The organism is Citrobacter sp. Cu096, from assembly GCF_030332285.1.
Classification (GTDB): domain Bacteria; phylum Pseudomonadota; class Gammaproteobacteria; order Enterobacterales; family Enterobacteriaceae; genus Citrobacter; species Citrobacter meridianamericanus.
In genome coordinates, this window is sequence record NZ_JAOWID010000030.1 from 1,554,327 (window position 1) to 1,611,640 (window position 57,314).

Annotated in this window: 55 protein-coding genes, 3 tRNA genes and 4 pseudogenes (2 of these 62 cut by a window edge); 28 read left to right on the forward strand and 34 right to left on the reverse strand. The window is 51.5% G+C overall.

Annotated elements, in window-relative coordinates; translation table 11 throughout:
• Positions 1-1,147, reverse strand: the 5' portion of a protein-coding gene (gene icd / locus OGX99_RS21875; RefSeq protein ID WP_003030769.1) for an NADP-dependent isocitrate dehydrogenase. Its footprint begins 104 nt before the window's first position; 1,147 of the gene's 1,251 nt are visible here — the first part of the coding sequence; it begins with the start codon at positions 1,145-1,147; its stop codon lies beyond the left edge, outside the window.
• A 202-nt stretch (positions 1,148-1,349) separates the two neighbouring features.
• Here icd and rluE point away from each other — a divergent pair, with 202 nt between their 5' ends.
• Genes rluE through purB form a run of 5 tightly spaced genes read left to right on the forward strand, consistent with a single transcriptional unit; the run spans position 1,350 to position 5,658 of the window.
• Positions 1,350-1,973 (forward strand): 23S rRNA pseudouridine(2457) synthase RluE, encoded by a 624-nt coding sequence (gene rluE / locus OGX99_RS21880; RefSeq protein WP_210904974.1) that lies wholly within the window; start codon positions 1,350-1,352, stop codon positions 1,971-1,973.
• A 13-nt stretch (positions 1,974-1,986) separates the two neighbouring features.
• Complete coding sequence (locus tag OGX99_RS21885) at positions 1,987-2,448, forward strand: NUDIX hydrolase (protein WP_005120989.1); 462 nt, start codon at positions 1,987-1,989, stop codon at positions 2,446-2,448.
• Positions 2,449-2,501: 53 nt separating this feature from the next.
• Complete coding sequence (gene mnmA / locus OGX99_RS21890) at positions 2,502-3,608, forward strand: tRNA 2-thiouridine(34) synthase MnmA (RefSeq protein ID WP_151225273.1); 1,107 nt, start codon at positions 2,502-2,504, stop codon at positions 3,606-3,608.
• A 34-nt stretch (positions 3,609-3,642) separates the two neighbouring features.
• Positions 3,643-4,284, forward strand: a complete 642-nt coding sequence (hflD, locus tag OGX99_RS21895; protein ID WP_151225271.1) for a high frequency lysogenization protein HflD — start codon at positions 3,643-3,645, stop codon at positions 4,282-4,284.
• A gap of 3 nt (positions 4,285-4,287) precedes the next feature.
• Positions 4,288-5,658 (forward strand): adenylosuccinate lyase, encoded by a 1,371-nt coding sequence (purB, locus tag OGX99_RS21900; protein WP_151220002.1) that lies wholly within the window; start codon positions 4,288-4,290, stop codon positions 5,656-5,658.
• Between the two features lie 450 nt (positions 5,659-6,108).
• Here the strand turns inward: purB and OGX99_RS21905 are convergent.
• From OGX99_RS21905 to cspG, 4 genes and pseudogenes are all read right to left on the reverse strand, one after another.
• Positions 6,109-6,230, reverse strand: a pseudogene (locus OGX99_RS21905) (GnsA/GnsB family addiction module toxin).
• A 254-nt stretch (positions 6,231-6,484) separates the two neighbouring features.
• Entirely contained in the window at positions 6,485-6,715 is a 231-nt protein-coding gene (locus OGX99_RS21910; protein ID WP_151220003.1) for a hypothetical protein, read from the reverse strand.
• Positions 6,716-6,788: 73 nt separating this feature from the next.
• Complete coding sequence (gene ymcF / locus OGX99_RS21915) at positions 6,789-6,977, reverse strand: cold shock small protein YmcF (protein ID WP_151220020.1); 189 nt, start codon at positions 6,975-6,977, stop codon at positions 6,789-6,791.
• 10 nt (positions 6,978-6,987) lie between these two features.
• Positions 6,988-7,200, reverse strand: coding sequence for a cold shock protein CspG (cspG, locus tag OGX99_RS21920; RefSeq protein ID WP_000066494.1), 213 nt, complete (start codon positions 7,198-7,200; stop codon positions 6,988-6,990).
• A 411-nt stretch (positions 7,201-7,611) separates the two neighbouring features.
• Here cspG and OGX99_RS21925 point away from each other — a divergent pair, with 411 nt between their 5' ends.
• On the forward strand, positions 7,612-7,782 hold the full coding sequence (locus OGX99_RS21925) for a YnfU family zinc-binding protein (protein ID WP_252838248.1): 171 nt from the start codon (positions 7,612-7,614) through the stop codon (positions 7,780-7,782).
• A gap of 132 nt (positions 7,783-7,914) precedes the next feature.
• Here OGX99_RS21925 and OGX99_RS21930 read toward each other — a convergent pair whose 3' ends face one another.
• On the reverse strand, positions 7,915-8,043 hold the full coding sequence (locus OGX99_RS21930; protein WP_502873432.1) for a cold shock domain-containing protein: 129 nt from the start codon (positions 8,041-8,043) through the stop codon (positions 7,915-7,917).
• A gap of 10 nt (positions 8,044-8,053) precedes the next feature.
• Here OGX99_RS21930 and OGX99_RS21935 point away from each other — a divergent pair.
• The 6 genes and pseudogenes from OGX99_RS21935 to roxA all read left to right on the forward strand — a co-directional run.
• Positions 8,054-8,149 (forward strand): annotated as a pseudogene (locus tag OGX99_RS21935) (S1 domain-containing protein); the annotation flags it as partial.
• Positions 8,150-8,208: 59 nt separating this feature from the next.
• A complete protein-coding gene (locus OGX99_RS23940) occupies positions 8,209-8,298 on the forward strand; it encodes a hypothetical protein (protein ID WP_423390609.1) in 90 nt (29 codons plus the stop codon).
• Between the two features lie 60 nt (positions 8,299-8,358).
• Positions 8,359-8,907: a site-specific integrase gene (locus tag OGX99_RS21940; RefSeq protein WP_286545077.1), complete on the forward strand. Its 549-nt coding sequence runs from the start codon at positions 8,359-8,361 to the stop codon at positions 8,905-8,907.
• A gap of 87 nt (positions 8,908-8,994) precedes the next feature.
• Positions 8,995-9,666, forward strand: a complete 672-nt coding sequence (gene phoP, locus OGX99_RS21945) for a two-component system response regulator PhoP (protein ID WP_151220022.1) — start codon at positions 8,995-8,997, stop codon at positions 9,664-9,666.
• Positions 9,666-11,129, forward strand: coding sequence for a two-component system sensor histidine kinase PhoQ (gene phoQ, locus OGX99_RS21950; protein ID WP_187252622.1), 1,464 nt, complete (start codon positions 9,666-9,668; stop codon positions 11,127-11,129). The genes phoP and phoQ overlap by 1 nt, the downstream gene beginning before the upstream one ends.
• Positions 11,130-11,221: 92 nt before the next feature.
• The gene (roxA, locus tag OGX99_RS21955; protein ID WP_286545080.1) at positions 11,222-12,343 is read left to right on the forward strand and encodes a [50S ribosomal protein L16]-arginine 3-hydroxylase; all 1,122 of its coding nucleotides are present in this window, start codon (positions 11,222-11,224) and stop codon (positions 12,341-12,343) included.
• 53 nt (positions 12,344-12,396) lie between these two features.
• On the opposite strand, the gene pepT is transcribed toward roxA, so the two are convergent.
• A complete protein-coding gene (gene pepT, locus OGX99_RS21960; protein ID WP_187259991.1) occupies positions 12,397-13,623 on the reverse strand; it encodes a peptidase T in 1,227 nt (408 codons plus the stop codon).
• A 250-nt stretch (positions 13,624-13,873) separates the two neighbouring features.
• On the opposite strand from pepT, the gene potA reads away from it, so the two are divergent.
• Genes potA through potD form a run of 4 tightly spaced genes read left to right on the forward strand, consistent with a single transcriptional unit; the run spans position 13,874 to position 17,701 of the window.
• Positions 13,874-15,010: a spermidine/putrescine ABC transporter ATP-binding protein PotA gene (gene potA / locus OGX99_RS21965; protein ID WP_043015989.1), complete on the forward strand. Its 1,137-nt coding sequence runs from the start codon at positions 13,874-13,876 to the stop codon at positions 15,008-15,010.
• Positions 14,994-15,851 (forward strand): spermidine/putrescine ABC transporter permease PotB, encoded by an 858-nt coding sequence (gene potB / locus OGX99_RS21970; protein ID WP_003030793.1) that lies wholly within the window; start codon positions 14,994-14,996, stop codon positions 15,849-15,851. The genes potA and potB overlap by 17 nt, the downstream gene beginning before the upstream one ends.
• Positions 15,848-16,627 carry a spermidine/putrescine ABC transporter permease PotC gene (gene potC / locus OGX99_RS21975; protein ID WP_003030794.1) on the forward strand — a complete coding sequence of 260 codons (780 nt, stop codon included), beginning with the start codon at positions 15,848-15,850 and terminating at the stop codon, positions 16,625-16,627. Before potB ends, potC begins: the two co-directional genes overlap by 4 nt.
• A 27-nt stretch (positions 16,628-16,654) precedes the next feature.
• Positions 16,655-17,701, forward strand: coding sequence for a spermidine/putrescine ABC transporter substrate-binding protein PotD (gene potD, locus OGX99_RS21980; RefSeq protein WP_003030797.1), 1,047 nt, complete (start codon positions 16,655-16,657; stop codon positions 17,699-17,701).
• Positions 17,702-17,752: 51 nt separating this feature from the next.
• On the opposite strand, the gene cobB is transcribed toward potD, so the two are convergent.
• The 5 genes from cobB to lolC are packed head-to-tail and all read right to left on the reverse strand — an operon-like array spanning position 17,753 to position 22,682.
• Complete coding sequence (gene cobB / locus OGX99_RS21985; RefSeq protein WP_151220008.1) at positions 17,753-18,574, reverse strand: Sir2 family NAD+-dependent deacetylase; 822 nt, start codon at positions 18,572-18,574, stop codon at positions 17,753-17,755.
• Between the two features lie 15 nt (positions 18,575-18,589).
• Positions 18,590-19,501, reverse strand: a complete 912-nt coding sequence (nagK, locus tag OGX99_RS21990; protein ID WP_286545082.1) for an N-acetylglucosamine kinase — start codon at positions 19,499-19,501, stop codon at positions 18,590-18,592.
• A gap of 43 nt (positions 19,502-19,544) precedes the next feature.
• The gene (lolE, locus tag OGX99_RS21995) at positions 19,545-20,789 is read right to left on the reverse strand and encodes a lipoprotein-releasing ABC transporter permease subunit LolE (protein WP_151220010.1); all 1,245 of its coding nucleotides are present in this window, start codon (positions 20,787-20,789) and stop codon (positions 19,545-19,547) included.
• Positions 20,789-21,490, reverse strand: a complete 702-nt coding sequence (gene lolD, locus OGX99_RS22000; protein WP_151220011.1) for a lipoprotein-releasing ABC transporter ATP-binding protein LolD — start codon at positions 21,488-21,490, stop codon at positions 20,789-20,791. Before lolD ends, lolE begins: the two co-directional genes overlap by 1 nt.
• The gene (gene lolC, locus OGX99_RS22005; RefSeq protein WP_003030806.1) at positions 21,483-22,682 is read right to left on the reverse strand and encodes a lipoprotein-releasing ABC transporter permease subunit LolC; all 1,200 of its coding nucleotides are present in this window, start codon (positions 22,680-22,682) and stop codon (positions 21,483-21,485) included. Before lolC ends, lolD begins: the two co-directional genes overlap by 8 nt.
• A 261-nt stretch (positions 22,683-22,943) precedes the next feature.
• Between lolC and OGX99_RS22010 the strand changes: the two genes are divergently transcribed.
• The 3 genes from OGX99_RS22010 (at position 22,944) to ldtC (ending at position 28,685) form a co-directional block, all read left to right on the forward strand.
• Complete coding sequence (locus tag OGX99_RS22010) at positions 22,944-24,008, forward strand: acyltransferase family protein (RefSeq protein ID WP_286545084.1); 1,065 nt, start codon at positions 22,944-22,946, stop codon at positions 24,006-24,008.
• A gap of 116 nt (positions 24,009-24,124) precedes the next feature.
• The gene (mfd, locus tag OGX99_RS22015; protein ID WP_187252629.1) at positions 24,125-27,571 is read left to right on the forward strand and encodes a transcription-repair coupling factor; all 3,447 of its coding nucleotides are present in this window, start codon (positions 24,125-24,127) and stop codon (positions 27,569-27,571) included.
• Between the two features lie 148 nt (positions 27,572-27,719).
• Positions 27,720-28,685, forward strand: a complete 966-nt coding sequence (gene ldtC, locus OGX99_RS22020) for a L,D-transpeptidase LdtC (protein ID WP_151220014.1) — start codon at positions 27,720-27,722, stop codon at positions 28,683-28,685.
• A gap of 84 nt (positions 28,686-28,769) precedes the next feature.
• On the opposite strand, the gene bhsA is transcribed toward ldtC, so the two are convergent.
• Positions 28,770-29,027, reverse strand: a complete 258-nt coding sequence (bhsA, locus tag OGX99_RS22025) for a multiple stress resistance protein BhsA (protein WP_029139491.1) — start codon at positions 29,025-29,027, stop codon at positions 28,770-28,772.
• A 242-nt stretch (positions 29,028-29,269) separates the two neighbouring features.
• Here bhsA and comR point away from each other — a divergent pair, with 242 nt between their 5' ends.
• A complete protein-coding gene (comR, locus tag OGX99_RS22030; RefSeq protein ID WP_252838191.1) occupies positions 29,270-29,905 on the forward strand; it encodes a TetR family copper-responsive transcriptional repressor ComR in 636 nt (211 codons plus the stop codon).
• Positions 29,906-30,159: 254 nt separating this feature from the next.
• Complete coding sequence (locus tag OGX99_RS22035) at positions 30,160-32,340, forward strand: TonB-dependent siderophore receptor (RefSeq protein ID WP_286545087.1); 2,181 nt, start codon at positions 30,160-30,162, stop codon at positions 32,338-32,340.
• Positions 32,341-32,397: 57 nt separating this feature from the next.
• Here OGX99_RS22035 and OGX99_RS22040 read toward each other — a convergent pair whose 3' ends face one another.
• From OGX99_RS22040 to OGX99_RS22080, 9 genes and pseudogenes are all read right to left on the reverse strand, one after another.
• Positions 32,398-32,937 carry a glycine zipper 2TM domain-containing protein gene (locus tag OGX99_RS22040; protein WP_003030814.1) on the reverse strand — a complete coding sequence of 180 codons (540 nt, stop codon included), beginning with the start codon at positions 32,935-32,937 and terminating at the stop codon, positions 32,398-32,400.
• 168 nt (positions 32,938-33,105) lie between these two features.
• Positions 33,106-34,410, reverse strand: a complete 1,305-nt coding sequence (gene ndh, locus OGX99_RS22045) for an NADH-quinone dehydrogenase (protein WP_151220016.1) — start codon at positions 34,408-34,410, stop codon at positions 33,106-33,108.
• Between the two features lie 236 nt (positions 34,411-34,646).
• Positions 34,647-35,189 carry an alpha/beta hydrolase YcfP gene (gene ycfP / locus OGX99_RS22050; RefSeq protein ID WP_187252632.1) on the reverse strand — a complete coding sequence of 181 codons (543 nt, stop codon included), beginning with the start codon at positions 35,187-35,189 and terminating at the stop codon, positions 34,647-34,649.
• Positions 35,190-35,210: 21 nt separating this feature from the next.
• A complete protein-coding gene (gene nagZ / locus OGX99_RS22055) occupies positions 35,211-36,236 on the reverse strand; it encodes a beta-N-acetylhexosaminidase (RefSeq protein ID WP_151225259.1) in 1,026 nt (341 codons plus the stop codon).
• A gap of 10 nt (positions 36,237-36,246) precedes the next feature.
• Complete coding sequence (gene thiK / locus OGX99_RS22060; RefSeq protein WP_151225257.1) at positions 36,247-37,071, reverse strand: thiamine kinase; 825 nt, start codon at positions 37,069-37,071, stop codon at positions 36,247-36,249.
• Positions 37,052-37,684 carry a penicillin-binding protein activator LpoB gene (gene lpoB / locus OGX99_RS22065; protein WP_151225697.1) on the reverse strand — a complete coding sequence of 211 codons (633 nt, stop codon included), beginning with the start codon at positions 37,682-37,684 and terminating at the stop codon, positions 37,052-37,054. Before lpoB ends, thiK begins: the two co-directional genes overlap by 20 nt.
• A 22-nt stretch (positions 37,685-37,706) precedes the next feature.
• The gene (locus OGX99_RS22070; protein ID WP_151220019.1) at positions 37,707-38,081 is read right to left on the reverse strand and encodes a YcfL family putative periplasmic lipoprotein; all 375 of its coding nucleotides are present in this window, start codon (positions 38,079-38,081) and stop codon (positions 37,707-37,709) included.
• A 2-nt stretch (positions 38,082-38,083) separates the two neighbouring features.
• Complete coding sequence (gene hinT / locus OGX99_RS22075) at positions 38,084-38,443, reverse strand: purine nucleoside phosphoramidase (RefSeq protein ID WP_016156204.1); 360 nt, start codon at positions 38,441-38,443, stop codon at positions 38,084-38,086.
• A gap of 271 nt (positions 38,444-38,714) precedes the next feature.
• A pseudogene (locus tag OGX99_RS22080) lies at positions 38,715-38,984 on the reverse strand (LysR substrate-binding domain-containing protein); the annotation flags it as partial.
• A gap of 26 nt (positions 38,985-39,010) precedes the next feature.
• Between OGX99_RS22080 and OGX99_RS22085 the strand changes: the two are divergent.
• Positions 39,011-39,709: pseudogene (locus tag OGX99_RS22085) on the forward strand (MFS transporter); the annotation flags it as partial.
• A gap of 43 nt (positions 39,710-39,752) precedes the next feature.
• Here the strand turns inward: OGX99_RS22085 and OGX99_RS22090 are convergent.
• Positions 39,753-39,828, reverse strand: a tRNA-Asn gene (locus tag OGX99_RS22090).
• 160 nt (positions 39,829-39,988) lie between these two features.
• Here OGX99_RS22090 and OGX99_RS22095 point away from each other — a divergent pair.
• Together OGX99_RS22095 and OGX99_RS22100 are read left to right on the forward strand one after the other, a co-directional pair.
• Positions 39,989-41,476 carry an EmmdR/YeeO family multidrug/toxin efflux MATE transporter gene (locus OGX99_RS22095; RefSeq protein WP_286545089.1) on the forward strand — a complete coding sequence of 496 codons (1,488 nt, stop codon included), beginning with the start codon at positions 39,989-39,991 and terminating at the stop codon, positions 41,474-41,476.
• 99 nt (positions 41,477-41,575) lie between these two features.
• Positions 41,576-41,651, forward strand: a tRNA-Asn gene (locus OGX99_RS22100).
• A gap of 42 nt (positions 41,652-41,693) precedes the next feature.
• Here the strand turns inward: OGX99_RS22100 and cbl are convergent.
• Positions 41,694-42,644, reverse strand: coding sequence for an HTH-type transcriptional regulator Cbl (gene cbl / locus OGX99_RS22105; protein WP_187252634.1), 951 nt, complete (start codon positions 42,642-42,644; stop codon positions 41,694-41,696).
• Between the two features lie 101 nt (positions 42,645-42,745).
• Positions 42,746-43,663 (reverse strand): nitrogen assimilation transcriptional regulator NAC, encoded by a 918-nt coding sequence (nac, locus tag OGX99_RS22110; RefSeq protein WP_151225255.1) that lies wholly within the window; start codon positions 43,661-43,663, stop codon positions 42,746-42,748.
• A gap of 326 nt (positions 43,664-43,989) precedes the next feature.
• Between nac and OGX99_RS22115 the strand changes: the two genes are divergently transcribed.
• The 4 genes from OGX99_RS22115 to OGX99_RS22130 all read left to right on the forward strand — a co-directional run bounded on the left by OGX99_RS22115 (position 43,990) and on the right by OGX99_RS22130 (position 48,957).
• Positions 43,990-44,065: transfer RNA gene (locus OGX99_RS22115), tRNA-Asn, on the forward strand.
• 208 nt (positions 44,066-44,273) lie between these two features.
• Positions 44,274-45,590 carry a shikimate transporter gene (gene shiA / locus OGX99_RS22120; protein WP_210904963.1) on the forward strand — a complete coding sequence of 439 codons (1,317 nt, stop codon included), beginning with the start codon at positions 44,274-44,276 and terminating at the stop codon, positions 45,588-45,590.
• Positions 45,591-45,708: 118 nt separating this feature from the next.
• On the forward strand, positions 45,709-47,163 hold the full coding sequence (locus OGX99_RS22125) for an AMP nucleosidase (RefSeq protein WP_151218924.1): 1,455 nt from the start codon (positions 45,709-45,711) through the stop codon (positions 47,161-47,163).
• A gap of 15 nt (positions 47,164-47,178) precedes the next feature.
• A complete protein-coding gene (locus OGX99_RS22130; protein WP_286545090.1) occupies positions 47,179-48,957 on the forward strand; it encodes an aminopeptidase P family protein in 1,779 nt (592 codons plus the stop codon).
• A 55-nt stretch (positions 48,958-49,012) separates the two neighbouring features.
• Here OGX99_RS22130 and ptsG read toward each other — a convergent pair whose 3' ends face one another.
• The 9 genes from ptsG to fabG form a co-directional block, all read right to left on the reverse strand.
• The gene (gene ptsG / locus OGX99_RS22135; protein WP_151218926.1) at positions 49,013-50,446 is read right to left on the reverse strand and encodes a PTS glucose transporter subunit IIBC; all 1,434 of its coding nucleotides are present in this window, start codon (positions 50,444-50,446) and stop codon (positions 49,013-49,015) included.
• A gap of 293 nt (positions 50,447-50,739) precedes the next feature.
• Entirely contained in the window at positions 50,740-51,537 is a 798-nt protein-coding gene (locus OGX99_RS22140; protein ID WP_151218927.1) for a metal-dependent hydrolase, read from the reverse strand.
• A 10-nt stretch (positions 51,538-51,547) separates the two neighbouring features.
• On the reverse strand, positions 51,548-52,552 hold the full coding sequence (holB, locus tag OGX99_RS22145; RefSeq protein WP_278238165.1) for a DNA polymerase III subunit delta': 1,005 nt from the start codon (positions 52,550-52,552) through the stop codon (positions 51,548-51,550).
• Entirely contained in the window at positions 52,549-53,190 is a 642-nt protein-coding gene (gene tmk / locus OGX99_RS22150) for a dTMP kinase (RefSeq protein ID WP_151225249.1), read from the reverse strand. Before tmk ends, holB begins: the two co-directional genes overlap by 4 nt.
• Positions 53,180-54,202, reverse strand: a complete 1,023-nt coding sequence (gene yceG, locus OGX99_RS22155; protein ID WP_187260027.1) for a cell division protein YceG — start codon at positions 54,200-54,202, stop codon at positions 53,180-53,182. The genes tmk and yceG overlap by 11 nt, the downstream gene beginning before the upstream one ends.
• Positions 54,203-54,204: 2 nt before the next feature.
• Positions 54,205-55,014, reverse strand: coding sequence for an aminodeoxychorismate lyase (gene pabC / locus OGX99_RS22160; protein WP_151218931.1), 810 nt, complete (start codon positions 55,012-55,014; stop codon positions 54,205-54,207).
• A 136-nt stretch (positions 55,015-55,150) separates the two neighbouring features.
• Positions 55,151-56,392: a beta-ketoacyl-ACP synthase II gene (gene fabF, locus OGX99_RS22165; protein WP_151218932.1), complete on the reverse strand. Its 1,242-nt coding sequence runs from the start codon at positions 56,390-56,392 to the stop codon at positions 55,151-55,153.
• 85 nt (positions 56,393-56,477) lie between these two features.
• A complete protein-coding gene (gene acpP / locus OGX99_RS22170; RefSeq protein WP_000103754.1) occupies positions 56,478-56,714 on the reverse strand; it encodes an acyl carrier protein in 237 nt (78 codons plus the stop codon).
• A gap of 154 nt (positions 56,715-56,868) precedes the next feature.
• Positions 56,869-57,314, reverse strand: the 3' portion of a protein-coding gene (gene fabG / locus OGX99_RS22175) for a 3-oxoacyl-ACP reductase FabG (protein WP_003036255.1). 289 nt of this gene lie beyond the right edge of the window; only the last 446 of its 735 coding nucleotides appear in the window; its start codon lies beyond the right edge, outside the window — the gene reads right to left on this strand; its stop codon occupies positions 56,869-56,871.

Consider the following 57,314-nt stretch of genomic DNA (forward strand, 5'->3'; position numbering starts at 1 on the left):
CGCCTTCCATACCTTTAACGATAAGGTCAGCCGCTTCAACCCAACCCATGTGGCGCAGCATCATTTCAGCGGACAGAATGATAGAACCCGGGTTCACTTTATCCTGACCGGCATACTTCGGTGCAGTACCGTGGGTTGCTTCGAACAGCGCGCATTCGTCACCGATGTTCGCGCCCGGAGCGATACCAATACCACCAACCTGTGCTGCCAGCGCATCGGAGATGTAGTCGCCGTTCAGGTTCATACAGGCAATCACGTCATATTCAGCCGGACGCAGCAGGATCTGTTGCAGGAACGCATCGGCAATAACGTCCTTAACCACGATCTCTTTGCCGGTTTTCGGGTTCTTGATTTTGACCCAAGGACCGCCGTCAATCAGCTCACCACCGAATTCTTCACGCGCCAACTGATAACCCCAGTCTTTGAACGCGCCTTCGGTGAACTTCATGATGTTACCTTTATGTACTAAGGTAACAGAATCACGATCGTTAGCGATGGCATATTCGATTGCTGCACGAACCAGACGTTTAGTTCCTTCTTCAGAGCATGGTTTGATACCGATACCGCAATGCTCAGGGAAGCGGATTTTCTTCACGCCCATTTCTTCGCGCAGGAATTTAATCACTTTCTCAGCGTCGGCAGAGTCCGCTTTCCACTCGATACCCGCGTAGATATCTTCAGAGTTCTCACGGAAGATGACCATGTCGGTCAGTTCTGGGTGTTTAACCGGGCTAGGCGTACCCTGGTAATAACGCACCGGACGCAGGCAGACATACAGGTCAAGTTCCTGACGCAGGGCAACGTTCAGAGAGCGAATACCGCCGCCAACTGGAGTAGTCAGTGGGCCTTTGATGGCAACACGATATTCACGAATCAGATCAAGGGTTTCAGCAGGAAGCCAGACGTCCTGGCCATAAACCTGGGTGGATTTCTCGCCGGTGTAGATTTCCATCCAGGAGATTTTACGCTCGCCTTTATAGGCTTTCTCGACAGCAGCATCGACAACTTTGATCATCGGTGGGGTTACATCAACGCCGATACCGTCGCCTTCAATGAACGGGATAATCGGATTTTCAGGAACGTTGAGTTTGCCGTTTTGCAGGGTGATCTTCTTACCTTCCGCCGGAACAACTACTTTGCTTTCCATTCACCTCTCCTTCGAGCGCTTCTGGTTCTGCTCGTCTGTCATCGCGCTGCATGTGCGTTTGCGTCCTGCTGCACGAATGCGTTAGAGCAATTTTTTGTTAATGTTTTGTAATGAGCATGTCAATACTACCCTAATGTTCGCCGCCATGAAAGACACTCGTTCTTAGGCTATAATGCGGCAATTGATATAATCTGAAAATACCATGCAAAAAACTTCTTTTAGAAATCACCGGGTTGAGCGATTCAGCTCACGACAAGTCACCAGACAGCGTAAAGAAAACCAGCCAAAACGCGTGGTTTTGTTCAATAAACCCTACGATGTTTTGCCGCAATTTACTGACGAGGCTGGCAGAAGAACGTTAAAAGATTTTATTCCCGTGTCGGGGATCTATGCTGCGGGTCGACTCGATCGGGACAGTGAAGGGCTTTTGGTGCTGACCAATGATGGTGCGCTGCAGGCCCGGTTAACGCAGCCCGGTAAGCGTACCGGGAAAATTTATTACGTCCAGGTCGAAGGCGAGCCGACGGTAGAAGCGCTTAATGCGCTGCGTAACGGGGTAACGCTCAATGACGGTCCCACGCTGCCCGCAGGTATTGAAGTAACAGAAGAACCTGCATGGCTGTGGCCGAGAAACCCGCCTATCAGGGAGCGGAAAAATATCCCTACCACCTGGCTGAAAGTCACCTTATATGAAGGCCGCAACCGTCAGGTACGCCGCATGACAGCCCATGTTGGATTCCCGACGCTGCGCCTCATTCGCTATGCCATGGGGGATTACACACTGGATAATCTCGCCAATGGTGAATGGCGAGATGCAACTAACTGAATAAGGAACAGGTATGTTCAAACCGCACGTTACGGTCGCCTGCATCGTGCATGCAGAAGATAAGTTTTTAGTCGTTGAGGAAACAATCAATGGCAAAGCCTTATGGAATCAACCAGCCGGACATCTGGAAGCGGATGAGACGTTAGTGCAGGCCGCCGCTCGCGAGCTATGGGAAGAAACAGGTATCCACGCGCAGCCACAACATTTCATTCGAATGCATCAATGGATTGCGCCGGACAAAACGCCCTTTTTGCGTTTTCTGTTTTCTATCGAGCTTGCCAATATGTGCGCTACTGAACCTCATGACAGCGATATCGACTGCTGTCGCTGGGTCAGTGCAGAAGAGGTTCTCTGCGCGCCAAACCTGCGCTCTCCGTTAGTTGCGGAGAGCATTCGCTGCTATCAGAGCGGACAACGCTACCCGCTGGCGATGATCGGTGAATTTAACTGGCCGTTTACAGAGGGTGTCAAGTAAGGGGCTGCGTGCTAGAATATGCCGCCTTGAAGTTCAATGTCGTGAGTATTCCTATGTCTGAAAGCCCAAAAAAAGTGATCGTCGGCATGTCCGGCGGTGTCGATTCCTCCGTTTCTGCCTGGCTGTTGCAACAACAGGGTTATCAGGTAGAAGGCCTGTTCATGAAGAACTGGGAAGAGGACGATGGCGAGGAATATTGCACAGCGGCTGCCGATCTTGCAGATGCACAGGCTGTCTGTGACAAACTCGGCATTGAGCTGCATACCGTCAACTTTGCCGCAGAATATTGGGACAACGTCTTTGAATTGTTCCTTGAAGAGTACAAAGCGGGCCGTACGCCAAACCCGGATATTCTGTGTAATAAAGAGATTAAGTTTAAAGCCTTCCTCGAATTTGCCGCTGAAGATTTAGGTGCCGATTACATCGCCACCGGTCACTACGTGCGTCGCGCGGATGTCGACGGTAAAAGCCGTCTGCTGCGTGGGCTCGATGGCAATAAAGACCAGAGCTATTTCCTCTACACGCTCGGCCATGAGCAAATCGCGCAAAGCCTGTTCCCGGTGGGCGAACTGGAAAAACCGCAGGTGCGTAAAATTGCTGAAGATCTCGGTCTGATTACGGCCAAGAAAAAAGACTCCACCGGTATCTGCTTCATTGGCGAACGTAAGTTCCGAGAATTTCTCGGTCGCTACCTGCCGGCTCAACCCGGTAAAATCATCACCGTTGATGGCGAAGAGATTGGCCAGCATCAGGGGCTGATGTACCACACCCTGGGTCAGCGTAAAGGTCTGGGCATTGGCGGGACGAAAGAAGGCACGGAAGATCCGTGGTATGTGGTGGATAAAGACGTTGAGAACAACATTCTGGTTGTTGCTCAGGGTCATGAACACCCGCGCCTGATGTCCGTTGGCCTGGTGGCGCAACAGTTACATTGGGTCGATCGCGAACCGTTCACTGGCACAATGCGCTGCACGGTGAAAACCCGTTATCGTCAGACCGACATTCCGTGCACCGTTAAGGCACTGGATGCCGAGCGTATTGAAGTCATTTTCGATGAACCCGTCGCGGCGGTAACGCCGGGTCAGTCGGCTGTCTTTTACAATGGCGAAGTGTGCCTCGGCGGCGGCATTATCGAACAACGATTGCCTCTGTCGGTATAATTACCTACACATTTGATACAAGGAAGCAGTGAACGTGGCAAAGAATTATTATGACATCACCCTCGCCCTGGCAGGCATTTGTCAGTCGGCACGCCTGGTGCAAGAACTGGCGCACCAGGGGCATTGTGATGCCGATGCATTACACGTTTCACTGAACAGCGTCATTGACATGAATCCCAGCTCTACGCTGGGCGTGTTTGGCGGCAGCGAGGCCAACCTTCGTCTCGGCCTGGAAACACTGCTCGGCGTGCTCAACGCCAGCAGTCGTCAGGGACTGAACGCGGAACTTACTCGCTATACATTAAGCCTGATGGTGCTGGAGCGTAAACTTTCAGCCGCTAAAGGCGCCATGGACACGCTGGGAGACCGTATTAACGGCTTGCAGCGCCAGCTGGACCATTTTGATTTGCAGTCAGAAACGCTACTGAGTGCGATGGCAGGCATTTATGTTGACGTTATCAGTCCACTCGGCCCGCGTATTCAGGTCACTGGCTCCCCGGCCATCCTTCAGAGCCCACAGGTTCAGGCCAAAGTTCGCGCTTCGCTGCTGGCTGGCATTCGCGCGGCCGTACTCTGGCATCAGGTGGGTGGAGGCCGTCTGCAACTCATGTTTTCTCGTAATCGCCTGACGACTCAGGCAAAACAAATTCTTGCTCATTTAACCCCGGAGTTGTGATCTATGGAATTATCCTCACTGACCGCCGTTTCCCCTGTCGATGGACGCTACGGCGATAAAGTCAGCGCGCTGCGCGGGATTTTCAGCGAATACGGTTTGCTGAAATTCCGTGTACAGGTTGAAGTACGCTGGCTGCAAAAACTGGCCGCGCACGCAGCGATCAAGGAAGTTCCTGCTTTTGCTGCCGACGCAATCGGTTACCTTGATGCGATCGTCGCTAACTTCGATGAAGAAGATGCTGCGCGTATCAAAACCATCGAGCGTACGACCAACCATGACGTGAAGGCAGTTGAGTATTTCCTCAAAGAAAAAGTTGCGGATATCCCGGAACTGCACGCCGTTTCCGAGTTTATCCACTTCGCATGCACCTCAGAAGACATCAACAACTTGTCTCACGCGCTGATGCTGAAAACCGCACGCGACGAAGTAGTCCTGCCGTACTGGCGTCAACTGATTGATGGCATCACAGCACTTTCTGTTGAATATCGCGATATTCCCCTGCTCTCTCGTACTCACGGACAACCGGCCACCCCATCAACGATGGGCAAAGAAATGGCAAACGTGGCGTATCGCATGGAGCGTCAGTACCGCCAACTCAACCAGGTTGAAATCCTCGGTAAAATCAACGGTGCTGTGGGTAACTATAACGCCCACATCGCCGCTTACCCGGAAGTTGACTGGCATCAGTTTAGCGAAGAGTTCGTCACCTCGCTTGGGATCCAGTGGAATCCATACACCACACAGATCGAGCCGCACGATTACATCGCTGAGCTGTTTGATTGCATCGCCCGCTTTAATACCATTCTGATCGATTTCGATCGCGACGTCTGGGGTTACATTGCGTTGGGTCACTTCAAGCAGAAAACTGTCGCGGGAGAAATCGGTTCTTCGACCATGCCACACAAAGTGAACCCTATCGATTTCGAAAACTCTGAGGGTAACCTGGGTCTGTCTAACGCGGTTCTGCAACATCTGGCGAGCAAACTGCCGGTTTCGCGTTGGCAGCGCGATCTGACGGATTCAACCGTTCTGCGTAATCTGGGCGTAGGTATTGGCTATGCGCTGATCGCCTATCAGTCCACCTTGAAAGGTGTGAGCAAACTGGAAGTGAACCGCGATCATTTGCTGGACGAACTGGATCATAACTGGGAAGTTCTCGCAGAGCCGATTCAGACCGTGATGCGTCGCTATGGCATTGAAAAACCGTACGAGAAGCTGAAAGAACTGACCCGTGGAAAACGCGTTGACGCCGAAGGTATGAAGCAGTTTATCGACAGTCTGGCACTGCCGGAAGAAGAGAAAACGCGCCTGAAAGCCATGACGCCAGCCAATTACATTGGTCGTGCCATCACCATGGTTGATGAACTGAAGTAATCAACAACCCGCAGATGCTGAACTGAAGCCGGATGAGCGTAAGCGATTCCGGTTTTTTATCGCCGTATGAACATCCCTTTCCCGTTTTATTAAATGGTTATCCCCACGGATCATGCTCAGCGCTAGACTAAAAAAGTAATTTTGTAAGTTCTTTACTTATAAAGCACATTAAAATCAATAGTTTAATAAAATATCATTTTGGACTATTGCGGGAAATATGAGTCATTTCGGCGCCCCAAACTTGACCCAAAAGTAACAATCGATGTTGGTCTGAATTGCCACAGGTTTAACCAACACTTTAAAATCATGCATAGGCAGCATCGTCTACCTGGAGGCGTCAGTCCAGGTAAAAAGTGAAGGTTTTAGCAAAGTTTTATGTTTTATGACAGAAATAAAAAAGCATTATCTTTCAAGATAATGCTTTTTCACCTGAACTGATTCTTATAACAATTAGATTAATGTAATTTTAATATCGTAACTTTCAAGCCCAGTCATTTTTTCACGAGCAGTAAACTGGATATCAGAGACTTCTTTTCCTGTCTTTTTTTTGAGTTCAATAATTTTTTTGTGATGAATTCAGAAATATCCGCTTCAGTTTTTCTTTTTAAATCTTCGACGTTCATTATTTACCTCTCTTGATCTCTAACGCATCAACGCCAGGCGCGTTACTTTCCCCGTGGAGCACATGTAAAAGCGCTGACATATTTAAAAGATAGAATGGAAATCCTAAATTATCAAGAGGTTGCAGTATAATCTTCATGCAAAAGAGCTCGTAACCCCACAAACCACTGACTAAAATCTGGGTCGGTCACGAAACAACCAGCTCTCATTTCAAAAGCTTCGATGCGGCCTCGAGAATCTCTTCGGAACTGACATCACGATCTGAAGCCACATAAACTATTTTATGGTCTCCAGTCAGAGATGGAAAGCCCGCAGACATTACGGATAGATGCGCTTTTTCTCCATTGGGAAACTCACGCATTATCGTCGTAATACCTTTCATTACAGATACAACGACTGCCGGTTGTGAGTTAAAAAAAACAATTACTTTTTTCATAATTTTACCGTGACGGTTCTTATATAAATGAACGGTTAAGCATACAAAAAAGGCTCCATAAGGAGCTTGAAAATTATTTTCTATAATCTGATGAAGACTGACCAGAACGAATGTATAGTGCCACATTATCAAATGTTATCATTGTTGATTTGCAAAAAATACATTTCGCTCCGAAAGGATTTTTTTCAGTAACATCAAAGTTTGACGTTCTGTACTGAGATCCGTGACAACACGGGCATCTGAAGTGAATATTATTAGTAATAACAGTTACCTTATACAGCCACAACATTAACTGCTGTGGGGCCTTTGGGTCCCTGTTCAACACTAAATTCAACTTCCTGATTCTCATTCAGAGTTTTGAAATCATTGCTCTGGATAGCAGAGAAGTGTACAAACACATCTTTACTGCCATCTTTAGGGGTGATAAACCCAAAACCTTTTTCAGGATTGAACCATTTTACTAAACCAGTCATTTTATTAGACATAATCATTACCTTAATTGAGTGAGCCCTTGGGCAGATTGGTCCGAAAAAAATTATCAGAGAGAAAAGCTAACAAGGAAATCTCAACAGGAACAAGGAATAAAATTATTTCAGCGACTGCTTCAGATAAATTCGTAACAAACCAAAGATTCATTAACGCATGATTAACCAAACATAGCAAGCTTTAGTTTTGTAAGGAAATCACCCATAACTTTGAGCATAAAAATTAATTTAAACTGCAATATTTCCGAGCATGTCGGTGAGCATTGTGACGTTCATCCAGGCGCATTTCTCAGTAGACCGCTTCATGCCCTGAACTACCGACTTTTTTATCAGCCCCCATTGGTTAATAAAATTAAGATTTCCTGGACAAATTAAGGTAAAGTTAAAGTCCATCCAATCAAGGAAAAGCCTATGTCAGAACGTAAAGACTCTAAATCACGCCGTAACTATCTTGTCAAATGCACTTGCCCAAACTGCACCCAGCAATCTGAACATAGTTTTGCAAGAGTACAAAAAGGTTCCCTTTTAATCTGTCCTCATTGCAATAAAGTATTCCAAACAAATCAAAAAGAAGCAGCCTGAATCTGTTTGAGATACCGTTTCTCGCATAGAATCACCACATCTGTAATTTAATATTGTTCAAGCCACCGATAATAAAAAAAACCGCTCAGGCCTTAGCCGTCATTGTTATCGCATACACACATAAAGCGGATTTTACTTTGCGATAACTCCACTGCCGGCAACCGGACCTTTAGTACCATGTTCAATAGAGAATGAGACTTTTTGAGCTTCAAACAAAGTGCGAAAATTACCGTTCTGGGTAGCAGAGAAATGAACAAACACATCTAATCTGCGTGACTCAGAGGTACTCCTTCCCGGATTACGCGTTGAGTTTTGTCGAATAAATGGTCTTCGAGGCCCGTCTGCAGCGAACGTGTATATCTCATGAATTGTAGCCCCTGATTTCTGGAATCATAAAAGATAAATTAAAAACAGGGAGAGGTTCACATGTATCCGAAAATATATCTAAACGACTGGTTGACAGGCCTTAAGAGCTCATGTTGCACGCTGGTAGTGACTACACTTTCTGTCATCTAACCTGCCAGGCTAAGTGATTTTTTTACAGACACCAAAGCTTTAGAGGTATCTGGTGCAACAATGCTGTCGATTACTTCTATTGTATACACATTACAGCGTGTTATCGGAGAAAATACCCGTCTGGTAGATATTGAGCATGCCGACATTTTGCATTACCGAAAGGAGTTATTGACCGGGACAATTATTAACCCGGCAATGCCGAATCTCACCAGGCAGGGCCGCGCGCCCTCAACAGTCAATAAACAGATGGCAGTTTTATCAGAAATGCCTAAGCTCGCAAACCGAAGCCAGTTTATATTGCATGCTCCTTATGAGGGCGTGTCGCGACTCAAGTTATCTAAAAATGATCCCGACCCACTTTTACTTCATAAGTACCAGGCACTGATAACCACCCTTCCCCGTAGCCAGGCATTAATCATCATTGTTGCCGTATATACAGGGATGAGGCCGGGCGAGATAGGCGCCCTGGCATGGGAAGACGATGCACATATGGTGTACGAGATTTACTCCAAGTGGATTGGCGACATAAACCAGGATTGGGTCAATATGCTGAACAATCAGATGCCAACAGCACTGCCCCCAGAACGCCCCACAGGCAGGGGAGCATGAGAAAAGTTATTTAAGTTCATAGCGCTGCTTTCAATCCACATAATCAGCGTTAAACTATTCATACCGTTATTTTAGGGAGAAACGATGATGCGCGTACTGGTTGTCGAGGATAATGCTTTATTACGCCACCACCTTAAGGTTCAGCTACAGGATTTAGGTCATCAGGTAGATGATGCAGAAGATGCCAAGGAAGCAGACTATTATCTGAATGAACATCTTCCGGATATCGCACTCGTTGACTTAGGCCTTCCCGATGAAGATGGTTTGTCGTTGATCCGCCGTTGGCGCAGCAATGAGGTTTCGCTGCCGATTCTGGTATTGACCGCGCGTGAAGGCTGGCAGGACAAAGTGGAAGTACTCAGCGCCGGCGCTGATGATTACGTCACCAAACCGTTTCACATTGAAGAAGTGGCTGCGCGCATGCAGGCGCTGATGCGTCGCAACAGCGGTCTAGCCTCGCAGATTATCTCCCTTCCGCCTTTCCAGGTTGACCTCTCTCGCCGCGAATTATCCGTCAATGATGAAGTTATTAAGCTCACGGCGTTCGAATATACCATTATGGAAACACTCATCCGTAATAGCGGCAAAGTCGTCAGTAAAGATTCGCTCATGCTGCAGCTATACCCGGATGCTGAACTACGTGAAAGTCACACTATTGATGTCCTGATGGGACGTCTGCGTAAAAAAATTCAGGCGCAATATCCGCATGAAGTAATTACCACAGTACGTGGGCAAGGCTATCTTTTCGAACTGCGCTAATGAACAAATTATTGCGTCATTTTTTCCCGTTATCGCTGCGGCTGCGCTTTTTACTGGCAACCGCAGGTGTGGTATTGGTGCTTTCACTGGCCTACGGCATGGTTGCCCTGGTAGGTTACAGCGTTAGTTTTGATAAGACCACGTTCCGCCTTCTGCGCGGTGAAAGCAATCTGTTTTATACCCTGGCGAAATGGGAAAACGGCAAGATTAACATCGAGCTGCCCGAGAACCTCGACATGCAAAGCCCAACAATGTCGCTGATTTACAATGAAGCGGGTGAGCTTCTGTGGGCACAGCGCAACGTGCCCTGGTTGACGCAAAGCATCCAACCAGACTGGCTTAAAACCAACGGTTTTCATGAGATTGAAGCCAACGTTGACGCCACCAGCACCCTACTGGGCGAAGACCACTCCGCACAGCAACAGTTAAAAGAAGTCAGAGAGGATGACGACGACGCCGAAATGACCCACTCCGTGGCGGTTAACGTCTACCCCGCCACTGCCAGAATGCCACAGTTAACCATTGTGGTTGTCGATACAATTCCTATTGAGCTAAAGCGCTCATACATGGTCTGGAGCTGGTTTATTTATGTGCTGGTCGCCAATCTGTTGCTGGTCATTCCGCTGTTATGGGTGGCCGCCTGGTGGAGTCTGCGGCCAATTGAGTCGCTGGCGCGTGAAGTCCGCGAGCTTGAGGAGCATCATCGTGAGATGCTGAACCCCGCCACCACGCGCGAACTGACCAGTCTGGTTCGTAACCTGAATCGACTTTTAAAAAGCGAACGCGAGCGCTACGACAAATACCGCACCACATTAACTGACCTCACCCACAGCCTGAAAACACCACTGGCGGTATTGCAGAGTACCCTGCGCTCGATGCGTAATGAAAAAATGAACGTGAGCGACGCCGAGCCTATCATGCTGGAACAAATCAGCCGTATTTCCCAGCAGATTGGCTATTACCTGCATCGTGCAAGCATGCGTGGCAGCAGCTCTCTGCTCAGTCGCGAACTGCATCCAGTCGCGCCGTTGCTTGATAAACTCACCTCCGCGCTGAATAAGGTTTATCAGCGTAAAGGCGTTAATATCAGTCTCGATATCTCCCCCGAAATCAGTTTCGTAGGCGAGCAGAACGACTTTGTTGAAGTGATGGGTAACGTACTGGATAACGCATGTAAATACTGTCTGGAGTTTGTCGAGATTTCAGCGCATCTGTCAGAAGATCAACTGCATATTCTGGTTGAGGATGATGGTCCTGGTATTCCGCAAAGCAAACGGGAAGTGGTGTTTGACCGTGGTCAGCGCGTCGATACGTTACGACCTGGACAAGGCGTCGGACTGGCAGTGGCGCGAGAAATAACTGAACAGTATGACGGGCAGATTATAGCCAGTGATAGCCTGCTGGGTGGCGCGCGCATGGAGGTTATTTTTGGTCGCCAGCATCCGGGGCAGAAAGACGAGTAATCGCCACGTGTAATAAATATGTGCTGACTTCACGCTTGAGGTTAAGTATCCGTTATAATCGGTTGCAGATACCAGCCTGCGGGAAGCTCACTATGGAATACCAACTCACACTTAACTGGCCCGATTTTCTTGAACGCCACTGGCAGAAACGCCCGGTGGTATTAAAACGCGGGTTTAACAACTTTATTGACCCACTTTCTCCTGACGAACTGGCTGGACTGGCAATGGAAAGTGAGGTCGACAGCCGACTCGTCAGCCACCAGGACGGCAAATGGCAAGTTAGCCACGGTCCCTTTGAAAGCTATGACCATCTCGGCGAGAACAACTGGTCGCTTCTGGTCCAGGCGGTCAATCACTGGCACGAGCCAACCGCCGCGCTGATGCGCCCGTTTCGTGAACTGCCTGACTGGCGTATCGACGATCTGATGATCTCCTTCTCCGTCCCTGGCGGCGGCGTTGGTCCGCATCTGGATCAGTACGATGTATTTATCATTCAGGGAACCGGACGTCGCCGCTGGCGCGTAGGTGAAAAACTGCAGTTGAAACAACACTGCCCTCACCCGGATCTCCTTCAGGTCGACCCGTTTGAAGCCATCATCGATGAAGAGCTGGAACCCGGCGATATCCTGTATATTCCACCGGGGTTCCCGCACGAAGGCTATGCGCTGGAAAACGCCATGAACTATTCGGTCGGCTTCCGTGCGCCAAACACGCGCGAACTGATTAGCGGGTTCGCCGATTACGTATTACAACATGAGCTGGGCAGCACGTATTACAGCGATCCTGACCTGCCGCCGCGCGACCATCCTGCCGACGTACTGCCACAAGAGATGGACAAGCTGCGCGAAATGATGCTGGGGCTGATTAATCAACCGGAACATTTCCAGCAGTGGTTTGGCGAGTTTATTTCTCAGTCTCGTCATGAGCTGGATATTGCGCCGCCGGAGCCACCGTATCAGCCAGATGAAATTTACGATGCCCTGAAGCAAGGGGATGTGTTAGTGCGTCTGGGCGGATTACGCGTATTGCGCATCGGCGACGACGTCTACGCCAACGGTGAAAAAATTGACTCGCCGCATCGTCCTGCCCTGGAAGCGCTGGCCAGCCATATCGTGCTAACGGCTGAGAACTTTGAGGATGCGCTGGAAGATCCGTCTTTCCTTGCCATGCTTGCCGCGCTGGTCAACAGTGGGTACTGGTTCTTCGAAGGGTGATGAGTCATTTTGCCGGATGACGTTTTGTGCATCCGGCATCTACTTCGGGCTTGTTACTGCTGCTTCGCAGTTAACTCCGCAATACGCACAATCACCTGCACCGCTTTTTCCATTCCTTCCAGGGTTACAAACTCATGTTTGCCATGATAGTTATAACCACCGGTGAAAAGATTCGGACACGGTAATCCCATAAACGACAGCTGTGCGCCGTCAGTACCGCCACGAATAGGTTTCAGCACCGGCTCAATATCGCAATCGCGCATTGCCTTCTGGGCGATATCCAGCACGTGTGGATGTTCAATCACTTTTTCGCGCATATTGTAGTAACTGTCTTCAATCACCAGTTCGATATAGCAATCCGGGTGTAACCCTTTACCGACCTTTTTGGCGATATCCATGATCTTACGTTTACGCGCTTCAAACTGCTTGCGGTCAAAATCACGGATGATGTAGTGCATATCTGCACGATCGACCGTCCCTTTCATGCTCGCCAGGTGATAAAAGCCTTCGTAGCCTTCCGTCGTTTCCGGGCTTTCGTCTGCCGGAACCTCAGCGTGAATACGCGCCGCCAGCGACAGCGCATTCACCATCACCCCTTTTGCAGTACCGGGATGCACATTGTTGCCGACAATTTTGATATTAACCGAGGCGGCGTTGAAGTTTTCAAACTCCAGCTCACCTACGCCACCACCGTCAACAGTGTAGGCCCACTGCGCATCGAATGCCGCAACGTCAAAATGCTTGGCCCCTTTACCAACCTCTTCATCCGGCGTGAAGGCCACGCGGATATCACCGTGCGGAATGTTTTTTTGAATAAGCACGGCCAGCGCGGTCATGATTTCCGCCACGCCTGCTTTGTCATCCGCGCCCAGCAGGGTTTTACCGTCTGTAGTGATTAGCGTCTGGCCCAGAAGTTGATGTAGCACCGGGAACATCACCGGCGACAGAACTTCATCACCAATGCCTAACGCAATATCGCCGCCGCGATAGTTTTCGACGATTTGCGGATTAACGTTTTTACCGCTGAAATCCGGTGAGGTATCCACATGGGAAATAAAGCCGATCGCGGGAATATTGCCAGCAACGTTAGCGGGCAGCGTCGCCATCAGCGTACCCTTTTCGCTCAATGAAATATTAACCAGCCCCATCTCTTCGAGCTGTTGTTTGAGCAGTTGTAACAACTTCCACTGTCCTTCTGTGCTGGGTACCTGCCGCACGCCCGATTTTGATTGGGTGTCCAGCGACACGTAGTGTAAAAAACGCTCAAGTAGTTTATCCATGCAGTCACCCTCACTTTTTGTGACAACATTATCAATAAGCAACAAAAGACAAATATTGCGTCAGGTCACTTTTATCCCCGCAAGTAAGAATATTTCTCCTCGACATCCCCTCTGACTATAGGGTTAAGTCAGTAATTCGCAACAAGGATTGGCGATTACAATGGTTTGCCGTAGAATAACCGCCCTCATTAAGAGTCATCAAGGTGGTTAACCACAAACCCCGCATCGGTCAGCCATCCGTTGCGTTTACATGGGACAGAGTAAAAAATTGAATAAACAACCGCGTTCGCTTTCTCCACTGGTGCAATTAGCGGGAATTCGCAAAAGTTTCGATGGCAAAGAGGTGATTTCCAGCCTGGATTTGACCATCAATAATGGCGAGTTTCTCACGCTGCTCGGCCCCTCTGGCTGCGGTAAAACAACCGTTCTTCGCCTGATTGCCGGCCTGGAAACTGTTGATTCCGGTCATATTATGTTGGACAACCAGGACATCACTCACGTTCCTGCGGAAAACCGCTACGTGAACACCGTCTTCCAAAGCTATGCGTTATTCCCCCACATGACCGTATTTGAGAATGTGGCCTTTGGCTTACGCATGCAAAAAACGCCCGCTGCCGACATTTCTCCCCGCGTTACTGAAGCTCTGCGCATGGTGCAACTGGAAGAATTCGCCCAGCGAAAACCACATCAACTCTCCGGTGGACAGCAGCAGCGCGTAGCGATTGCCCGTGCGGTGGTGAACAAACCCCGCCTACTCTTGTTAGATGAATCCCTCTCTGCACTGGACTACAAACTGCGTAAGCAGATGCAGAACGAACTGAAAGCGTTGCAGCGTAAGCTGGGTATCACTTTTGTCTTTGTCACACACGATCAGGAAGAAGCGCTGACCATGTCAGATCGCATCGTGGTGATGCGCGATGGTAAGATTGAGCAGGACGGTACGCCGCGCGAAATCTACGAAGAGCCTAAAAATCTGTTCGTCGCCGGATTTATTGGCGAGATCAACATGTTTAACGCCACGGTGATAGAACGTCTGGACGAACAGCGCGTTCGTGCTAACGTTGAAGGTCGTGAGTGCAATATTTATGTCAACTTTGCGGTGATTCCTGGGCAGAAGCTGCACGTTCTGTTACGCCCGGAAGATCTGCGCGTGGATGAAATCAACGACGATAATCATATCGAAGGTCTTATCGGCTACGTGCGTGAGCGCAACTACAAAGGCATGACGCTGGAGTCGGTTGTGGAACTGGAAAACGGCAAGATGGTGATGGTCAGTGAGTTCTTCAACGAAGACGATCCTGACTTTGACCACTCGCTCGACCAGAAAATGGCGATTAACTGGGTAGAAAGCTGGGAGGTCGTACTGGCTGATGAAGAACACAAGTAAATTCCAGAGTGTGGTGATCGTCACCATTGTCGGTTGGCTTGTGTTATTTGTCTTTCTGCCCAACCTGATGATCATCGGCACCAGCTTTTTGACCCGCGACGACGCCAATTTCGTCAAAATGGTCTTTACGCTGGAAAACTATACACGCCTGCTCGATCCGCTCTATTTTGAGGTGCTGGTTCATTCTCTCAATATGGCGCTGATTGCTACGCTCGCCTGTCTGGTACTCGGCTACCCGTTTGCCTGGTTTTTGGTGAAACTACCGGAAAAAGTGCGTCCACTGCTGCTGTTCCTGCTGATTGTTCCGTTCTGGACCAATTCACTTATTCGCATCTACGGACTCAAAATATTCCTCAGCACCAAGGGCTATCTCAACGAATTTCTGTTATGGCTCGGCGTTATCGATACCCCTATTCGCATCATGTTTACCCCCAGCGCGGTGATTATCGGCCTGGTGTACATCCTGCTGCCGTTTATGGTAATGCCGCTCTATTCCAGCATTGAAAAACTCGATAAACCGCTGCTGGAAGCCGCGCGCGATCTGGGCGCCAGTAAACTTCAGACCTTCACCCGCATCATTATTCCGTTGACGATGCCGGGAATTATCGCCGGATGCCTGTTGGTTATGCTGCCCGCAATGGGGCTGTTTTACGTATCCGACTTAATGGGCGGGGCGAAAAACCTGCTGATTGGTAATGTGATTAAAGTTCAGTTCCTGAACATCCGCGACTGGCCGTTTGGTGCCGCCACCAGCATTACGCTGACCATTGTGATGGGGCTGATGCTGCTAATCTACTGGCGCGCCTCCCGCTTGCTGAACAAGAAGGTGGAACTCGAATGATCGGTCGCCTGCTCAGAGGCGGTTTCATGACCGCTATCTACGCGTATCTGTATATTCCAATCATTATTTTGATTGTGAACTCCTTTAACAGCTCGCGCTTCGGCATCAACTGGCAGGGATTCACCACCAAATGGTACGGCCTGCTGATGAACAACGACAGCCTGCTACAGGCGGCGCAGCACTCGCTGACGATGGCAGTACTCTCCGCCACGTTTGCCACGCTGATCGGTTCACTCACAGCAGTCGCACTGTACCGCTACCGTTTTCGCGGTAAACCGTTTGTCAGCGGCATGCTGTTCGTGGTGATGATGTCGCCAGATATTGTGATGGCGATTTCTTTGCTGGTGCTGTTTATGCTGATCGGCATTCAACTGGGCTTTTGGTCACTTTTGTTCTCGCATATCACATTCTGTCTGCCCTTCGTGGTTGTAACGGTCTACTCACGTCTGAAAGGCTTTGACGTACGCATGCTTGAGGCGGCCAAAGATCTGGGTGCCAGTGAAGTAACCATTCTGCGCAAGATCATACTGCCATTGGCTATGCCTGCGGTGGCTGCCGGTTGGTTGCTGAGCTTTACGCTGTCGATGGATGATGTTGTCGTTTCGTCATTCGTTACCGGGCCGGGTTATGAAATTTTGCCATTAAAAATCTACTCAATGGTCAAAGTCGGCGTATCACCAGAGGTGAACGCTCTGGCGACCATTTTGTTGGTTCTGTCGCTGGTTATGGTCATTGCCAGCCAGCTTATTGCACGTGATAAAACCAAGGGCCGTTAAGGCCCTTAATTCAGGGGACGTTAAATGATGAAAAAATGGTCACGCCACCTGCTCGCGGCGGGTGCTCTGGCACTGGGCATGAGCGCCGCTCACGCCAATGACAACAACACGCTCTATTTCTATAACTGGACCGAGTATGTCCCGCCTGGACTGCTGGAACAGTTCACCAAAGAGACCGGCATTAAGGTGATCTATTCGACCTATGAGTCGAATGAAACTATGTATGCCAAGCTCAAAACTTATAAAGACGGCGCATACGATCTGGTGGTTCCGTCCACCTATTACGTCGATAAAATGCGCAAAGAAGGCATGATCCAAAAGATCGACAAGTCGACGTTGACCAACTTCCACAACCTCGATCCGGAAATGCTCAACAAGCCGTTTGACCCCAACAATGATTACTCCATCCCGTATATCTGGGGTGCTACGGCTATTGGCGTCAATAGCGATGCCATCGACCCGAAAACGGTGACCAGTTGGGCCGATCTGTGGAAACCGGAATACAAAGGCAGCCTGCTGTTAACGGATGATGCACGTGAAGTGTTCCAGATGGCACTGCGCAAGCTGGGATATTCCGGCAATACCACTGACCCGAAAGAAATTGAAGCTGCCTATAACGAGTTGAAGAAACTGATGCCAAACGTTGCAGCGTTTAACTCTGACAACCCTGCCAACCCGTATATGGAAGGTGAAGTCAATCTGGGGATGGTGTGGAACGGCTCCGCGTATGTTGCGCGTCAGGCAGGCACACCGCTTGAAGTCGTCTGGCCAAAAGAAGGTGGGATCTTCTGGATGGACAGCCTCTCTATTCCGGCTAACGCGAAAAACAAAGAAGGTGCGCTGAAGCTGATTAACTTCTTACTGCGCCCGGACGTGGCGAAAGAAGTTGCGGAAACTATTGGTTATCCAACGCCAAACCTGGCGGCACGCAAGCTGCTCAGTCCTGAAGTCGCGAACGATAAAACCCTGTACCCGGATGCAGAAACCATCAACAAAGGGGAATGGCAGAACGACGTCGGTTCCGCAAGCGCTATTTACGAAGAGTATTATCAGAAGCTGAAAGCAGGACGCTAATTCAGCGTGATGCCGGGTAAGGCGAAGCTGCCACCCGGCACATAAAATTGATCACAGTCCCTTCAACAACTTCTCCACAAACTCAGGTACCACCTGGCTTGCCGGACCGTAATACTTCTCTTCAAACTCGCTTCCCACCTGGCTCGGTTCAAGATTTAACTCTACCGTATGCGCCCCATGTAGTCGCGCCTCATGCACAAACCCCGCAGCCGGGTACACATGGCCCGACGTACCAATTGCAATGAATACATCCGCCATTGCCAGCGCCATGTAAATTTCATCCATGCCCAGCGGCATTTCACCAAACCACACCACGTGCGGTCGCAGCGGTGCCGGAAATTGACAGCAGTGACATTTATCTTCCGGGGTCACATCGTCCTTCCATTCCAGAATCTGCCCACTTTGCGAGCAGCGAACCTTGAGCAGTTCGCCGTGCATATGGATAACGTTCTGGCTGCCCGCACGTTCATGCAGATTATCAATGTTCTGTGTGACCAGTAAAAAACGATCACCCAGCTCGGCTTCGAGTTTTGCCAGCGCGATATGCGCCGCATTGGGCTGGATTTCTGGTTGCTGCAACTGGTGGCGACGGGCGTTATAAAACGACTGAACCAGTTGCGGATTACGACTAAATCCTTCCGGTGTCGCAACGTCCTCAACCCGATGTTCTTCCCAGAGACCATCCGCCGCGCGGAAGGTTCGAATTCCTGACTCAGCGGAGATTCCCGCTCCCGTCAGTACCAGCACTCTTGGTTTTTCCATCAATTCAGGCACCACTCTGTCTCTGAAAAAGATTCGTTGACGCAGGCGATCGCGCAAATGGCGTTTATTTTTACGAAAGCGGCTTAACCGATGACCCCGACGCGACAGCATAACAACCTCTTTGTATTAATCGGTAAGATGTAGGAAAGCGGCCCCGCGCATCCCGCCCGCATCGCCGTGCCGCGCTTGCTCAATACGCGGCACCCGTGCGACCGGCAGCAGATGACGTGGCAGCCGATCCGCCAGCTGCGTCGTGATAGCGGTAAAATTCGACAAGCCTCCGCCAATCACCACCAAATCAGGATCGACGATGGTCAGAATATTTCCAAGGCACACCGCCAGCAAATCCAGATAGCGTTCAACGTGAGCACGCGCTTGCTCATCACCCTGCTCCCACAGCGCGATAATTTCACGGGCATCCAGCGGTTTATGGTAGTAATGCTGATACAACCACGCAAATCCGCCGCCGGAAAGGTAGCTTTCGATGCATCCCAGTTGGCCGCATCCGCAGCGGCGTAGCGGGAAATCAAAACCCATCAGCGTCAGCGCATCGACTGGCAAACGAATATGACCAAACTCACCGGTAATATAGCTGTGTCCAGTGATGGATTTCCCGTTAAGTACCAGGCCGCCGCCCACGCCCGTACCAAGGATCAATCCCATCACCAGCGGATATTGAGTAAACTCGTCATCCCAGGCTTCGGAGAGAGCAAAACAGTTAGCGTCGTTATCCAGGCGTACATCCCGGTCCAACCGCGCGCTGAGGTCAGCACGTAAAGGTTTACCACTGGCAGCGGGAACGTTGGCTGCATAAAGCGTACCGTCTTCCGTTTCCGGCATACCAGGAATGCCGATGCCTACCGAACCTTTAACGCCAAACCGTTGGTCTGCTTCCTTTACCAAATTGCAAACCGCATCAAGGAAAGCGTCATAACTATCACGCGGCGTAGGGACGCGCGTTTCCCATTGCAAACGACGTTGATTATCGAATACGCCTAACGCAATTTTAGTCCCACCGATGTCAAATCCGTAATACATCACCGCTCCTTGATGCAGCATAAATGCTTTAATGTATATATTGTTATTGGCCGCTAAGTACTCTCGCAGGATCAATATTGCTGGCGCGACGCGCCGGATACCAACTCGCCAAAAGACTCAGCACTAATGCTGTCACCAGCACGTAAATCACATCCAGCCAATGTAATTCAGATGGCAGGAAGTCAATGAAATAGATATCGCCGGACAAGAACTGATGACCGATAAGCGCCTCGATACCGTTTATGATCGGCGTCAGTTGCAGTGAGACAACTACCCCAATAACCACGCCGATCAAGCTACCGAAAAGACCCGCCAGCAGGCCGTACCAGACAAAAATGGCTCGTATCAACCCATCTTTTGCCCCGAGGGTTCTTAATACCGCAATATCGCCGCTTTTGTCTTTTACCGCCATCACTAACGTGGAAACGATATTAAAGCAGGCCACACCAATCACCAGCACCATCGCCAGATACATAATGGCGCGAATCATCTGGATATCGCGATACATATAGCCGTAAGTACCGATCCAGCTCTTAATATAAACATAGTTATTGGTCACTTCGCCCGCGTCTCGCACCAGCTTATTGGCGTTAAACACGTCGTTAACTTTCAGCGCAATCCCGGAAACGCTGGATCCCATATCCAGGTATTGCTGCGCGTCTTGCATTGGGATCATGGCAAAGCTGTGATCGAGTTGGCCGCTCAGTTGCAGGATCCCAGTGACGTGTAAACGCACGCGTTTAGGCTGCTGTAACTTATGATCCGCACTGGCGTTGGGGATCATAATTGACACCCAGTCGCCCTGCTTCACCTTCAGCGCATCGGCAATACCCTTGCCAATGATTATCTGCTGCTCACCGGCTTTGAAATTATTCCAGGCGTGGTTCTGCACGAAGGAGGGCAACGCGCTCAAGCGCTGTTCCTGCTGCGGATCAACACCCTTCACCTGCACTGCGCGTAGGTTCGCCCCACTCTCCACCAGCCCGGTAAAGTTGATATAAGGCGCCGCAGCGACAATGCCGGGCACTTTCTGAACTTTATCGAGCGCTTCCTGCCAGTTGTTCCACGGCTGATTTACGGCTTCAATCTCACCATGCGGAACCACGGCCAGAATACGGTTGTTCAACTCACGCTCAAATCCGTTCATCGCGCTTAGACCGACGATCAACACCGCCACGCCCAACGCAATACCGACGGTAGAAATCACGGAAATCAGCGACACCATACCGCCGCGCCGCCGACCGCGGCTAAAGCGCAGACCAATCAATAATGATAAAGGCGACGCCATTACTCAGCCCCCATCAGGCTCAGTTCAGCCGTCAGGCGACCATCGCGCATTTCAAGCTGGCGGCTCATTCGCTTCGCTAACTGTAGATCGTGCGTCACCACCAGAAATGCCGTGCCCTGAGAGCGATTCAGCTCACCCAGAAGCTCGAAAATACTGTCCGCGTTTCGCGCATCAAGGTTACCCGTTGGCTCGTCTGCCAGTACCAGGCGCGGGTTATTTACCAACGCACGCGCGATGGCCACGCGCTGGCGTTCTCCGCCAGATAGTTCAGACGGGCGATGACTGGCGCGATGATCCAGCCCCACAGCTTTTAGCATATCCCGTGCGCGCTCGGTAATTTCAGCCGGTTTTTTCTTGCCTATCAGCAGCGGCATTGCCACGTTCTCCAGCGCGGTGAAATCCGGCAACAGATGGTGAAACTGATAAATAAAGCCCAACTTCTGATTGCGCAGTTCCGCTTTCGCCGCCGACGAGAGCTTGCTCATCGGCTGGCCGCTAAAAATCACGTCGCCGGAAGTCGGCGTATCCAGCCCGCCCAGCAGATGCAGCAATGTACTCTTCCCGGAGCCGGAGCTGCCGACAATTGCCATCATCTCGCCTTCGCCGACGCTAAAACTGACATCGTGCAGGACATCGGTTTGCACAGTGCCTTCCTGATAGCGTTTGCAGAGTTTGTCGCATTGCAACAGGATCTTATTCATAACGTAAAGCCTCAGCGGGTTGAGTGGCGGCAGCGCGCCAGGAAGGGTAAAGCGTAGACAGCAGCGCGATGGCCATCGCCACCAGCGCAATGACGATAACCTGCAGCGGCTCGATGGCCACCGGCAACGCAGCGCCATCCAGCAGCACGCCGATAATTGGCATCAGGTTGTTCAGTTGGCTGGCGAGCAATGCGCCCAGCACCGCGCCCAGCAGCGCGCCGATAATCCCGGCACTGGCCCCCTGCACCATAAACACCATCATGATTTGCCGCGGCGTTAGCCCCTGCGTTTGTAGAATCGCCACTTCCCCTTGCTTCTCCATTACCATCAGACCCAACGAGGTAATAATATTAAAAGCTGCCACCGCCACGATCAGGCTAAGCAGCAGCCCCATCATGTTTTTCTCCATGCGCACGGCCTGGAACAATTCCCCTTTGCGCTCGCGCCAGTCCTGCCATTTGGTACCTTGTGGCAGCGTTTGCTGGCTCAGCGTGTCAACTTTTAGCGGTTCATTCAGCCACAAACGCCAGCCGGTGATATTACCTACCGGGTAGCGCATCAGGCGGGACGCATCCTGAATGTTGGTCAGCATCTGGTAGCCGTCAACTTCACTGTTGGCAGCAAAGGTGCCAATCACCGTAAACAGACGCTGACTCGGCAGACGTCCCATCGGGGTAAACTGGCTGGCTGAGGGCACCATTACGCGAATTTGATCGCCGCGATTGACGCCCAACTGTCCGGCAAGCTGCTCACCAAGGATGACATTATACTTACCCGGCTGCAGATCTGTTTGCTTCACATTGACCAGATACGGCGTGAGTGGATCTTTTTGCGCTGGATCGATACCCAGCATCACGCCGACCGCCACGCTACGCGCACTTTGCAGCACCACATCCCCTGTAGTTATCGGTGCGACGCGGTTGACGCCGTTCAACACCACCGCTTTTTCCGGCAGTTGCTGTGGGTTCAGGGAACCCTGTTCAGACGAGAGAACGGCCTGAGGCATCAGACCAAGGATATTATTTTGCAACTCGCGCTCGAAACCGTTCATCACCGACAACACCGTGACCAACGCCATTACCCCGAGAGTAATGCCAATGGTGGAGAGCCAGGAAACGAAGCGACCGAAGCGATCTGCTGCACGCCCACGCATATAACGCAGGCCGATGAATAGAGCGACAGGTTGGTACATGAAATCCGTCTGGTTGCTGTTAGCAAAGTCACGAGTATATAAGCGAAAGCGGAATGGGTAAATGACTGAACCGTAAGTGTTCGTCAGCACTTGTCCTAAAAGTATAAATAAATCAATCCGCTAAAGTTGTCCCTCTTTCCTTAAGTCCAGCCCCCTGATCTTTATCTTAAAAAAACAAAATGCAGACAGTTACGCATTACAGCCCACCGCGAGTTGCGCAGGATGGCAGGCTATAGCAATCAATATGGATACGCCGTCTCGATGATTAAAAAAGAACTATGGATTAATCAGATCAAAGGGTTATGTATTTGTCTGGTGGTAATATATCACTCGGTGATCACGTTTTACCCGCACCTCACCTCCTTTCAATATCCGCTTTCAGAGATGCTGAGCAAATGCTGGGTTTACCTGAACTTGTACCTGGCGCCGTTTCGCATGCCGGTGTTTTTCTTTATATCGGGGTATCTGATCCGTCGCTATATCAATAGCGTCCCGTGGACAACCTGCCTGGATAAACGGATCTGGAACATCGCCTGGGTGTTGGTGCTCTGGGGAGTGGCGCAATGGCTGGCGTTAGTCGCGCTCAATAACTGGCTGGCCCCGCAGCGCGACCTGAGCCATACCGCCAATGCCGCCTATGCCGGTTCACTCGGTGGCTTTGCCCACGGGATGCTCACCGCCAGCACCAGCTTGTGGTATCTGTACGCGCTGATTGTTTATTTTGTTCTGTGTAAGATTTTCAGCCGCTGGGCGATGCCGCTATTAGCGCTATTTGTGGCGCTGAGCGTGGCGATCAATTTTGTCCCGACGCCGTGGTGGGGAATGAACAGCGTGATGCGTAATCTGCCATACTACAGCCTCGGCGCATGGTTTGGCGCAACGCTGATGGAATGGATCAAAGAGGTTCCCTTGCGCCGCCATGCTGTGTTTTTTCTGGTTAGCACAATCGTCGCCGCCGTCGCGTGGCTGGCAAATGTCTCACTATTGCTTTCTCTTCTTTCCATTGTGCTGATCATGAAGCTGTTTTATCAATTTGAGCTCCGCTTTGGTATGCGCACGTCCAGTCCGTTAAGCGTGATTGGTGCCAATACCATCGCCATTTACACCACTCACCGTATTCTGGTTGAGCTGTTCAGCTTAACGTTAATACCCAAAATTAATCATGCTATCTGGCCTGCATATGCGGAGCTGGCCCTGCTTCTGGTGTATCCGTTCGCTTGCCTTCTGCTGTGCACCCTGCTTGGCCTGCTGGTGCGTAAAATTTCGCAAAAAACCGTGGCCGATCTGCTCTTTTCCCCGCCTTCTTTATCGACCGCCTCGCGCTAACCTCAACGCGTTTTTTGCCCCCCTTTGGGGGCGAATCAATTTGCTTATGAGAAACGATCACGGATAATAAAGGACATTGCTTATCAGATGTATATATACGAGATCCTGACAACCGAATGCCTGAACAACATCGTTACACGCTCCCAGCGAAAGCAGGCGATCAGCGCCAGTTGGGTGAACTCACCGGCGCCGCCTGCGCAACGCTGGTCGCAGAAATCGCTGAACATCACGCGGGGCCAGTGGTGCTGATTGCACCGGATATGCAAAATGCGTTACGTTTGCATGACGAAATTCGTCAGTTTACCGACCAGATGGTGATGAACCTGGCCGACTGGGAAACGCTGCCCTACGACAGCTTTTCTCCCCATCAGGAGATTATCTCTTCACGCCTGTCCACGCTATATCAACTGCCTGCCATGCAGCGCGGCGTATTGATCGTTCCGGTCAATACACTGATGCAACGTGTCTGTCCGCACAGCTATCTGCACGGCCATGCGCTGGTGATGAAAAAAGGTCAGCGTCTATCGCGCGACGCCCTGCGCGAACAGTTAGACAGCGCAGGCTATCGTCATGTTGATCAGGTCATGGAACACGGTGAATATGCCACACGTGGCGCATTGTTGGATCTGTTTCCGATGGGCAGCGAGTTACCTTATCGCCTCGATTTCTTTGATGATGAAATCGACAGCCTGCGCCTGTTTGATACTGACACCCAGCGCACGCTGGAAGAAGTCGACGCCATTAATTTGCTGCCCGCGCACGAATTTCCGACCGACAAAACGGCCATCGAGTTGTTCCGTAGCCAGTGGCGTGACACCTTTGAGGTGAAACGCGACGCCGAACATATTTATCAGCAGGTCAGCAAAGGCACGTTGCCTGCGGGTATTGAATACTGGCAGCCGCTGTTTTTCAGCGAGTCGCTGCCGTCGCTGTTCAGTTACTTTCCCGCCAATACGTTATTGGTCAATACCGGCGATATCGAGACCAGCGCAGAACGCTTCCAGGCCGATACCCTGTCACGTTTTGAGAATCGAGGCGTAGATCCAATGCGCCCGCTTCTGCCACCGGAATCGCTGTGGCTGCGGGTCGATGAGCTGTTTACTGAACTGAAACGCTGGCCGCGCGTTCAGCTAAAAACCGAGAGTCTGGCGAACAAAGCTGCGAATACCAACCTTGGGTTCCAGAAGCTGCCGGATATCGCCGTGCAGGCGCAGCAAAAATCGCCGCTAGATGCGTTACGTAAATTCCTTGAGGGTTTTATCGGTCCGGTAATTTTCTCGGTGGAAAGTGAAGGACGCCGGGAAGCGCTTGGCGAACTGCTCGCCCGCATCAAGGTCGCGCCGAAGCGGATATTGCGTCTCGATGAAGCCGCAGACAACGGTCGTTATCTGATGATTGGCGCCGCCGAGCATGGCTTCATCGATAGCAAACGTAATCTGGCACTGATTTGTGAAAGCGATCTGCTTGGCGAACGCGTGGCGCGCCGCCGTCAGGATTCTCGTCGCACTATCAACCCGGATACGTTAATTCGTAACCTCGCGGAGCTGCATCCCGGTCAGCCAGTGGTGCATCTGGAGCACGGCGTTGGTCGCTATGCCGGGATGACCACGCTGGAAGCTGGCGGCATCACTGGTGAATACCTGATGCTCACCTACGCCAACGACGCCAAACTGTATGTGCCGGTGTCATCGCTGCATCTGATCAGCCGCTACGCCGGTGGCGCGGAAGAGAATGCGCCGCTGCATAAACTTGGCGGCGATGCCTGGTCACGCGCGCGCCAGAAAGCCGCCGAGAAGGTCCGCGATGTTGCAGCAGAGCTGCTGGATATTTACGCTCAGCGCGCGGCGAAAGAAGGTTTTGCCTTTAAGTATGACCGTGAGCAGTACCAGCTGTTTTGCGACAGCTTCCCGTTTGAAACCACGCCCGACCAGGCACAGGCGATCAACGCGGTACTCAGCGATATGTGTCAGCCGCTGGCCATGGACCGCCTGGTGTGTGGCGACGTCGGCTTCGGTAAAACCGAAGTCGCGATGCGCGCCGCCTTCCTCGCCGTAGAGAACCACAAACAGGTTGCCGTGCTGGTGCCGACCACCCTGCTCGCCCAGCAGCACTTCGACAACTTCCGCGATCGTTTTGCCAACTGGCCGGTACGCATTGAAATGCTGTCCCGTTTCCGTAGTGCCAAAGAGCAAGCGCAGATCCTGGAGCAGGTTGCCGAAGGTAAAATCGATATTCTCATTGGCACTCACAAACTGCTGCAAGCGGATGTGAAGCTAAAAGATTTGGGGCTGCTGATCGTCGATGAAGAGCACCGTTTCGGCGTGCGCCACAAAGAACGCATCAAAGCCATGCGCGCGGACGTCGATATTCTGACTCTGACGGCAACGCCAATTCCACGCACGCTCAATATGGCAATGAGCGGCATGCGCGATCTGTCGATCATCGCCACGCCGCCCGCCCGGCGTCTGGCGGTCAAAACCTTCGTACGCGAATACGACAGCCTGGTGGTACGTGAGGCGATCCTGCGTGAAGTTCTGCGTGGGGGACAAGTTTATTACCTGTTTAACGACGTCGAAAATATCCAGAAAACCGCCGACAGATTAGCGGAACTGGTACCGGAAGCACGTATTGGCATCGGCCACGGGCAAATGCGCGAGCGCGAGTTGGAACGCGTGATGAACGATTTCCATCATCAGCGTTTTAACGTCCTGGTGTGTACCACCATTATCGAAACCGGGATCGACATTCCCACCGCGAACACCATCATCATTGAACGTGCTGACCACTTCGGTTTGGCGCAATTACACCAGCTGCGCGGTCGTGTGGGACGCTCACACCATCAGGCCTACGCCTGGCTACTGACGCCGCATCCAAAAGCGATGACCACCGATGCGCAAAAGCGCCTGGAAGCCATCGCCTCGCTGGAAGATTTGGGTGCAGGCTTTGCGCTGGCGACCCACGACCTCGAAATTCGAGGCGCCGGGGAACTACTGGGCGAAGATCAAAGCGGTTCTATGGAAAGCATCGGCTTCTCGCTGTATATGGAGCTGCTGGAGAACGCCGTCGATGCGCTCAAAGAAGGGCGAGAACCTTCGCTGGAAGATCTCACCAGCCAACAAACCGAAGTTGAACTGCGTATGCCGTCACTCCTTCCGGATGACTATATCCCGGATGTCAACACGCGACTGTCGTTCTACAAGCGCATTGCCAGTGCGAAAGGTGAAACCGAGCTGGAAGAAATTAAAGTCGAGCTGATAGACCGTTTTGGTCTGCTTCCCGATCCGGCTCGTACGTTGCTGGATATCGCCCGTTTACGTCAACAGGCGCAGAAACTGGGGATTAGAAAGCTCGAAAGCAATGAAAAAGGCGGTACGATTGAATTTGCCGAGAAAAATCACGTCAACCCGGTCTGGCTGATTGGTTTACTGCAAAAGCAGCCGCAGCATTTCCGTCTGGATGGTCCAACCCGCCTGAAATTCATGCAGGAGTTGGGTGAGCGTAAAACGCGAATCGACTGGGTCCGCCAGTTTATGCGCCAGCTTGAAGAGAACGCCGTAGCCTAGCATCAGGCCGGGTGAGCAGACCACTCACCCGGCCTGATGAATTTACAAACTCTTTGCACTTCCCTGCACTTCCCGACACAGTAAGCCGCCATAATTCCTGTTTACTTTTACATAATAAAAACCACGTAAAAACAATGGATTTATGGTGATGTTAAACAATAAACGACTCTCACGCTGGTTAGCGTTTTTTACGCTGGCAGCGACCTTCACGTTAGCACTTCCGGTTCAGGCCAATACCTGGCCGCTACCTCCACCGGGAAGCCGCGTGGTAGGTCAGAATGCTGTTCACGTTGTTGAAGACAATGGTGGCTCTCTGGAAGCGATTGCTAAAAAATATAATGTCGGCTTTTTAGCGCTATTGCAGGCCAACCCCGGCGTTGATCCGTATGTCCCCCGTCCGGGCAGCGTTTTGACTATCCCATTGCAAACCCTGCTGCCAGACGCGCCGCGCGAAGGCATTGTCATCAACCTCGCCGAACTGCGTCTGTATTATTACCAGCCGGGTACAAATTCGGTGACCGTCTATCCTATTGGTATTGGCCAGTTAGGCGGTGACACGCTAACTCCGACAATGGTGACAACTATTTCTGATAAACGCGCCAACCCCACCTGGACACCCACGGCAAATATCCGCGCACGATATAAAGCGAACGGGATCGACCTTCCTGCCGTAGTACCTGCCGGGCCGGATAACCCGATGGGTCATCATGCCATTCGCTTAGCGGCTTACGGCGGCGTGTACCTGCTGCACGGAACCAATGCTGATTTTGGCATAGGAATGCGTGTCAGTTCTGGTTGTATTCGTCTGCGCGATGGAGATATCGAAACCCTGTTCCGTCAAGTAACGCCCGGAACCAAGGTCAATATTATCAATACGCCGATCAAAGCATCTGTTGAACCTAACGGCGTGAGACTGGTTGAAGTTCATCAGCCGCTGTCAGAAAAAATCAATGACGACCCGCAGTTGCTGCCGATCGTATTGAACAAATCAATGCAGACGTTTAAAAATGCAGCGCAGACGGATAGCACAGTCATGGAGCATGCGATGGAAATTCGCTCAGGCATGCCGGTTGATGTAACCCGTCATCAAGACGTCGCTGAACAACCGCTGTAAACTCCACATATAAACAAACCCCGCCGGATTTTATTCCGCGGGGTTTTTTATTTAACTCGCAGTGGCATTGCGAAGGGTTAAAACTTATTTGTAGATAACCGCAGTCCCGTGAAGAGTGTTAGGACCGGTAACGGAAGTAATACGGAAAGACTTGGCCCCCATCTCATCCGCTTTTTGCGCCAGCTGATCTTCCAGAGAACCTAAGTTAGTGCCCGCATTCGCAGAAATAGTACCGACTTTCTGTTGACCCGCAGGTGTGGCCTGAACTTCAACAGCGGCAAAGCTTGCAAATGACAATGAGCTAAGAACAGCAGCAACGAACAGAGTTTTTACGTTTTTCATGATAGTGACCTTTAGCAGATGAATGTGTGTCGAAAAGATTAACTTAACGATCGATAGTTAAATCATAGATGTGATCCGGGTCACACGTCAACAAATTTTTATAATGATCGTTATATAAAATATAAAATCTCTATTTTTCATACTAATAGCCATAAATTTTTTTATCATTAATCCGCTGGAGTGTGCAGTCGAATATTTTTATAATGGTTATTCAATAAACTCAACAAAGGTACAGCGGCACCATGACAACTGAAACGACAGGTTGTGCTAAAAAAAGCCGTGGCCGACCAAAAGTGTTCGACAGGGAAGCCGCGCTTGATAAGGCCATGACACTCTTCTGGCAACACGGATATGAGGCAACATCGCTCGCCGATCTCGTAGAAGCAACAGGCGCAAAAGCGCCCACGCTGTATGCAGAGTTCACCAACAAAGAAGGGTTGTTTCGTGCCGTACTGGACCGCTACATCACGCGCTTCGCAGCGAAACACGAGGCCCAGCTGTTTTGTGAAGAAAAAAGCCTTGAGTCCGCGCTGGAAGACTATTTCACCGCAATAGCAACCTGCTTTACCAGCAAGGACACCCCGGCGGGATGTTTCATGATTAACACCTCTGCGACACTGGCAGCCTCTTCCCGTGATATTGCGCGTACGGTGAAGTCTCGCCATGCAATGCAGGAACAGACGCTTACTCAGTTTCTTCATCAGCGTCAGCAACGAGGTGAAATCCCCGCCTACTGTGACGTGCAAAAACTGGCTGAATACCTGAACTGTATTTTACAGGGTATGTCGATCAGCGCCCGCGAAGGTGCAACGTTTGAAAAGCTGATGCAGATCGCTCGTACAACCCTGCGACTGTGGCCCGAACTCATCAAAGCTTAACGTATTTCCGCTGTTTCCCCCGCTGTACTGACACCATCGGGAGCTGATAAGGCTCCCGCTTAAATTCGCGCACATTACCCACACATTCTTCACTGTTTTCATTATCTTATCCGATTATTTTTTGTAAAATGTATTGATAACAGCAATCATTATCAGCAATATTCGCATTTGTTTTAACACCCGTTACACGATGTAACCATCGGTTTCTTTACCGCCATAACACAAACAGACCGAATTTTTTAAAAGGAACACAAATGCATAAGCGTCTCTGGGTGCTCAATCCTATCCTGTTGTCTTTAACTCTCCCGGCTATTGCGGCTGAAGAAGATAATCTCATCGTCAGCGCCAACCGGAGCCAACGCACCGTGGCAGAAATGGCGCAAACGACCTGGGTTATCGAAGGAAGCGAGATTGAACAACAGGTTCAGGGTGGGAAAGAGTTTAAGGATGTTCTGGCTCAGTTAATCCCGGGAATCGATGTCAGCAGCCAGGGACGCACCAACTACGGCATGAATATGCGCGGTCGCGCCATCGTCGTGCTGGTTGACGGCGTCCGTCTGAACTCCTCGCGCACCGACAGTCGCCAGCTTGACTCCATTGACCCGTTTAACATTGCTCACATAGAAGTCATCTCAGGCGCCACTTCACTTTATGGCGGCGGCAGTACCGGCGGATTAATCAACATCGTTACTAAAAAAGGCCAGCCGGAGCGTGAAGTCGAACTCGAACTGGGGGGTAAAAGCGGTTTCAATAACAGCAACGATCATGATGAACGCGTTGCTGTGGCAGTGAGCGGAGGAACCGATCGCGCTGCCGGGCGCATGTCCGTTGCGTATCAACGGTTTGGCGGCTGGTATGACGGTAACCACGATGCCTTAATGCTGGATAACACCCAAACTGGCCTGCAGCACTCCGATCGTCTGGACGTAATGGGTACCGGGACGATTGAACTTGACGACAACCGACAGTTGCAACTGGTTACGCAGTATTATAAAAGCCAGGGGGATGACGATTACGGGCTGGATCTTGGTGAGAACATGTCCGCCGTGACGGGAAACGGTAAAGCTTATACCAGCAGCGGGCTGAACTCTGATCGTATACCCGGCACCGAGCGTCATCTGATCAGCCTGCAATATTCTGATGCGGATTTCTTCGGCCAGAACCTGATCAGCCAAATCTATTACCGCGACGAATCGTTGAAATTTTATCCGTTCCCAACGCTAAGCAAAGGCAAGGTCACCAGTTTCTCCGCATCACAGCAAGACACCGACCAGTTTGGCGCCAAAATTACCCTCAACAGCCAGTTGATGGACAATTGGGAACTGACGTGGGGTGTCGATGCCGATCACGAAACCTTCGATTCCAATCAGAAATTCTTCGATCTGGCCTGGTCCCTGCCCTCCGGCGGTATGGACAACCGAACCGCGTATACCACCGGGCGTTACCCGGGTTACAGCATCACCAACTTCGCACCTTTCCTGCAAAACAGCTATGACATTAACGACATCTTTACCCTCAGCGGAGGGGTGCGCTATCAATGGACAGAAAACAGAGTTGATGATTTCGTCGGCTATGCCCAACAGCAGGGAATTGCGACCGGACTGGCGAACTCCGCCGACACCATTCCTGGCGGTAAAACCGATTACGATAATTTCCTGTTTAACGCCGGTATCCTCGCCCACCTGACCGACCGCCAGCAGACGTGGTTTAACTTCTCTCAGGGTGTCGAGCTGCCAGACCCGGGTAAATATTATGGCAACGGTACTTATTCCCTGGTGGGCGATCATTACCGGCTCCAGCGCAGCGTCAATGTGGCGGATTCACGCCTGGAAGGGATTAAAGTCAACTCGTACGAACTGGGATGGCGCTACACCGGCGATAGCCTGCGCACGCAGTTGGCCGCTTACTATTCGACTTCGGATAAATCAATCGTTATCAACCGTAGCGATATGACCATCAACGTTCAGCCCGACGATCGGCGTATTTATGGCCTTGAAGGTGCAGTGGATTATTTCATTGCGGATACGAACTGGAGCCTGGGCGGCAACTTCAACATCATAAAATCAGAAGTGAAGCAAAACGGGAAATGGCGGAAATGGGATGTCACTCTGGCCTCACCGTCGAAAGCAACCGCCTGGGTCGGCTGGGCGCCTGAACCGTGGTCATTGCGCGTACAGAGCCAGCAAGCATTTGATCTGACCGACGCCAGCGGCAACAAGCTGGATGGCTATAACACCATGGACTTTATCGGCAGCTATCAACTCCCGTTGGGTAAATTGACCTTTAGCGTGGAAAACCTGCTGAATGAAGAGTACACCACGCTGTGGGGACAACGTGCGCCACTGTTATATAGCCCGACCTACGGCAGCACGTCACTGTATGAATACAAGGGTCGGGGCCGCACCTTTGGGCTGAACTACGCTTTAACCTTCTGATAAAAAAAGCCCCCCAGCCTGAGCGAATGGGGGGCTAATGTTCAGGATAATGCTATTTTACGCTTTGTTATTCAGTACCAGCTGTCCGTTGTTATCCAACGGAATTTGCGCGCCAGGATCCTTATCCATACGGATTTTCCCTTGCTGATCGCCAATTTTGTACGTCACATCGTAGCCCAGCATTTTTTCTGATTTGTCATACACCGTTTTACAACGCTGCTGCGTCGTGGTGTAAGTATCATTTTCCTGCATCGAACCCTGGATCTGGTTACCAGCATAACCGCCGCCTAAGGCACCGGCCACGGTGGCAATATCTTTACCACGTCCGCCGCCAAACTGGTGACCAATAACGCCCCCCGCCACGGCACCGAGCACGGAACCCGCGATACGGTTTTCATCTTGTACCGGCTTACGGTGCGTGACCGTCACGTTCCGGCACTCCTGGCGTGGTGTTTTTACCGACTCTTTAATTGGCGTTGCAGAGACAACTTGTGCGTATTGTGGGCCACGCTCGAAAACGTTAAGACTGGCCACCGCTGCAACACCCAGCGCAGCAGCTACGCCAATCCCTATACCCGCCAACATTGATTTATTCACGGGACTTCCTCCTTTTTTGCTATTAGTAACAACTTTGCAACAGAAGGTAAGGAATGCCAATCAGATTACGGATGAAAATAGCGCAAGGAGAAGCGAATGCAGAATGATTCGGAGAACTCTGAAGGAAGGCGCCGGATGAGTAAAATCAACCGACGCCATAGATCAAGATTAATGCAGTTTCAGACGCGGGCGAATCACCCGGTTAATACTGCCGACCAGCATCATCAGACCGGTTTTGAAGTAACCGTGTAGAGCAATCTGATGCATACGGTACAGTGAGATGTACACAAAGCGCGCAATACGCCCTTCCACCATCATCGACCCACGGGTCAGGTTGCCCATCAAACTGCCCACGGTAGAGAAGTTAGAGAGCGAAACCAGAGAGCCGTGATCTTTATACTGATACGCTTTCAGCGGCTTACCGTTCATCTGCGCCAGAATGTTGTTCATTGCGCAGCTTGCCATCTGGTGCGCAGCCTGAGCGCGCGGCGGTACAAAGCCCCCTTCCGGGCGAGCGCAGGAAGCACAGTCGCCAATCGCGTAGACGTCGGGATCGCGCGTGCTCTGCAGAGTTGGCTCAACCACCAGCTGATTGATACGGTTCGTTTCAAGTCCGCCAATGTCTTTCATAAAGTCTGGCGCTTTGATCCCCGCCGCCCACACCATCAGATCGGCTTTAATGTATTCGCCATCTTTGGTATGCAGTCCGCCTTCATCTGCACTGGTTACCATCGTCTGGGTCAGGACGCGTACGCCCAGTTTGGTCAACTCATTGTGCGCAGCGCTGGAAATACGCGGCGGCAACGCAGGCAGAATACGTTCACCAGCTTCTACCAGCGTCACGTTCAGTGCTTCGTTGGTCAGCCCTTTGTAACCATAGCTGTGCAGTTGTTTTACCGCATTATGCAGCTCGGCGGAGAGTTCAACCCCCGTCGCACCACCGCCGACGATAGCAATATTCACTTTGCCGTTAGCGCCCAGATTCGCGGAATACTTGAGGAACAGATTCAGCATTTCCTGGTGGAAACGACGCGCCTGATGCGGGTTATCCAGGAAAATGCAATTTTCTTTGACGCCCGGCGTGTTGAAATCGTTAGAGGTACTACCCAACGCCATCACCAGCGTGTCATACGGTACTTTACGCTCAGGAACCAGCAGATCGCCCTTCTCATCGCGCAGCTCGGCGAGAGTAATGGTTTTCGCTTCACGATCGATATCCACCACCGAGCCCAACTGGAACTGGAACCCGTGGTTGCGGGCATGCGCCAGATAGCTCAGCGCATCCACACCTTCATCCAGCGAACCTGTCGCGACTTCATGCAGTAACGGTTTCCATAAATGGCTGTGGTTTCTGTCCACCAGCGTAATTTTGGCCTTTTTCTTGCGGCCCAGCTTTTTACCCAGCTGCGTCGCCATTTCCAGTCCGCCAGCACCGCCGCCGACAATCACGATCCTTTTCAATGGTGTAGTCAACGTGACCCCCTCAAATTTATTAACCAATTGTTAATTAAAAGTTATTGTCATAGCCTTTAATTAACAACAAGTTACGATAATGAAAATGTTCTTCGAGAGTGAGAATAACACGAACGGTGCATTGGTCATACCAAAATTGATGTGTATCAAGTTTTGATGCTGAAAAGATAGACAACCCGAACTTTAAGAACAAAAAAACCAGCCCGGAGGCTGGTTTTTTACACGCTCATTGAAGGTTAACCCAACGTTTTGAACGCTTTGATACGCTGCAAGTGCGGGGAGATATTCTTAAACTTATGCGTCTGCTCTTCGTCCCAGACAATCTCATAAAAGTGGTGCAGTTCTTCTGACGAACGCTGACTATTAAGTGCTTCATCATGACGGGACAAGATAACCAGACAGCGATCGCGATTTTTTTCGCGGAAATTGGTCACGCATTTTGTCGCGATATCGGCATATTCTTCAGGCCGGTCGATTTTTCCCTCCATGTTCTCATACGGGAACAGATTGGGATTAAACACAACCTGGCGAATATCACACAGAAAACCAATTCTTTCAGCCCAAAATCCTCCGAGCCCCACGCCACAAATCAGCGGTCGGTCGTCGACATTAAGCTGCAGCATTTTGTCCACTTCTTTAAGCAGATGCTGCATATCATGTTTAGGATGCCGCGTGCTGTAGCTAATCAGCCTGACGTCCGGGTCGATGAACTGCAGCTGCAGCACCTTTTCGTGGTTGCCTGGACTGTTAGAGTCAAAACCGTGTAAATAGATAATCATCGCATCCTCGCCAAACGTGCGTTAATGACCTGCTTTCTCTTCCTGCCAGCGCTCATGAAGCTGGTTGAGCTGGGCGCTTACCGTCTTCCAGCGTGTCGAGTCCATCAGTTCCTGACGTGAAAATGAACCTTTATGATACAAACGTGTAACACGTTCTGCATTGATCGGCGACAGATTATCTAACACACTGGCCGCTCCTTTACGATTATTGCAGACCAGGATCATATCGCAACCTGCATCCAGCGATGCCTGGCCGCGTTCCGCATAGCTTCCCATAATCGCCGCACCTTCCATCGACAGATCGTCAGAGAAAATAACGCCGTCGAAACCCAGCTCCTGACGCAGCACCGTTTTCAACCAGTGTGGCGAGCCACTCGCCGGGCGCGGGTCTACATCACTGTAGATGACGTGTGCAGGCATAATGGCGTCGAGTTTGTTTTCGGTAATCAACGTCCTGAACACGGACATATCTTTCGCCCGAATTTCGGCTTCCGAGCGTGGATCGGTTGGGGTTTCTTTGTGTGAATCCGCCGTCACCGCCCCATGTCCGGGGAAATGTTTACCAGTCGTTTTCATGCCAGCGCCATGCATACCGTCAATAAAGCGGGTTGCTATAGCCAGCGCTTTTAGCGGATCGGCATGGTAAGAGCGCTCGCCGATTGCTGCGCTGATATGCCCCACATCCAGCACCGGTGCAAAGCTGATATCAATGTCCATTGCGATCATTTCGCTGGCCATTAACCATCCGGCGTCTTCAGCCAGTTTGCCACCCTCTTCCAGACCGTGCAGCGCTGCAAACGATTGGGCCGCAGGCAGACGCGTAAAACCCTCGCGAAAACGCTGCACCCTGCCGCCTTCCTGATCTACCGCCACCACCAGATGATTACGCGATGCCTCGCGGATCTGGCGCACTAATTCCCGCAACTGTTCCGGGTCATGATAATTTCGGGTAAAGAGGATCAACCCACCTACCAGCGGATGCGCCAGAATCTCACGTTCTTCAGCGTCCAGCTCATACCCTTCGACATCCAACATTACTGGGCCCACACTGCTCTCCTTATCCTTTCATTGTTAGCTGCCGCCAGGTTTCATCGGCCAGCCTGATAAATTGTCGATCGCCGGTTTGTTGCCAGCGATACTCAAACCACCCCGCCTTCAGCATCATTATCCAGGGTTGCCATCGCCTGACCTGTCGCCAGAGCACGTCTGGCTCAATGTGCGCTCGTTGGGCGTAGGCGCTAACCAGCCGTTGATGCTGGGACTCGTCGCTGACCCAAACCGCCGCCAGCTCCAGCGCGAGATCACCGTCGCCGGCATATTCCCAGTCAATCAACCGCAGCCCTGAGTCTGTACGTACGATGTTGTTGCCGTGGACATCCATATGCAGCGGCCCCAGGCGCAAAGGTCGAGGCTCACCGCTTTTCCTTAGCAGCTTAAGCGCGCGTAACCAACATGGCGTACGACGCGCCGGATCCCCACACTGCCAGTATCGTTCGAGTAGCGGCAGCAGGCTGATTCGCCAGCCGAATCGGGGCTGCTGGTGCAGATGATACAATAAGCCAGCGAGTTCGTCGGCGTCCGGTAATCTGGATTCTACCTGACCGTGAAAAAAATCCACGGCCATCCACCCGCGCGTATAAAAGCGAGGGCGCGGCGCAAGGCTTTCTGGCAGGTGCTTTAACGCATGATAGTGGCGTAAGAAATGCGATTCCGGCGCGTCAGGATCGTGATGACAACGCAATACTAAGCGGTGGGTATGATGTTCGATGATGCAGCTCCCGCCGCTCAGGCCGCTCTGACTACCTGCGACGGGATGATACTGCGGGAAATAGCGCGACAACACTTCGTCGCGCTTCAGTCGGTTATTGTTGCTGAACGGCACCTTTACCTGACCAGATAATTTCGCCAGTTTGTACCAGCATTAATTGCATTTGCAGCGCAGGCGAATTGACGTTGCCTGATGCGCTGGAATAGAGCACATATTGTGCGCCAACGTTACGGGCGATACCAATCGCTTTGCTGCGCGTACCCAGACTGTCGTTCGGCGACAAACCTAGCTGCTGTTTGGCGACGGCCAACTGCTGGGCGGAAACCAGAGTAAACTTGCCGTTATTCGCCAGCGCGCTGCGCAAAGTCTCGGTGGCTTCCCCTCCATTCAACGAGCCGTTGGTGCGGTTATTGACGCTATCAACCAGCAGAACGCCCCCCGCTTTGACGCCCTCAGCCTGCAGCATTTTGCCGACCATCGGCTGCATAGCCCCGTTCCAGTCATAATGACGCTGACGTGGCGTCGGCTGCGCCGTCTGGTCCTCGTGCTCAATCGGCCCCGGCTGCTGTGGAATGGTGGGAACCGTTGGTACAACCGGTACCGGCTGTTGCGGCTGCGTGGGTTGTTCCGGCACCGGCTTCACTTCCTCTACCGGTGCGGGTTCACGTTGCGCCACACAACCAGAGAGAAACATCGCCAGCGCGGCAATCAGTGCGTAGCGATTCATTTTTATCTTCAAGATTCCCCCCTTACAAATAAAGATAAAGTCTAACCTTGTGCGCCCCCAGATAATTGGCGCTGCCGTACAGCGTCACCGACGAATGAGCCGGGATAGTCACGCTACGCGGCGCTTCCAGAGGATGCATTTCCAGTCCTCTGGTGTCATACCAGTAAAACCGGTAATGAACGGTAACGGGCTCTTGTCTTTCGTTATAAAGTCGAGAGGATGCTGAGGCCTGAATATCAGACGTGGTTAACGTCGGCTGTTCCGCTGTAATGCCCGCCGCAAGAATCGTTGATTCCATCACCAGTGATTGTTCATCACTAACCGGAATTTCAGGATGTGTTCGACAGCCAGCCAGTAGCAGCAAGCTCAGTGAAAGTGCAATGCATCCTCTGGTCATGCTTACAGACCTTTATGCGCAAGCATTGGACCAAGCGCCCGGCCACCCAGCAGGTGCATATGAATGTGATACACCTCCTGACCACCATGACGATTGGTATTCATGATTAAACGGTACCCATCCGCAGCAATGCCTTCCTGCTCGGCGATTTTTGCCGCAACGGTAATCATGCGACCCAACGCCTGCTCGTGTTCCGCCGTCACATCGTTGACGGTTGGGATCAATACGTTAGGAATGATGAGAATGTGCGTAGGTGCCTGAGGGGAAATATCACGAAACGCGGTGACCAGTTCATCCTGGTACACGATATCCGACGGAATTTCACGACGGATAATTTTGCTGAATATAGTTTCTTCTGCCACGACGTTTTCCTTTTTCATTAACAGCCCAAGCGTTATGCCATGCTACGCCGGGTAACTCTGCGAGTATAGAGTATGAGCGAGTTACTCACGCTCTTTCAACTTTAACCCTCGATTTTTTAAGCAAAAAGCCCTGTCACTGCTGTTCTTATAACCATTTCCCGTCGCTATTGCTTAAGCATAGTACTGAAATCCTATTTCATTTATACCCAAAGCGGTTTACACGTCAGGCATCAATGCGTGGCCGTTACCTTCTCGTCAGGGCGTATAACGGCTACATGACGATATCGGCCTCTCCGGCCACCGCCAGGCGCAAGAAATCGTCCCGCCGATGGTTTTTAATTTTGGGGTTCCATGCCACACCAATGTTCCAGCGAATTTGTTTTTCAGCGAGCATCAATAGTCTCGCTTCGGCAGGCAAAAAATGCCGGACACTTGTGGGTAAAAAGGCGACTCCGATCCCCCCGGCAACCAATGCCAATAGCGTAGTCATGTCATTTGTTACAGAGACCGGTTCAGCGCTAAGTTGGATGCTTTGTAGAAAGAGTGAGGTTTGTTCCGCAAGACATGGGCTTCATGCACCTGTTTTTAATTAGTGCTATTTCCTTAGCGATCACGCTGTCGGTATATCCACATATCATCAAAGATAAATCGATAAAAATAAAACGGTTAATCAAAGGAAAGCAGCCACATCGCTCATGCACGATCTACTTTATAGGCGTTATTGCCCTGCTCGCCATGATCCCGGAATGTGCTGTTGTGGACTGGTCGTCACGTTATTTATTGAAAAATCTCAATGCGACTACAGAAACGGCAAGCCTTTCCTTTGCCTGCTTTGCGGGAACAATGGCAATCTTTCGCTTCATGGGAGACTTTATTCGTAACCGCTTTAATGCCATTCTCGTGATGCGCTCATCCAGTCTGTTAGCTGGGCTTGGGCTGCTGACAGCCGCAATGGCTAGTCATCCCTGGCAAGCCACCGTTGCCTTCGCTATTGCCGGTATTGGCATAGCCAATCTGGTACCGATTGCTTTTTCCGCTGCGGGAAACCAGCCTGATATTTCGACCAACACGGGAATGAGCATCGTCACCACGATCGGTTATTTGGGTACGCTAATGGCCCCTGCACCTATAGGCCTGGTGGCTGAAATCACAGGTTTTCCTGCTGTATATACCGGGATGGCCGCCATGTTGGGCATGATTATGCTGCTTGCTCCCCTGATTAGGGTAAAGGCCAGCGAAAAATTTGATGCCAATTTGACGCGTTGAAAACAAAAAGCCTGCTTAGTTTCCTGAGCAGGCTTCTTAAATTTGGCTCCTCTGACTGGACTCGAACCAGTGACATACGGATTAACAGTCCGCCGTTCTACCGACTGAACTACAGAGGAATCGTTGTGGAGGCTTATCTTAGCGGCGAAAAAAATTTTGTCAAATCCCATTTCCTCGCATAAATATCAATTGATGCTTCTCTCGACAGTTTGTTGCATTTCCAGACATTTTAAATGGAAAAAACTTTGCAGCTTTTTGGATTCTCCCTCATCATTTGAAATGAGGTTTCAACTTTCTTCTTTAAGGTCCACTTTGAACGTCTCCGCTGCCTTCCGCCAGGTTGCTTCCCGCACGCCCTGGTATGCCAAACGCAAGAGTTATAAGGTTCTCTTTTGGCGTGAAATCACTCCGCTCGCGGTCCCCATTTTTCTGGAAAACACCTGTGTGCTGTTGATGGGCGTTCTGAGTACCTTCCTGGTGAGCTGGTTGGGAAAAGAAGCAATGGCTGGGGTTGGTCTCGCAGACAGTTTCAATATGGTTATTATGGCGTTTTTTGCCGCCATCGACCTGGGTACTACGGTAGTAGTAGCATTTAGCCTGGGAAAACGAGATCGCCGACGAGCCAGATCGGCTGCCAGACAATCGCTGGTGATCATGACGATTTTTGCTACCGTGCTGGCTGCGGTCATTCACTATTTTGGCAAACAGATTATTGACGTTGTCGCTGGTGAAGCAACGCCCGACGTTAAGGCTTTAGCGCTAACCTATCTGGAGCTGACGGTGCTCAGCTACCCGGCGGCAGCCATTGCGCTGATCGGTAGTGGCGCACTGCGTGGAGCTGGAAATACCAAAATACCGCTGTTGATTAATGGCGGCATGAATATTCTGAATATCATCATCAGCAGCATTCTGATCTATGGGATCTTTTCCTGGCAAGGACTGGGATTCGTGGGTGCAGGACTCGGACTGACCATTTCACGCTACATCGGTGCGTTCGCCATTATCTGGGTGCTGATGATTGGTTTTAATCCGGCGCTGCGGATTCCCTTCAAAAGCTATTTTAAGCCGCTTAATCTCGCCATTATCTGGGAGGTTATGGGAATTGGTATTCCGGCTAGTATCGAGTCAGTACTGTTTAATGGCGGTAAACTGCTAACACAGATGTTTGTCTCCGGCATGGGAACAAGCGTCATTGCGGGAAACTTCATTGCATTTTCTATTGCCGCGCTAATCAACCTACCGGGGAATGCTTTAGGCTCCGCATCGACAATCATTACCGGCAGACGTCTGGGAAATGGTCAAATTGCACAGGCTGAAATCCAGTTACGCCATATCTTTTGGCTATCCACGATCGGCTTAACTGCTATCGCCTGGCTAACTGCGCCTTTCGCCGGCGTCATGGCCTCATTTTATACCCACGATCAGGATGTAAAAGAGGTCATAGTCGTCCTGATTTGGCTCAACGCAGCATTTATGCCGATATGGGCGGCTTCATGGGTGCTACCGTCAGGGTTTAAGGGCGCACGTGATGTACGTTTTGCCATGTGGGTATCGATGTTGGGCATGTGGGGCTGTCGTGTTGTGGCAGGATACACGTTGGGAATCGTATTAGGATGGGGGGTAGTCGGCGTTTGGTTAGGGATGTTCTTCGACTGGGCCGTACGCGCCGCATTATTTTCCAGGCGTATGGTCACAGGCCGCTGGCTATGGAAATACCCGCGTCCCGAACAGGAAAAGTGCATAAAACAACCGGTTGCGTCTGAATAATCGGCGAAATGGGGAATATTTCGGCAAACGATTGAATTTATCGATTCAGGCTTTGACAACGCTGAGTGGTATCGCTAATATGCGCCTCGTTCACACGATTCCTCTGTAGTTCAGTCGGTAGAACGGCGGACTGTTAATCCGTATGTCACTGGTTCGAGTCCAGTCAGAGGAGCCAAATTTAAGAAGCCTGCTCAGGAAACTAAGCAGGCTTTTTGCATTATATTTGATAATCAATCACTGTTTCATCCGGTTCCATCGCCTGGCGTTTGATTTCATCGACGGATAGCCCTGCGTTGCATAGCTCGATGAATCGCCAGACGTAGTTGCGCTGCAATTGCCCGCGTTTCAGCCCCAGCCAGACGGTATTCGCATCAAATAAGTGCCTGGTATCCAGTCGGGTCAAGCCCCCCTCTTCCTGCTCTACGCTGGATTGCTCCGCCACTAGCCCAATACCCAGACCCAACGACACGTAAGTTTTAATCACATCAGAGTCCTGGGCGCTGAGGATAATATCCGGAACCAGCCCTTTGCGAGCAAACGCCTCATCGATACGGGAACGCCCCGTAATCCCCTGCCGATACGTAATCAGCGGCCAGTGGGCGATGGACTCCAGCGTCAGAGGAGACGTTTTCACTAAGGGATGGTTGTGGGGAACAAGCAGGCTGTGGTGCCAACGAAACCAGGGAAATGCCACTAGCAACGGGTCGCCACTAAGTCGCTCACTGGCAATCCCGATGTCTGCCCCGCCATTTTGCAGCAGTACGTCAATCTCCTGCGGTGTACCCTGGATAAGTTCCAGTCGCACCTCAGGAAAGAGCTCACGAAAAGCTTTAATTACCGCGGGCAGGCTATAGCGCGCCTGTGTATGCGTGGTGGCGATCGTCAGGATACCGGAGGTGTCATTAGTAAACAGATCCGCCAGTCTACGAACGTTGCTGGCTTCATTGAGAATACGCTCGGCAATAACCAGCAAGGCTTTGCCCGGTTCAGTCATGCCCAGCAGACGTTTACCGCGACGGATAAAAATCTCAATGCCAAGTTCATCTTCTAGCTCACGAATATGTCGGCTGACACCCGACTGCGAGGTGTACAGTATATTCGCGACTTCTGTCAGGTTGTAATCCTGACGGGCCGCCTCGCGGATTATTTTAAGTTGCTGGAAATTCACTTTTTGCTCCGGACACATCAGACATTACGCTATTGTTAAAGTCTGATGCCCGGCATAACAAATAATAAAAACCTGAATCTTATTCCTCGCGGGAATAAGCTTTAACTAACCAGCTGCAGCTCGCGGTTTTCGAGCGTTGGACGGCTGACCAACGACAGCAGAATCTCTTTCACCGCCTGTGCCTGCGGCGATAAGCTCCCTCTGGCTGAGACATTCAATGATAATGGCAGATTCATCGATGGGGTTGTTATTCGCGCCATCCAGCCATTTGCAGCATTGCATAATGAACGAGCCGCCGACTCAGGCAATACAGTCACGCCCATACCGCTGGCAATGGCAGCGGTTAAGGTGGCAATAGAATCAATTTCGCCAATAACTTTGGCCGTTAAGCGACGAAGCGAAAACGCTTCATCCACGCGCAGGCGAACTGCACTGTAATCCCGTGGCAAATACAGATTCATCTGCGCCACCGCTGCTAAATCAACGCTTTGCCCCGGGCACTCACGCGTCCCGACCAGGTAAAGATCCTCTTTAAGCAGCGGTTGGCTGCATATACCCGCCACAGGCGATCGCTCGTAGAGTACCGCCATGTCTAATTGCCCACTGAGCAGCTTGTCATTCAGCACCGTCCCACTGTTTTCATGCAAATAGACCAACACATCGGGCAGCTCGGCACGTACAGTCTGTAATAATGGCATCGTAATAGATGACGCGGCCGTCCCCGGTGCGAGACCAATAGAAACCTGGCCCCCCAAGGTCTGCCCCACGTTATTGACCGCAAGTTGCGCCTGCTCGCACTGACGTAAAATCGTCCGGGCATGGGTATACAACACTTTCCCAGCTTCCGTCGGCGTGACGCCGCGTTTGGTGCGAATCAACAACTGCTGATCCAGTTCGCCTTCCAGCGTAGCAACCTGCTGGCTCAGCGCGGGTTGCGCGATGTGCAATACTTCCGCGGCCTGCGTCAGGCTACCAATATCGACGATTTTTACGAAATATTTCAGTCGTCTGAAGTTCATTTTGCCTCCTGTCGGAATACCAGAACCCGTGCTGGCAGTCATTGAATTCAGGATTGCAAGATGCTTGCCAGTTTCATCACAAGTCATGTTTTATGGTTAAAACCGCGTAATGTCAGGAGTAAAGGTGCATGATGAGCAGTTTGCTCATCGGTATCTCTCATTCTGGTTGCCCAAGAAGAGGTAGACGCGCACCACAATGGGGCAAACGTATAAAAAGATGTAAAGATCGCCGCTTTGCTGATTTTGTCAGCAAACGATCGCGCAAATGAATTTACCCCTTTGACAAGCATCCTCGCCCTCGCTAATATGCGCCTCGTTCAAACGATTCCTCTGTAGTTCAGTCGGTAGAACGGCGGACTGTTAATCCGTATGTCACTGGTTCGAGTCCAGTCAGAGGAGCCAAATTTAGAAAAGCCCGCTTTATAGCGGGTTTTTTGCTTTTCTGTTTTTCATTCGTCTTATTTTTCATGTAACCCTCTGGTGAGGGAGATAATCGTTTTCTCTTCCCGTCTGTCGCGGTAATCTCATAACGGTCGTTAATATATCGACTGCAATGTGTGTAACCCAATTCGAATACTAATAACTAAAAGACAGTACAGACAGGATAACTATGGATTCCACCCTCACCTCCACGGGTCCTCAACAGGACACCTCTTCGCTTGTTCGTGCCCGTCGTGCTGCGCTTGGTAGCTTCGCTGGCGCCGTGGTCGACTGGTATGATTTTCTGCTTTATGGCATCACCGCCGCGCTGGTATTTAATCGCGAATTCTTCCCGCAGGTCAGTCCGGCGATGGGAACGCTTGCCGCATTCGCCACCTTCGGTGTCGGTTTTTTGTTCCGTCCGTTAGGCGGGGTGATCTTCGGCCACTTCGGCGATCGCCTGGGTCGTAAACGCATGCTGATGCTCACCGTCTGGATGATGGGGATTGCCACTGCGTTGATCGGGATTATTCCTTCCTTTGACGCCATTGGCTGGTGGGCTCCTGTGCTGCTGGTGACGCTGCGCGCCGTTCAGGGATTCGCCGTGGGCGGTGAATGGGGCGGCGCGGCGTTGCTCTCGGTCGAAAGCGCGCCGAAAAATAAAAAAGCCTTCTACAGCAGTGGCGTTCAGGTTGGTTACGGTGTCGGGCTACTGCTTTCTACCGGTCTGGTCTCGCTGATAAGCTCGCAAACCACCGATGAGCAGTTCCTGAGTTGGGGCTGGCGTATTCCGTTCCTGTTCAGCATTGTGCTGGTTTTGGGCGCATTGTGGATGCGTAACAGAATGGATGAATCTGCCGAATTCGAACAGCAGCAGCAGACACATCAACCTGAGAAAAAACGGCTGCCGGTAGTTGAGGCGTTAATCCGGCATCCCGGTGCATTTTTAAAAATTATCGCCCTGCGCCTGTGCGAACTGCTGACGATGTATATCGTCACTGCGTTTGCCCTCAATTACTCCACGCAGAACCTGGGACTTCCCCGCGAGCTTTTTCTGAATATCGGGTTGTTAGTCGGTGGACTGAGCTGCCTGACCATCCCCTGCTTTGCCTGGCTTGCCGACCGGTTTGGTCGACGACGCGTCTACATTACCGGCGCGCTGGTCGGTACGCTGAGCGCCTTCCCATTCTTTATGGCGCTTGAAGCACAGTCTATTTTTTGGATCGTGTTCTTCGCGATTATGCTGGCCAACATTGCACACGATATGGTGGTCTGTGTGCAGCAGCCTATGTTTACCGGTTTGTTTGGCGCAAGCTATCGCTACAGTGGCGCGGGCGTGGGTTATCAGGTGGCAAGCGTAGTTGGCGGCGGTTTTACCCCCTTTATTGCTGCAGCACTGGTCACATTCTCGGGCGGAAACTGGCACAGCGTGGCCATTTATCTGATGGCCGGTTGTCTTATTTCCGCTGCCACCGCGTTGCTGATGCGGGATAAACAGCACGGTTAAGCCCGGATGCGAAGACCCTTCGGTCTTCGCACTATCTTCCTCAACGTCTGACTTTTGTTTCACATTCCTGTGACATACTATCGGGAGAGCAGTACATCTGTGGAACAAGGAGACAGACATGAACAATAAGGGCTCCAGCCTGACCCCAATTCAGGCACTGGATAAACTGGACGCGCTGTACGAGCAGTCGGTTAAAGCACTGCGTAGCGCCATTGGTAAGTATATTGAAACAGGGACGCTCCCTGACGTAATCGCCCGCAATAATGGTCTTTTTGTTTACCCATCGCTTTGTGTAACCTGGGATGGCAGCGCCACCAATCCCCCCAAAACCCGCGCCTATGGCCGTTTTACCCATGCGGGATGCTATACCACAACGATTACCCGTCCGTCACTTTTTCGCCCCTATCTTGAAGAGCAACTCACGCTACTGTATCAGGATTATGATGCGCATATCTCCGTGGAGCCGTCGCAGCATGAAATCCCTTATCCCTATGTCATTGACGGCTCTGAACTGACGCTCGACCGCTCGATGAGCGCCGGATTGACACGCCATTTCCCGACCACAGAGCTATCACAGATTGGCGATGAAACAGCAGACGGTACCTATCATCCGGCAGAGTTCTCTCCGTTGTCTCACTTTGACGCCCGACGGGTAGATTTTTCGCTGGCACGACTGCGTCACTACACGGGAACGCCGGTTGAACACTTCCAGCCGTTTGTGCTGTTCACTAACTACACCCGCTACGTCGATGAGTTCGTGCGCTGGGGTTGCAGCCAGATCCTCGATCCGGACAGCCCCTATATTGCACTGTCGTGCGCGGGCGGGATCTGGATCACCGCGGAAACTGAAGCGCCAGAAGAAGCCATCTCCGATCTCGCCTGGAAGAAACATCAGATGCCTGCCTGGCATTTAATCACCGCTGACGGTCAGGGGATCACGCTGGTCAATATCGGCGTTGGCCCGTCTAACGCCAAAACCATTTGCGATCATCTGGCCGTACTGCGTCCTGACGTCTGGCTGATGATTGGTCACTGCGGCGGCCTGCGTGAAAGCCAGGCAATTGGCGACTATGTTCTGGCCCATGCTTATCTGCGTGACGACCACGTGCTGGATGCCGTACTACCGCCGGACATTCCAATTCCGAGCATCGCGGAAGTGCAACGCGCACTGTATGACGCCACCAAAGAAGTCAGCGGTATGCCCGGTGAAGAGGTTAAACAGCGCTTGCGTACCGGTACTGTCGTCACCACCGACGATCGTAACTGGGAGCTACGCTATTCCGCTTCTGCGCTGCGTTTTAACCTCAGCCGCGCGGTAGCTATCGATATGGAAAGCGCCACCATCGCCGCTCAGGGCTACCGCTTCCGCGTCCCTTACGGCACGCTGCTGTGTGTTTCCGATAAACCGCTCCATGGTGAGATCAAACTACCTGGCCAGGCCAACCGTTTTTATGAAGGTGCCATCTCTGAGCATCTGCAAATAGGTATCCGGGCTATCGATCGTCTACGTGCTGAAGGCGACCGACTGCACTCCCGTAAATTACGTACGTTCAACGAACCGCCGTTCCGTTAAGGCCTGAAGGTAACTATGCATAACTCAACTCCTCTTTCCGCCCTGCGCAACCTGCTGATAGCGCAGGGGCTGGATGGCATGATTGTTCCGCGCGCCGACGCTCACCAAAGCGAAGATTGTACGCCGCATGACAATAAGCTGGCCTGGCTGACCGGTTTTAGCGGCTCTGCGGGACTCGCGTTGGTCCTGCGCGACCGCGCATTGATGTTTGTCGATGGACGTTATCAGGTCCAGGTACGCAATGAAGTCTCGCTGGATGATTTTGAAATTCACCATTTACACGATGAGCCGCTGGCCGACTACTTACAGTCTCACGTTGCAGCGGGTGCACGTATCGCTTTTGAACCGCTACTAATGGTCAACAGTCAGTTTGAAGCGCTTTCGGCAACTCATTGCGAACTGGTGCCTCTTGAACAAGATCCTTTCGACCAGGTATGGCTTGACCGTCCGGCAGCACCCTGCGGCATCATTCGCGAAATGCCCATTGAAATCAGCGGAGAAAGTAGCACGCAAAAACGTGCCCGCGTCGTAGAGTTGCTCGCCCAACACCACGCTGATGTTCTGGCGATCACGCTGCCGGATAACATTGCCTGGCTGCTGAATGTGCGCGGTTCGGATCTGGCCATGGTGCCTGTGCCATTTTCGTTTGCCCTGCTTCATCGCAGCGGCGAGCTGGAATGGTTTGTGGATAGCAACAAAACGCAGCAGCTCCCCGCATCGCTACTGAATACGCTGACGCAGCTCCCGCAAGAGAATTTCCTTGCGCGCTGCCAGGCGTTAGCCAAGGGTAAACGCTTCCTGGTTGATAAAGACTACGCCCCGGTCGCGTTGCGCTTTGCCATTGAAGAACATGGCGGCGATGTCTTATGGTCCCCCGACCCCATTACCTTAATGAAAGCGCATAAGAACGATGTTGAACTGGCGGGCTATCGGGAATGTCATGAACAGGATGGCGCGGCCTGGGTTAACTTCCTCGCCTGGCTGGCGCATGAAGTCCCCGTGCGCGAAGCTGCAGGCAATCCGGTCACCGAACTGGAAGCTCAGGCAAAACAACTGGAATTTCGCCAGCAACAGCCGGGATTTATCGAGCAAAGTTTCAGCACGATTTCGGCCTCTGCCAGCAATGCGGCGATGTGCCATTACCATTCCAGCGAAAAAACCAATACGCCAGTTACTACTAAGGCCATGTATCTGAATGATTCCGGCGGTCAGTACCAAAATGGTACAACAGATACGACGCGTACCCTCGCATTTGGTCCACAGGATCCGCAGCGTCGCCTGCATTATACCGCCGTGTTGAAAGGCTTTTTGTCGCTTATCTCGCTTCAATTTCCTACCGGTACCCAGGGACATCAACTGGATGCCTTTAGTCGTCGGGCGCTGTGGGATTTAGGTCTGGATTTTGATCACGGTACCGGACACGGTGTGGGTCATCAGCTACTTATCCATGAGCAACCCCATCGTATTGCCAAAAAAGTTAACCCCTGGCCCCTGGTTGCGGGCAATATCATTACCATCGAGCCGGGTTATTATCTGGCCGGACAATATGGGATCCGTATTGAGAATCAGGTTGAGATTATCAACAGTCGCCCTGGCTTCTGTCGTTTCTCAACGCTGACGCTGGTGCCGATTGATTTGAATCTGGTTGAACTGCATCTGCTCAGCGATGCAGAGAAACAGTGGATTGATGATTACCACCAGCAGGTCAGAGAGACGTTATCTGCACGCGTAAATGCAGAGGCTCGTCCGTGGCTATTCGCCGCCACCGCGCCAATCCGCGTTCAGGTAAATTAAGGCAATAAAAAAGGCAGCCCGCAGGCTGCCTTAGTTCTCCCCAACATCTTACAGCTTAGCTGTTACGGATGTACTCATCCATTTCAGTTTTCAGGTTATCGGACTTGGTACCGAATATAGCCTGAACACCGGAACCTGCTACCACCACGCCCGCTGCACCCAGTTTCTTCAGGCCAGCCTGATCAACTTTGGCAACATCAGCCACGCTGACACGCAGACGGGTGATACACGCATCGAGGTTAGTGATGTTTTCTTTACCGCCGAATGCTGCAACCAGAGCCGGAGCCATTTCACCGGATGCCCCCGCTTTGCTGTCTTCGGTAGCATCTTCACGACCCGGAGTTTTCAGGTCCAGTGCTTTAATCAGCACACGGAAGATGGTGTAGTAAACGATCGCATAACCGATACCGACAATCGGGAACAGCCACAGTTTGCTGCTGTTACCGGACAGAACGATAAAGTCGATCAGACCGTGAGAGAACGACGTACCGTCACGCATGCCCAACAGGATGCAAATCGGGAATGCCAGACCAGCCAGAATGGCGTGGATGACGTACAGGATCGGCGCCACGAACATGAAGGAGAACTCGATCGGCTCGGTAATACCGGTCAGGAACGAGGTCAGCGCTGCGGAGATCATGATACCGCCCACTTTCGCGCGGTTCTCTGGTTTAGCAGAGTGCCAGATAGCGATAGCGGCAGCCGGCAGACCGTACATTTTGAACAGGAAGCCACCGGACAGTTTGCCCGCTGTCGGGTCACCCGCCATATAGCGAGGGATATCGCCGTGGAAAACCTGGCCCGCAGCGTTGGTGTATTCACCGATCTGCATCTGGAATGGAACGTTCCAGATATGGTGCAGACCAAACGGTACCAGGCAGCGTTCAATAAAGCCATAGATACCGAACGCCACGACCGGGTTCTGGTATGCAGCCCACTGAGAGAACGTCTGAATAGCCGTGCCGATCGGCGGCCAAATGAAGGACAGAACCACACCCGTGAAGATGGCAGCCAGACCAGAAATGATTGGAACGAAGCGCTTACCCGCAAAGAAGCCAAGATACTCAGGCAATTTGATACGGTAGAAGCGGTTGAACATATACGCTGCAATCGCACCGGAGATAATCCCCCCGAGAACACCCGTATCCGCAAGGTGTTTAGCAGCGATCTCTTCAGCAGGTAAATGCAGAACCAGCGGCGCAACAACAGCCATGGTTTTAACCATGATGCCATAAGCAACAACGGATGCCAGTGCAGATACGCCGTCGTTGTTGGTAAAGCCTAACGCAACACCGATGGCAAAAATCAGCGGCATGTTTGCAAAAACAGATCCGCCTGCTTCTGCCATTACGTGCGATACAACGGCTGGCAGCCAGCTGAAGTTAGCGGAACCGACACCCAGCAGGATACCTGCAATCGGGAGTACGGATACCGGCAGCATCAGCGATTTACCGACCTTTTGCAGGTTAGCAAATGCATTCTTAAACATAATTAGGAGTGCTCCTGAGTATTTGTGCTTTTCTACGTTCTCACGCATTAGCGAGGGGGGAGAACCTCGCCGTGTACAGGGCATCTAAGTACCCTTTATTTATTACACAGAGTAAAATAATTCGATTTATTTTTGTTTGACGGCTATCACAATTCGGTCGTAGATGGCCGCAAAATCCGCACATTCCGATAAAATGCGTTTCTGAATGTGTCAAACCAGTTGTCCACCGCCCATTTTAAGGCGGTGAACTTTACTCGCTTTAGTTATTAATTACGAGCTTTAAAAAAAGTCAGTTAACGAACTGATTGCAGGCGAGAAACGTTGATATGAAACAGGCGGGCAAAGTTATCAGTGGTTGCCTGCGCCAGTTCTTCAACGGCAACACCTTTCACTACGGCCATGTACTCTGCAACGTCACGAGTCATGGCGGGTTGGTTCTCTTTTCCACGATGCGGAACAGGCGCAAGGTAGGGAGAATCCGTCTCAACCAACAGCCGATCCAGAGGAACATAACGCGCGGCATCACGAAGCTGATCAGCGTTACGGAACGTGACAATACCGGAAAACGAGATATAAAATCCGAGATCCAGCAATTTGCCTGCCGTTTCTCTGTCCTCTGTAAAACAGTGTAGTACGCCGCCACAATCCGTCACTTTTTCTTCACGCAGAATAGACAGCGTATCGGTTCGCGCATCACGGGTATGCACGATAACCGGCTTCTGTAACTCACGGCCAATTTGAATATGGTGGATAAAAGATTCCTGCTGGCGCACCTTGGTTTCTGGCGTATAGAAATAGTCCAGCCCGGTCTCCCCCATAGCGACAACGCCCTCTTCGGCGGCAAAACGGCGCAGGTCTTCAACATCATAGGTTTCGTCCTGATTTAACGGATGCACGCCGCAGGAAAAAACCACATTGTCACGTTCGCCGACCAGTTCGCGCATACTGCGGTATCCTGGCAGAGTGGTCGCGACGGCAAGACAGAATTTCACATCGCGTGCGGCCGCTTTCGCCAGCACGTCATCCACGTCCTTATGCAGAGATTGATAATCCAGGCCATCAAGATGGCAGTGCGAGTCGACTAAAAACATAATGTCTCTCTCAAAGATGGGGAACAGGCAATACGGTGCCTGGTTGCAGGTAATGTTCAATACGCAGGATAAGATCGGTTAACACCAGTTCGCGGTTTAAACCCGTCACGTTCAGCAACTGCTGACGGCAATGACAAACGTCACCGAGTATCGCCTGTATTTGGGCAACGGATAACCGCTCAGCGATAGAAGATATCAGGTCCAGAGCATCTGGATTCGTTAAATGGGAAACTCCGTATGGGCGTTTCAACGCATCCGTCAACAATGTTGCCAGCCAGTGTAAACGGGTGGGAGCCTGATCGTGATTTAACGCCGCGAGCAGTATATACCAGTCACCTGTGTTTAATGTGTTCGACAGTGCCGCACAAAAATCGGTGCGGTGCGACCAGCTTTCGGCCTGTAACAGCGTCAGGGCCGCACCAGGCGAACCTGCGCTAAGGCGTAACGCGCTCAACAGCGCTTCTGACGACGCTGTTGCTTCACGGGCAAGCCAGGAAGTTGCATATGACTCAGGCGGCGGCGCAAGATGGTGTAACCGGCAGCGGCTGCGTAATGTCGCCAGCAAGCGAGCTGGCTCTGTGCTGGCAAGGAAAAACCAGGTTTGCGCGGGCGGTTCTTCCAGCGTTTTCAGCAACGCATTAGCGGCAGCATCGGTTAGCTGAGCAGCATCAGGGATCCACACCACTTTCGCACCGCCAAGGCGCGAATGTTCGTAGAGCTTTTCACTGACTTCGCGTACCGCATCAACCCCCAGTGCGCTTTTGCCTTTTTCCGGCAACAGCGAATAGTAGTCAGGATGTGTCCCCGCCTGCATCAGTTGACAGCCCCGGCACTGACCACAGCTTTTATGCCCTTCCGGTTGCTGACACATTAAATAGCGGCTGAGCGCGTAAATCAGTGCGTCGTCGCCCATGCCGGGTAATGCCTGAATCAGTAACGCATGGTGACCACGACCCACCTGGTAGCTGGCTACCAGTTTTTCAAAATCCGGTCGTAACCATGGGTACCATTTCATGCGCCCTGCTCCTTCACCCACTGGGTGATGGTATTACGGATATCAGCCATTACAGCCTCCAGCGGCTGCGTAGCATCAATAGTACGAATGCTGGCGTCTTTAGCGGCGAGTTCAAGATAGCGTGCGCGGGTGCGATTAAAGAAATCAAAAGATTCCTGCTCGATACGATCCAGCTCGCCACGAGCACGGGCACGTTTTAAGCCGACTTCTGGAGTTACATCCAGATAGAGCGTCAGGTCCGGGCGAAAATCGCCGAGCACCGCATCGCGCAGGGTTGCCAGCATGTGTTGATCGATGCCGCGTCCGCCGCCCTGATACGCTTGAGTCGACAGATCGTGACGATCGCCAATAACCCATTTACCTTTTTCCAGCGCAGGTTTAATAACGGTTTCAACCAGTTGCACGCGCGCGGCGTAGAACATCAGAACTTCGGCTTTGTCGGTAATAATTTCGTCACCAACCGACTTAATGTCCAGCACCAGACTTCTTAGTTTCTCTGCAAGCTGCGTTCCACCAGGCTCGCGGGTAAACACCATGTCACGAATACCGAGTTGCTCAAGTGTCTCAACCACCACGTTACGCGCAGTGGTTTTTCCGGCGCCTTCCAGGCCCTCGATGACGATATAGTTACTGCCCATTTTTTTCCTTAAGCACTTTCAGGTAATCCTGCACGGACCGATTATGGCTGGCAAGATTGGTGTTAAACGTGTGGCCGCCTTTACCGTCAGCCACGAAATAGAGATACGGCGTTTTGGCTGGATGTGCTGCGGCCTGTAACGAAGCCTCGCCCGGCATGGCAATCGGGCCAGGCGGCAGCCCCGTAATGGTATAGGTGTTATAGGCGGTTGGGGTATCTAAATCCACACGCGATAATTTGCCATTATACCGTGCCCCCATTCCGTAAATCACCGTCGGATCGGTCTGCAAACGCATGCCAATACGTAAGCGGTTAATAAACACTGAAGCCACCTGGTCGCGCTCGCTGGCAACCGCGGTTTCTTTTTCAATAATAGAGGCCATGGTGACCAACTGGTTTTTATCCTGATAAGGCAGGCCGTCTGCGCGTCCTTCCCAGACGGCATCCACCGCTTTAACCATTTTCTGATGCGCGCGTTTTAGCAGCGCCACGTCGGTGGTATTCGCGGTATACATCCAGGTATCTGGCCAGAACCAGCCTTCCACCCATTGCGGGTTTTCCAGCTTCAGCGCCTGGGCAACGGTCTCGTAACTATCATCACTTAGCGTATGTTTGATATACGGCGCATCGCGCAGTTGTTTGAGGTAATCACTCAGACGCATCCCTTCAACCAGACGTAACGGGAACTGCGCCTCTTTGCCACTTTCCAGCAGTTGCAGCATATCCCGCACCGTCATGTCAGGCGTAAAACGGTAGGTTCCTGCTTTAAAATGTGACAGGTCGGGTTCAACACGCAGCAGCCACTGGAACACGCGCGGGCGATTGATAACTTTGTCCGCATACAGCTGTTCGCCAAGAGCCAGACGGCCCGTACCCGCTTTCAGCGTAAAAATCGTCTCTTCTTTAATCAATAACTTACTGTCCGCCAGATGGCGAACTTTCCACATTCCCACTCCTGCGGCAATGCCCAGCACAACCAGCAATAACAGGACAACGAGTAACAGTTTTTTCATGACTAATTCGGGTGCTCACAAAGTGGGGCTAAAAAATCGAATAACAAACGTGAAGACAGCAGTGTGTCGCCACAGGCACGCACGGGAATAACAGGCATTAAGGCATTACAGACGACGATTTCATCGGCCTGCATAACCTCTTCCAACCCGGCATACTTTTCGACAATACTGAACGACGATTGTGCCAGCATCCGGATACAGAATTGTCGCATAATGCCATTCACGCCAGCCTGTTCCAGCCGGGGAGTGTAAACCACATCACCCTTACGCCAGAACAAATTAGCCGCACAGCATTCCGTAACCCATCCCTCACTGTCAAGAACCAGTGCTTCATCTGCGTCCGTCTGCTCAAGATGAGAGCGAATCAACACCTGCTCGAGTCGATTCAGATGCTTAAGTCCAGCAAGCAGCGGATTACGTCCCAGACGCACAGGGCTTAACGCCAGGGTTATTCCTTCTTGCCGCCAACGATCGTAATGATCGGGCCAGGCAGAAACAGAGAGTATACGTGTGGCACTGTGACAACTTGTACCACTATAGCCCCGCCCGCCACTGCCTCGGCTGATAATGACTTTCAACACGCCGCGCGCGTGCCCATGCGCCAGCATTTTCATTTCACTTTGCAGTGCTGACCAATCTTCGAAAGAGATCAGCAATTTTTGGCAGGCATCCTGTAAACGTGCGAGATGCGCTGAAAAGAGGCAAATTTCGCCGTCGATAATACGCGCAGTGGTAAAACAGCCATCCCCAAACTGGGTTGCTCGATCGCTTGCGGACAGCATATTCTGCTCGCAGCCATTAATTAAGAACATGGTGGCTCCTTATTTCTGGTCCGCTAGTTTGGCAGGATGAGTAACACAGGACAAGGGCAGAAAACTGAATAAAAAAAGGCCCGACAAGCGGACCTTTTTTAGTTTACTACCGATGCTGGCGCATCACCTGACGGAGTTAAATCTTTTTAAAGATTAAAGAGCCGTTGGTGCCGCCAAAGCCGAAGGAGTTACACAGCGTGTACTCCAGACCACTAACCTGACGCGCTTCGTGCGGAACGAAGTCCAGGTCACAACCTTCATCCGGGTTATCCAGGTTGATGGTTGGCGGAATAGCCTGATCGCGCAGCGCCAGGATAGAGAAAATGGACTCTACCGCGCCCGCCGCACCCAACAGGTGTCCTGTCATGGATTTAGTGGAGCTGACCATCACACGGCTTGCCGCATCGCCAAAGACAGATTTCACTGCCTGGGTTTCCGCTTTATCGCCTGCCGGAGTGGATGTACCATGTGCGTTGACATAACCGATTTGACCCGCTTCAATAGCCGCATCACGCAATGCGTTGACCATGGCCAGTGCTGCGCCTGCACCGTTTTCTGGTGGCGACGTCATGTGGTAAGCATCGCTGCTCATACCAAAGCCAACGACTTCAGCATAAATTTTTGCACCGCGCGCTTTCGCATGTTCGTACTCTTCCAGTACAACCATGCCTGCGCCGTCGCCCAGCACAAAGCCATCACGTTCTTTGTCCCACGGACGGCTTGCCGCTTGCGGGTTATCATTACGTGTAGACAGCGCTCGTGCCGCGCCAAAACCACCCACGCCCAGCGGCGTACTGGCTTTTTCTGCACCACCCGCAACCATCGCGTCCGCATCGCCGTATGCAATGATACGTGCAGCATGACCGATGTTATGCACGCCTGAAGTACAGGCGGTCGCGATGGAGATGCTTGGCCCTTGCAGGCCGTACATGATGGTCAGGTGACCTGCCACCATATTAACAATCGTCGACGGAACGAAGAACGGGCTGATCTTACGCGGTCCACCATTTACCAGAGAGGTATGGTTTTCTTCGATAAGACCGAGACCGCCAATACCAGAGCCGATGGCGGCGCCAATACGGTGGGCGTTCGCTTCCGTTATTTCGAGGCCAGAATCCTGCATGGCCTGAACGCCAGCGACAATTCCATATTGAATGAAAGCATCCATCTTGCGCTGTTCTTTGCGCGAGATAATGTCTTCACAGTTAAAATCCTTTACTAAGCCAGCAAATTTCGTTGCATAGGCGCTAGTATCGAAATGGTCGATCAGGCTGATGCCACTCTGACCGGCAAGGAGAGCTTTCCAGGTAGACTCTACGGTATTGCCGACAGGAGACAACATGCCCAGTCCGGTCACAACTACACGACGCTTAGACACGGTTGTCCTCCAGGGAGGGAAAATAATTCAAGTGGGATAAAAAGATAAAACTCAGGCGGTCGAATGACCGCCTGGAGATGTTCACTTACGCCTGGTGGCCGTTGATGTAATCAATGGCAGCCTGAACGGTAGTGATTTTCTCAGCTTCTTCGTCCGGAATCTCAGTATCAAACTCTTCTTCCAGAGCCATTACCAGCTCAACGGTGTCAAGAGAATCCGCGCCCAGGTCTTCAACGAAGGAAGCATTGTTGGTTACTTCTTCCTGCTTAACGCCCAGCTGTTCGCCGATAATTTTCTTAACGCGTTCTTCGATAGTGCTCATACTCTTAAATTTCCTATCAAAACTCGCTTTCGCGATGGTTTTCGTAGTGTATAAAATGTTGAAAAATTTGCAACTAAATCCCGGCAGGTCTTACCACGATTTTACGTTATTTTGAGGCCAAGACCTACAATAACGCAAATATTTTTCATCGTGGTTAAACCATGTACATCCCGCCGTTGACGTGCAAAGTCTCACCTGTGATGTAACTTGCTTCGTCAGAAGCTAAAAATGCAACCGCACTGGCGATTTCCTGAGCGCCGCCAAGGCGACCCGCAGGAACCTGCGCCAGAATACCCGCACGCTGATCATCAGACAGCGCACGCGTCATGTCCGTTTCAATAAAGCCCGGAGCAACAACGTTTACAGTAATGCCACGAGACGCAACTTCGCGCGCCAGTGATTTACTGAAGCCGATCAGACCTGCTTTCGCCGCAGCGTAGTTAGCCTGACCCGCATTTCCCATGGTACCAACCACAGAACCGATAGTGATAATACGCCCATGACGCTTTTTCATCATAGCGCGCATTACCGCTTTTGACAGACGGAAAACAGATGACAGGTTGGTTTCGATGATATCGTTCCACTCGTCATCTTTCATGC

Excerpts from the sequence above, each read along its gene's own strand:
- rluE (WP_210904974.1), top strand. The coding sequence starts at position 1,350 with ATGCAAAAAACTTCTTTTAGAAATCACCGGGTTGAGCGATTCAGCTCA.
- OGX99_RS21885 (WP_005120989.1), top strand. The coding sequence starts at position 1,987 with ATGTTCAAACCGCACGTTACGGTCGCCTGCATCGTGCATGCAGAAGAT.
- mnmA (WP_151225273.1), top strand. The coding sequence starts at position 2,502 with ATGTCTGAAAGCCCAAAAAAAGTGATCGTCGGCATGTCCGGCGGTGTC.
- purB (WP_151220002.1), top strand. The coding sequence starts at position 4,288 with ATGGAATTATCCTCACTGACCGCCGTTTCCCCTGTCGATGGACGCTAC.
- OGX99_RS21910 (WP_151220003.1), bottom strand. The coding sequence starts at position 6,715 with ATGAAAAAAGTAATTGTTTTTTTTAACTCACAACCGGCAGTCGTTGTA.
- cspG (WP_000066494.1), bottom strand. The coding sequence starts at position 7,200 with ATGTCTAATAAAATGACTGGTTTAGTAAAATGGTTCAATCCTGAAAAA.
- OGX99_RS21925 (WP_252838248.1), top strand. The coding sequence starts at position 7,612 with ATGTCAGAACGTAAAGACTCTAAATCACGCCGTAACTATCTTGTCAAA.
- OGX99_RS23940 (WP_423390609.1), top strand. The coding sequence starts at position 8,209 with ATGTATCCGAAAATATATCTAAACGACTGGTTGACAGGCCTTAAGAGC.
- OGX99_RS21940 (WP_286545077.1), top strand. The coding sequence starts at position 8,359 with ATGCTGTCGATTACTTCTATTGTATACACATTACAGCGTGTTATCGGA.
- phoP (WP_151220022.1), top strand. The coding sequence starts at position 8,995 with ATGCGCGTACTGGTTGTCGAGGATAATGCTTTATTACGCCACCACCTT.
- phoQ (WP_187252622.1), top strand. The coding sequence starts at position 9,666 with ATGAACAAATTATTGCGTCATTTTTTCCCGTTATCGCTGCGGCTGCGC.
- roxA (WP_286545080.1), top strand. The coding sequence starts at position 11,222 with ATGGAATACCAACTCACACTTAACTGGCCCGATTTTCTTGAACGCCAC.
- pepT (WP_187259991.1), bottom strand. The coding sequence starts at position 13,623 with ATGGATAAACTACTTGAGCGTTTTTTACACTACGTGTCGCTGGACACC.
- potA (WP_043015989.1), top strand. The coding sequence starts at position 13,874 with ATGGGACAGAGTAAAAAATTGAATAAACAACCGCGTTCGCTTTCTCCA.
- potB (WP_003030793.1), top strand. The coding sequence starts at position 14,994 with ATGAAGAACACAAGTAAATTCCAGAGTGTGGTGATCGTCACCATTGTC.
- potC (WP_003030794.1), top strand. The coding sequence starts at position 15,848 with ATGATCGGTCGCCTGCTCAGAGGCGGTTTCATGACCGCTATCTACGCG.
- potD (WP_003030797.1), top strand. The coding sequence starts at position 16,655 with ATGAAAAAATGGTCACGCCACCTGCTCGCGGCGGGTGCTCTGGCACTG.
- cobB (WP_151220008.1), bottom strand. The coding sequence starts at position 18,574 with ATGCTGTCGCGTCGGGGTCATCGGTTAAGCCGCTTTCGTAAAAATAAA.
- nagK (WP_286545082.1), bottom strand. The coding sequence starts at position 19,501 with ATGTATTACGGATTTGACATCGGTGGGACTAAAATTGCGTTAGGCGTA.
- lolE (WP_151220010.1), bottom strand. The coding sequence starts at position 20,789 with ATGGCGTCGCCTTTATCATTATTGATTGGTCTGCGCTTTAGCCGCGGT.
- lolD (WP_151220011.1), bottom strand. The coding sequence starts at position 21,490 with ATGAATAAGATCCTGTTGCAATGCGACAAACTCTGCAAACGCTATCAG.
- lolC (WP_003030806.1), bottom strand. The coding sequence starts at position 22,682 with ATGTACCAACCTGTCGCTCTATTCATCGGCCTGCGTTATATGCGTGGG.
- OGX99_RS22010 (WP_286545084.1), top strand. The coding sequence starts at position 22,944 with ATGATTAAAAAAGAACTATGGATTAATCAGATCAAAGGGTTATGTATT.
- mfd (WP_187252629.1), top strand. The coding sequence starts at position 24,125 with ATGCCTGAACAACATCGTTACACGCTCCCAGCGAAAGCAGGCGATCAG.
- ldtC (WP_151220014.1), top strand. The coding sequence starts at position 27,720 with ATGTTAAACAATAAACGACTCTCACGCTGGTTAGCGTTTTTTACGCTG.
- bhsA (WP_029139491.1), bottom strand. The coding sequence starts at position 29,027 with ATGAAAAACGTAAAAACTCTGTTCGTTGCTGCTGTTCTTAGCTCATTG.
- comR (WP_252838191.1), top strand. The coding sequence starts at position 29,270 with ATGACAACTGAAACGACAGGTTGTGCTAAAAAAAGCCGTGGCCGACCA.
- OGX99_RS22035 (WP_286545087.1), top strand. The coding sequence starts at position 30,160 with ATGCATAAGCGTCTCTGGGTGCTCAATCCTATCCTGTTGTCTTTAACT.
- ycfP (WP_187252632.1), bottom strand. The coding sequence starts at position 35,189 with ATGATTATCTATTTACACGGTTTTGACTCTAACAGTCCAGGCAACCAC.
- lpoB (WP_151225697.1), bottom strand. The coding sequence starts at position 37,684 with ATGAATCGCTACGCACTGATTGCCGCGCTGGCGATGTTTCTCTCTGGT.
- OGX99_RS22070 (WP_151220019.1), bottom strand. The coding sequence starts at position 38,081 with ATGACCAGAGGATGCATTGCACTTTCACTGAGCTTGCTGCTACTGGCT.
- OGX99_RS22095 (WP_286545089.1), top strand. The coding sequence starts at position 39,989 with ATGAGGTTTCAACTTTCTTCTTTAAGGTCCACTTTGAACGTCTCCGCT.
- nac (WP_151225255.1), bottom strand. The coding sequence starts at position 43,663 with ATGAACTTCAGACGACTGAAATATTTCGTAAAAATCGTCGATATTGGT.
- shiA (WP_210904963.1), top strand. The coding sequence starts at position 44,274 with ATGGATTCCACCCTCACCTCCACGGGTCCTCAACAGGACACCTCTTCG.
- OGX99_RS22125 (WP_151218924.1), top strand. The coding sequence starts at position 45,709 with ATGAACAATAAGGGCTCCAGCCTGACCCCAATTCAGGCACTGGATAAA.
- OGX99_RS22130 (WP_286545090.1), top strand. The coding sequence starts at position 47,179 with ATGCATAACTCAACTCCTCTTTCCGCCCTGCGCAACCTGCTGATAGCG.
- ptsG (WP_151218926.1), bottom strand. The coding sequence starts at position 50,446 with ATGTTTAAGAATGCATTTGCTAACCTGCAAAAGGTCGGTAAATCGCTG.
- OGX99_RS22140 (WP_151218927.1), bottom strand. The coding sequence starts at position 51,537 with ATGTTTTTAGTCGACTCGCACTGCCATCTTGATGGCCTGGATTATCAA.
- holB (WP_278238165.1), bottom strand. The coding sequence starts at position 52,552 with ATGAAATGGTACCCATGGTTACGACCGGATTTTGAAAAACTGGTAGCC.
- tmk (WP_151225249.1), bottom strand. The coding sequence starts at position 53,190 with ATGGGCAGTAACTATATCGTCATCGAGGGCCTGGAAGGCGCCGGAAAA.
- yceG (WP_187260027.1), bottom strand. The coding sequence starts at position 54,202 with ATGAAAAAACTGTTACTCGTTGTCCTGTTATTGCTGGTTGTGCTGGGC.
- pabC (WP_151218931.1), bottom strand. The coding sequence starts at position 55,014 with ATGTTCTTAATTAATGGCTGCGAGCAGAATATGCTGTCCGCAAGCGAT.
- acpP (WP_000103754.1), bottom strand. The coding sequence starts at position 56,714 with ATGAGCACTATCGAAGAACGCGTTAAGAAAATTATCGGCGAACAGCTG.